The organism is Hymenobacter cheonanensis (assembly GCF_030581075.1).
GTDB lineage: Bacteria > Bacteroidota > Bacteroidia > Cytophagales > Hymenobacteraceae > Hymenobacter.
Genome location: NZ_JAUQSW010000002.1, coordinates 1 through 56004, shown reverse-complemented (window position 1 = coordinate 56004; position 56004 = coordinate 1). Strand labels below are relative to the sequence as shown.

Below are 56004 nucleotides of genomic sequence, written 5' to 3'. Positions count from 1 at the left end.
GGCCAGCTTAGCCTTATCGCCGAGGACATAGCTGGTTTTAATGAGCGGCGGGTTCATATTGGGCACGCCGCCGCCATCGGCCTGGTGGCAGGTAATGCACACGTTTTTGTACACTACCGCGCCGCGCGTGAGGCTGGCCGCCGTGGCCGGGTCGGCTTTGGCAGTGGTTTTTGGCTTGGGGCGGGTAGCCTGGCGGTGCTGGGCACTCAGCGACAGGGTGGCGCCCGTGAGGCCTAGCAGGCCAATGAGCAGCGATTGCCAAATTGCCGGGCGGCGGCGGTTGGGCGTGGCGGAGGAGGAAGCCGGCATTATTTCTTAGCGTTATACACGATGCGGTAGATGGTGCCCTTCGAGTCGTCGCTCACGTAGAGCGAGCCATCCGGGCCCTGAGCGAGGCCGCAGGGGCGGTGGTCGGCGCGGCCGCTGGCCGTTTTGGCTGCCGAGCCCGAGAAATTGTCGGCAAAAACCTCCCACTGGCCGCTGGGTTTGCCATCCTTAAAGGGCTGAAAAACTACGTAATAGCCGGCCTGCGGCTCGGGCGCGCGGTTCCAGGAGCCGTGGAAGGCGATGAAGGCGCCGTTGCGGTACTTGGCCGGAAACATGTTGCCGGTGTAAAAGAGCAGGCCATCGGGGGCCATGTGGCCGGGGTAGGCGGCGGCCGGGTCGATGTAGTTGCCGGTGGCTTCTTTCTTGCCATCGCCACCGTACTCGGGGCCTAGCATTTTCTTGTGCTGGAGCTGGTCGTAGTAGAGGTAGGGCCAGCCGGCATTGTCGCCCTGCTTCACAGCGTACATGCACTCGGCGGGCAGCTGGGCCGACTGCTTCTCGTTGTAGAACTGGGGCCAGTTATCAGAAAGCTGGTCGCGGCCGTGCTGCATCACAAAAAGCTCATTGTCTTGCGAGTTCCAGTCGAGGCCCACCACGTTGCGCAGGCCGGTGGCGTAGCGCTTGCCGTCGGGGTAGCGCTGGTTGAGCTGGCTAGCCTTAAACTGCCAGATGCCGCCCGCCGAGTCCAGAATCGGGCAGTTTGGGATGCCTTTTGAGCCGCGCGTGCGGTCCTGCTCCTGGCAGGCGTTGGCGTAGGCCCCGATGTTCACGTAGAGGTTGCCCGCGTTGTCGAGCACAATAGATTTCGACTCGTGCTGGCTGCCCACTTTCAGGCCGCGCACCAGCAGCTCGCCCTTGCTAGGGTCGGTTACTTCGCCCTTGGCATCGAGCTTATAGCGGTACACGGCGTGGTCGGAGGAGGCGTAGAGGTAGCCATCCTTCACGTACATACCCGTGCCGCCGTAGTCGCCAAAGCCACCCGCCACGGCTGCCTTGCCGCTCGGCTGCGGGCGCAGCTCCAGAATGCCCTTGCCATCCTTTACCTTGTTGAGCTTCACGTAGATGATGCCCTGGGGCGTAACGGCCAGGTGGCGGGCCCGGCCGCCGGTTTCGGCCACTACCAGCGCGCCGAAGCCGGCGGGCAGCTTCAGGCCGGCATTGTTGGGGTCGGGGGCCACCTGCGGGGTAGTGGGCCGGCTGGCCAGCAGCGCCAGGCTACCCACCAGGGCGGGCACGGCGAGCAGGAGGCGAGGGGAAAAGAAACGCATGAGGCTGGAAACTAACGAAGTAAAAAGAACAATAAAATCAACTCTCCCCCAACTGCCAACGGCGGGAGAAGGTTGCGGCCGGGCTAGCCCACCGCAGATACCCACAGACGCTTTTGCCGGGCCGAGGTTGTCTGGCGGGCTGCGTGTTGGGGTAAAAAGCGAGTAAGCTGGCTAGCCCGCTTGCTCACAGCGATGCTTGAGCACCAAGAGAATACGCCGCTGTATTTCGCTCATCACGAAGCCCGTCCAGAGGCCGGCATACCAGTTGAGGTGGGTGCTGAGGCGCTGCTGGCTGTGCAGCACCAGCAGCGTGCGCCCGGGGCCGGCGGGCCGCAGCTCGTAGGTGCCGCGCAGCACGTCGAAAAACCGCCCGCCCACAATCACGTGCTCATCAAACGTGGTGGGCGGAATGGTGGCCGTATTAGGCACAATGCTGAACGACAGTTGTTTCAGGGGCTGCCAGTCGTCCACGGTTTCGATAAACTCGACGCCGCGCTCGAAGGTGGCGTGGCGCACGCCACCCACACCCTCGCGGGTAAGCGTGGCCTCGATAGGGCGCGGAAACCCGATGTCGTCAATCAGGCTGGGGCCCAGGTCGCTAGCCCCGATGGGCGCCACCCGAATGATGTGCTGCCACACCACGGCGGCCGGCGCGTTTATTTCGACGGTGTTTTCGACGCGGCGAAAATCGTTGGGATTGTCGAAGCGGTTTTCGACGCCAATTGCCAGAAAGGGCAGCAGCGCGAAGCCTGCCACAACCAGCGTCTTATCGTGCCGGGGCGGCAGCCGCTCAGCCACGCTCGTGTAAAGCAGCGCGCCCATTGCCGCCAGCACCAGAAACACCGGGCCAATGATAAGGAGGCAGATAAGGCCTTCTAAGTGGAAGATAAGCGCGGTGACGATAAACAGCAGCACGGTGAGCCAAGGAGCGCCGCACAGGCGCCAGAAACTCCGCTCGCCCGAAATAAAGTGCGCGGTGATAGCCCCCAGCGCCAGCGGCATAAGCAGCAAAAAGCTGAGGGTGAGCAGCCCGCCCACGCGGTCGCCGAGGTGGTCGTCGAAGAGGTAGCGCGCAACTAGGGCAAAAAGTAGTCCGCTGCCCGCGGCAAATAAAAAGGGATACCGCTGCCGTGAAATCATACCGTAGTTTTGGCGCACACTTGCCGCCCGCAAGGTAGTATTTGCCATGTCTACCACCCCGCTCCCCACCATTCTGTTCCTGCACGGCTTTGCCGAAAGCCGCGAAGTCTGGACCGAGTTTACGAGGCCCTTCCCGGCCGGCTACCGCCTGCTCATGCCCAACCTGCTGGGCCACGGCACCAACCGCGCGCTCGTGCCCGACTTCTCGATGGAGGCCCAGGCGCGCTACGTGGTGGGCTACCTCGACCAGAAAGGCGCCAGCGGCCCGGTGCTGGTGGTGGGCCACAGCATGGGCGGCTACGTGGCCCTGGCCCTGGCCGAGCGCTACCCCGACCGCGTGGCCGGCCTGGCCCTCATCAACTCCACGGCCCTGGCCGATACCGACGAGAAGCGCCAGAACCGCGAAAAAAACATCGGCTTTGTGGAGCGCCACGGCCTCGAAAAGTTTATGGATAGCTTCGTGCGTCCGCTCTTTGCCCCTGGCAACCGCGACCGCCTGTCCGAGGCCCTGGCCCTGCTCGAAGACATCGGCAAGGCCACGCCCGAGGCTACCATTGCGGGCGCCCTGCGCGGCATGGCCGCCCGCCCCGAGCGCACTGCCGTGCTGCGCACGGCCCGCTTTCCGGTGCTGATGGTGGCCGGCAAGCACGATGTAGCCGTGCCCCTGGCCGACTCGGTGGCCCAGGCCGCGCTGGCCCCGCTGGCCTCGGCCTTGTTTTTGGAAGGCAGCGGCCACCAGGCGTACCTGGAGCAGCCCGAGGCCACGCGCCGGGCGGTGCTGGCGCTGGCCGGCGCGGTGTTCGAGGGCTAAGGCTGGCCGCCCACCGGCTGCTCATCTGTTCTTCAGCCAAGGCGCGGGCCGCTAGGCCGCCGCTAGCTTACCTCGGCCGTAACTTTGAGGTAGCCTTGCGCATTCGGCGAGGTTTTGCTATCCGTTATAATGAAGAAGTATGTACTGCTGGCCAGCCTGCTGGGCCTAGCTAGCGTGGGCCGGGCCCAGCAGGCGCCCATGGCCCCTAATGCTATGCTAGGCGGCGTGCCCCGCCCCGGCCACGACCACGGCGCCGTGTACCTCAACTGGAGCTACAATCGCGACTGGTACACCAAGTCCGATATTCGCTTTAAGAACGATAAGTCAGACGATTACGACTTTACCTTTCACGATGCGGTGGCCCACGACCACCCCAGCATGAGCGACTTCTGGAAGCTCAGCAACCTCACCGTGCCGCAGTACGACTTGTCGGTGGGCTACATGTTTCACGACAAGCACGACCTGGGCATCGAGGTGAGCTGGAACCACCTCAAGTACGTGGTCGATGACTTCCAGACCATGCGCGTGTCGGGCAACATCCGCGGCTTCAAGTTCGACCGCGACACTGTGGTGACGCCCGATTTTGTGCACTTGCAGCACACCAACGGCAACAACTACCTGATGGTGAACCTCGTGAAGCGCTGGCAATTGCTGGCCGGCCGCCACGTCGTGCTCAGCGGCATTGGCAAGGTGGGCGGCGGCCCCATGATATCCTACACTATCTCGTCCATCTTCACCAGCCACGCCGAAGGGCCGTTTCACTACGAAGGCTGGGTGGCCGGGGCTAGCGGTGGCGTGCGCCTGGAACTCTACAAGTATTTTTTCCTGAACACTGATTTTCAGGGCGCTTTCGCCAATTATACCAATAGCTACATCGGCGCCGACCGCCTGGGGCGCGTCACGCACCACTTCGGCTCGGCCCAGTGGATTTACGGCTTCGGCTTCATGGTGCCGCTGTAATTGACTGGGCTGACTTAAAAAGGTCGTCATGCTGAGCGCAGTGAAGCATCTCGCTCAAATCGTCGGGTTACTAACCTATCGGCGCGAGCGAGATGCTTCACTGCGTTCAGCATGACGACCTTTTATTCAACCTATGCTCGATAATTCACACCAAGCCGGCCAGCTTCTCTATGCCGGGGCCTAGCACGAGCTTGTCGTCGGCGCCCAGCCAGTCGGTGAGGATGCTGGCGTAGAGGCTGCGGAAATCGAGCTGATACCGCAGGTCGCCCTGGTCGAGGTCCTGGAGGCTGGCGGGCTGATTTAGCAGGCCGGCCTTGCGCAGCGCGCCGCTCAGCAAAAACACGTTGTTGGCGGTGCCGTGGTCGGTGCCGTTGCTGGCATTCTGGCCCACGCGCCGGCCAAACTCGCTGAATACCATCACCAGGGTGTTGTTCCACTCGCCGTTTTTTTGCAGGTCGGCGGCCAGCGCGGCTAGCCCGTCCGAAAGCTCGCCCAGCAGGCGTCCCTGCTGCTCGTGCTGCCGCACGTGGGTATCGAAGCCGCTGAGGGCCAGGTAATACACCCGCGACTCGACGCCCGAGCTAATAAGCTCGGCGGTGGTTTTCAGGCTCTTGCCAAACTCCGTGTTCGGGTACGTGGCCGTGCTGCCGTGCACCTTCGACTTGTCGTAGAGATAATCGGCCGAGGACGCCGTTTCGGCCAGCGTCTTGTACAGGTAGTCCAGTTCCGAGCCGGCCGGCGCCGCGTTTTTCTCCTGGCTCAGCGCGCTCAGGTAGCGGCTTTGCGTAAGCTGATGAAACTTGCCGGGGTTCTTGAGGGCCAGACCGTTGCGCTGGGCGCCCTTTAGGGCCAAACTCAGCGTGTCATCTATTTCGAGCGCCTGGTAGGCGGGCGCGCCAGGGCCGCAGGTGCTGTCGAGGTAGCGGCCCAGCCAGCCGGTGCTCAATAGCTGCTCCGAGCCCGAGCCCGTCTGCCAGATGTCCATCGAGCGGAAGTGCGAGCGGTCGGGGTTGGGGTAGCCCACGGCGTTGCAAATCGCCACCTGGCCTTGGTCAAATAGGCCTTTCAAGCCCTTCATGGCCGGGTGCAGGGCTAGCTCATCGCCGAGCGGCAACAGGCCCTCACTTTCCTTGAGGGCCAGCGTGGGCCGGGCCTTGTAATACAGGTCGTTGCGGTAGGGCACGAGCGTATTCAGCCCGTCGTTGCCGCCGCCCAGCTGCACCACAATAAGGCGCCGCGCCGCGCTGCCGGGCGCATCGCGCAGCCGCGCCGCCAGCCGGGTTTCGGGCCGGTCGAGGGCGTGCAAAAACTTGGGTACCAGCAGCAGCGTGCTGGCCAGGGCCGATGATTGCAGGAAGTGGCGGCGTTGCATAAGAATAAAGCTTGTAAAGACGAAAACACCTGTCATGCTGAGCTTGCTGAAGCATCTCGCGTGCTGCACTAATCAAGCGCGCCTCGCAACGATGTGACCAAGATGCTTCGGCAAGCTCAGCATGACAAGCGCTTTAAATGTATGACCATCAATCAATAGCAAGTTTACGCCAGCTGATACTCCGGCAAACTCAGCAAGCTCACCAGCGTGGCGCGCAGGCGCGCTTCGGGCGTATCGGCCTTGGCGGCGACTTGCTGCACCAGCGTCAGGTTTTCGGGCCGCAGCGGCGCCTGCAACAGGAAATTGGCCAGCAGGGCCGGCTGCTTGTCGGCCGGCGCCGGGCCTAGCAATTGCTGAATGGGCGCCAGCGGCAGGTGCGTCGTCTCGGTGTTTTTAACCAGCCGTTCCTTGCCCGTAGTTTGGGGCGTAATGTCGTTTTCATCGTCCTTGAGCCGCACCGCAAACTCGGCGTTTTTGAACAGAATGCTCGGCAGCTGCAGGCGCAGCAGCAGGGAAGACGAGTCTATCCAGGCGCGGCCGCCGGGCCAGCCGGCCACGTTGGGCGGCATAAACAGCGTCTGGCCCAGCGCTTTTTGGTAGCCTAGCAGCTGCTTGTCGTTGGCAACCTCCAGGTTAAGGGTGCGGCGCAGCCCCGCCACCAGCGCCACCGGCGACTTGATGAGGCTGCCCGTGTTCTGGGGCGCGTAGAACCAGTCGGCCGAAAACATGCGCTCCAGCAGGTCGCTCACATCGTAGCCGCTCTTGCGAAAGGCAGCGGCCAGCGGCGCAATGTGCGCCGGGTCGGGCACGTCGTTCACAAAGAAGCGGTACATCTTGGTCACGATGAACGTAGCCGCCGCCGGCTGCTCCAGGATGATGCGCAGCGCGTCTTCGCCGCCCCAGCTGCCGGTTTGGCCCAGCAGCGTTTTGGGGCCCGCGTCGTGCTGGCGCTCCCGAAACACGAAGCGGCTCTGCGCATCGTAGCCCCACCCGGTGAAGGCGCGGGCGGCCTCTTTTACATCATTTTCGGTATAGTTTCCCCGGCCCAGCGTGAACAGCTCCATCACTTCGCGGGCGAAATTCTCGTTGGGGTGTTCCTTGCGATTCTGTTGGTTGTTAAGAAATTGCAGCATGGCCGGCTCCCGGCTCACGGCCAGCAGCAGGTCGGGAAATTTCCCCAGCGCCTTTTCCCGGATGGTATTGAGCAAGGCCAGCGAGTCGTCGGGCCGGCGCGTGCGGCAGGCAAAGTGCCCATGCCAGAACAGCGCCACTTTCTCGCGCAGCTGGCCGGGCGAGGTTGCCATCTTGTCCATCCAGGCCGTGCTCATACTGATAAAGGAAGCCCGGATACTCTCGTTCTGCAGCTTGCGCTGCGCCGGCGTAAGGTCGGCGCGGCGCAATTGGGGCAGGCCCTGGCGGCGCAGCGCCAGCGCCGAGCGGGGCCGCAGCACCTCGACCGGGGCTAGCGGCGGCGCGGCGGCGGCCGGGCTGGCCGTGCCCGGCGGTGCCGAGCTGGCTGGGGCCGGCGGGGCGGCAGCCGGGCCGGCCGCGCCCATGCTGGCCGGGGCCGGCGCGCCGGGTGGCACTGCCATCACCGCCCCTAGCGGGTCTTGAAAGCCGGCCAGCGTGGCGCTCGGAATGGGCTCGTAGGCGCGGGCTTCGTGCAACAGCTGCCGCAGGGCTTTGGCGGGGCTGAGGCCGGCGGCCACCTCTTGCGGGCGCGGGCCGAAGCCGGCCCGCCAGTACAAATGCTGGAGCTGCTGCGTGTTCATGGTAGTTGGATAGGCAAGGGGCGCGTAGGTTTAATCAGCAAAGAGGGAATCAACCCTTTGAGTCAAGTACGAATTACTTCGTAAATACTACGAAGCAATTCGTACTCAAGGGTAATTGCAACTTAAGTAAACAATAGCCTGCCCAGCGAGCGTTTGCTGGCCGAAGCAGTTGCAGAGCCAGCCCGTTCAATACACGTTCTAAATCTCTCAGCGACTTCTCTTTTGATGCGAAAACTAGCCTACTTTCTGCTGCTGTACTGCGGCCTGGCGCGGGCCGCGCTGGCGCAGCAGCCCACCGGCGTGGCGGCCCTCGACCAACTGGTGGCGGCGCTCAATAGCAAGTCGCTGGCGCCCGTGCAGCCCTACCTCACCCCCGAAACCCGCGTGAGCGGCCTGCCGGCCACCTACACCGGGCCGGCGCTGGCCCGGCTACTGCCGCAGTACGGGCCGGTAGAGGGCCTGCGCATCGTGCGCCAGGAGCCGGCCGGCCCCAACACCCGCTACGTGTGCGCGCTAGCCCGCCAGGGCACCGAAAAGGAAGTGACCCTGGTGCTAACGCCCGCCGGGCAGTTTGCCGAGCTGAACCTGGTACCGGCCAGCACGAAGAAAATCGACCTCGCCTTTGGCCCCGGGGAGATTATTACCCCGCCCAGCGTGGTGGCGCCCGCCCGGCTGCGCAATGGGCTGCTGCTGGTAGAGGCCGAGGTAGACGGCCGGCGCGGCACCTTTTTGCTCGACACCGGCGCCCCGGCGCTGGTGCTCAACAAGCGCGAGTTTGCGGCCCCGGCTACTGAAACCACCCTAGCCGCCACAGGTAGCACCGGCGTTAATGGCCGGATGGCCGGTATGTCGTACCACCTGGCGCAGCAGTTTGACTGGCAAGGCATTAGCTTTCAGCAGAAGCAGGTGCCTACCCTCGACCTGACGAGCCTGGAGCAGAAGCTCGGCGGGCTTCCGCTGCTCGGCCTCATTGGCTACAACGTGCTGAGCCAGTACGCCGTGACCCTCGACTACCACGCCGGCCAGGTGCTGCTGCGCCAGCCCGCTCCGGCCGCCGCCCCGCCGGCCGCGCTCATGCGCGTGCCCTTTGTGCTGAGTGGGCACCTGCCCGTGGTGGCCCTCACGGTGGGCGGCCAAACGTTTCAGGTGGGGGTGGATTGCGGAGCGCAGGCCAACCTGCTCGACCAGCAGTACCAGGCCGGGCTGGCCCGCGAGCTGCGCCGCGCCGCCACCGCCCGGCTCAGCGGGGCCGATGCCGCCGCCCGCGCCGTGGCCACCGCCCGCCTGCCCGAGGTGCGCCTGGCCGGCCCGCTGGTTTTTCGCAAGCAGGCCACCGTATTTGCCGACATGGCGCACCTCAACCAAAATCCCAGCCGCCCCCCGCTGCAAGGCCTGGTGGGCTACCCGCTGCTGAGCCAGTACCGCACTACCATCGACTACGTGAAGAAGCAGCTGTATTTCAGCGCCTGGTGAGGGGCCAGCCCCGCCGGCCGGGCTTAGAGCCGGGCGCCCACTACTACCGTTTTGCGGTACTCGCGGCGCTCGCCGCCGCTAGGCCTGAACAGCTCGACGTGCACGATATAGTAGCCCACGGCGGCCTTACGGCCGTGCTCATCGAGGCCATCCCACTGCACAAAGCCGGTGGTGGGCAGGCTTTCGTTGCGCAGCAGGCGGCGCGTGAGCTGGCCCAGGGCGTCGTACACCGTCACGGAGCCCACGTAGCCGGGCTGGTCGAGCTGGTAGTTGAGGGTCGTAAAGTCTTGCTGGCCATCATCATCAGGGGTGAAAAGCTCGGGCACCAGGCTCAGCTCCTGGCCATTGCCCACGGCATCCTGGGCCTGCGAGTTGGGCCGGCCGGGCGTGGCGTAGCCCACCGTGCTGGCCGCCGAGTGGAAGTTGCCGGCCGCGCTGGGTCCGCCGGCCCGAATGCGCTCCAGGCTCACGCCGGCCTGGGTACTTAGCAGGCTCAGCTGCTGGCTTTTATCGTAGGTATAGCGGTCAAGCTCCGCGCCCGTCGAGCTGGTGAGCACGACCGTGCCCGCACTGTTATCCAGCGCCGGAAAGCCCGCCACGGCCAGCAGCGCGGCCGGGTCGGCGCTGGTGGGGTATTGGGCCTGCAAAATACCGGGGTCCGAGGTCAGCGCCACGAGCTGGCCGGGCGCCAGCACGTAGGGCGCGCCCGGGCTAATAATAGCTGTAGAATTACCGCCAGCCTTCTGCACCACAAGCTGGTAGCCCTGCAAATTCACGTAGCGCAGCGAGCGGTTGAGCAGCTCTACGAAGTACACGCCGCCGGGCGCGTGGTTGAACAGGATTTCGTTAACGACCACGTCGCCGGGCTGGGCTGGCTCGGGCAGCGCCACGCTAGCCGTGGCGAGCGCCCCGCTGGCATTGCCCGCGCAGTCGGTGGCGCGGGTCACGGCCACAGTTAGCGGCTGGCTGGGCAACAGGGCCGGGCTCACGGCCAGGTCCACTGCCCGGAAATCGGGGCCCACCGGCACGGCGCGCTGCACGGCAGGGGCCGCGCCGGCACTGCTTTGCAACGTGTAGAGGCCTAGTGAAGAGGCGGCAACACTATCGAGCTTCTCGCTGAAAGCCAAGCGAATAGTAGTGGGTGTGAGGGCCACGGCGCCGAGCAGGCCGGGGGGCGTGCGGTCGGGGTTGGGAGCCGCTACGCTGTTGCGGCGGCCGGGGGTGCCGCCGCTGGGGTCCTGGCTGGCCTGCCAGTTGGGGGCGCCGCCGCAGTAGTTGGCGGGGTCCAGCATTTCGAGGGTCCAGCCGCCGGCGGCCTTGCGCAGGTCGCGGTACCAGGTGTCGGCGTAGGTGACTTCGAAGAGGGTGGTGCCGCCCGGGCCGCGCAGCACCAGTTGGTCGCCGGCATTGACCAGGGCCGGGAAGTTGCTGATGCCGTACACCTTACCGAAGGCCGCAAACTGCGCCGCCCGCGTGCTGCCGCACACCACGGCGTACTGGCCGGGCAGCAGCCGGGCCGTATCGGGCAGCACGGCGGCGGGGCTGCCGGGCCGCAGCAGGCGCACGCCGCGCAGGCTTAGGGTTTTGGCGGCGGTGTTGTTGTAAAGCTCGATAAACTCCGAAGCTGGCAGGCCAACCACGGGCGTTTCGTCGGCCATAATTTCGGTAATGAGCAGCTCGCCCACGCGCGGGGCCACGGGCACCCCGCCGAAGGCCGCCGTGAGCGGCCCGGCCGCCACGTTGCCGTAGCGGTCGGCTAGCTGGCGCACCTCCAGCGTGTTAGCTGCCGCAAAATCCTGCCCAAAAACTAGCCGTACCACGGCCGGGTTCAGGGCCGATACCGTGGCCGTGGCGGGCCCGGCGCCCGTGGCCAGCCGGTAGCGCGCCGGCTGGCTGGCGGTGGCCGGGTCCACGGCTTCGTTGAAGACTACGTCGAGGGTGCGCGCATCCAGCGCCACGGCGCGCGTGAGGAGCGGCGCCGTGGCATCGACTACGCTGAAATCATCGAAGTAAAAGTTCCTGGCATTGGCCGAGGAGTAGAGCAGCGCCACGCCCACGGCGGCGCTGCGCTGGTGGGTATTATCAAGGGGCTGGCTAGCCTCGGCCACGAAGCTGCGGCCGCCGGCCAGGTCGCGGGCCAGTGTCCACTGGCCAGTGAGCGAGCGGGTTACGCGCACGCGCACCACGTTGCTGGTGGTTGAGGCCAGGGTGCCATTCAGCCCGTCGATGAGCAGCACGGCGGTTTTTGCCGAGTCTTTGCGGAAGAGACTCACCTCGTCGTCGGTGCCGCCCAGGCGCACGAAGTAGCCGCTGGTAGCCGGGCTCCTGAGGTCGGCCTGCGAGGCTAGCAGCCACACATCGGCCAGGTTGCCGGCAGAGGTGGCCAGCCTGAGGTTGGCCCAAAACTCCCAGGTGGTGCCCGTGCTGGCCTGGCAGGGCGTGCTAAGCTGCAGCTGTGTGCCCGTGGTGGCCGGGCCATTGCTTTGCAGCACCTGGCTGGCTACCACAAAGCTGGCGGCGTCGCCGGTCCAGGCTGGGTTGCGGGTAAAGTCGCCATCGGCAAACGACTCGGTGAGCTGGGCCGAGGCCCACAGCGGAAAGAGTATACACAGCAGGAGCAAGGCTTTCATGAAGCAGCTGATTATTTTTAGCTGCACCCAAGTAAGCACTTGCGGCCGGTTATATAATATTTCTCTTTTGGGCGGAGACGCGCCGGGCGAAAGCTAAGCAGCCTGCCAGCCAGCGTATTTGCCGGCCGGCAGGCTGCCCGGCAATTATCAAAAGCTTGCCAGCAGCCCCCGGTAAGGCACCGGGGCCGCCTGCGGCTTGGCGCGGTGAGCCGTGCGGCCGGTGGGCATGCGCTGGGCGGCCTCGGGGGCGGCAAAAACTATCGTGTTAAGCTCGGGGTAGTCTTGCGTGAGGCGCTGGGCGGCCAGCAAGGGAGTATCGCTAGGGGCGGGCGCCAGCAGCAGCACCGGCACGTGGTGCATGGCCAGGGTGTGCATAATGCGCGAGCGCAGCAAGGCGTAAGAAGGGGCGCCCCCGCCGGCTTGCAGCGGGCTGGCTATCCAGTTGGTGTAGGTAACCCCCGGAAACTTTTGCAGCTGCACGTCCGCCACATCGGGGGTCCAGACCCATACGGCGTTGATAACGTCTTCTTGCTTAAGCTCTTCGTGCATGTGCCGCCAGGCCTTGCGGTAGCTGGCCGCCGTGGGGGCGGCCAGCAGGGGGCGCAGCAGCACCGGGCCGGTCAGGGCATTGAGCTGCCGGGCAAAGGTGTGCCAGTAGTTTTTCTTCAGAGAAGCGCTGGCATCTACCGGCCAGGTTAGCAGCGGAATCTGCCGCTGCTGCACCAGGTTTGCCACGGCGGCCGGCAGCGGCTGCGAGGCGTTGAAATCGGGCAGGGGCAGCGCCGTAATGGTACAGGCCGGCTTGGGCGACTCAAAAAGATTGAGCCCGGCCAGCAGGCTTACCGGCTGGGTTTCGGCAAGGCTTATGGTTTGGCCCACCCGGATGCTTTGCACGCTGGTCAGCATCCACTCCGGCGGCACGCGGGCTAGCCAGGCAGCATGCAAGTAAGACACCGTGCCGGCCGTGAGCAGCACCAAGGAGGCCAGCACCGGGCTGTACTGCCGCGCGCGGGTGGTAGCCCACTCCATAAGCCTGGTGGGCAGCGAGGCCAGCCGCAGCAGCGAGGTGCGCAGTGGCAGGCTGCGCAGGCCGCGCGAGATATTCTCAAACACGTTGTGCAGGCCCATCGTGGCCGAGGCCAGCAGGATGGCAATGTTGAAGTACGACAGGTAGGTAACCTGCACGATATAAGGGCCTTTATCGGCGCGCAGGCCAAAGTGGCTGGCTGCCCACAGCAGGCCGGCCAGCAGCAAATTGGGCAGTATCAGCAGCCACTCGTTGTCGCGGCGGCCTTCCTTGGGCGTCGGAATGTAGGGTACCCGCACGCCAATAATGGCGTAGAGGAGCCCGAGCGTGTACACCCACGACGTACTCATGCGCAGCAGGCCGCCGCAGAGGTGCAGGCCGCTTTCGCCGGGCTCGCGCAGCCAGCGCTGGGCGTGCAGCCGGATGAGCAGCGACATAAACAGCAGGGGCAGCGCGTGCAGCAGCAAATCTTGCGTGTTGGCTAGCCACGGAAACTGCCCCGTTGCTAGCGAAAACACGGGCAGGGTGAGGTCGATGAGCGCGATGACGCCCGAGAAAAAATAGAGCGGCAATACCAGGTAGTGCAGCCGCTGCGGCCAGCTAAAGCGGCCGAAAAGCTTCGGATACACCCGAAACAGCAAGTCGAAAGCCCCGCGCGACCATTTCAGCTGCTGCGAGTAGAAGGCGGCCAGCGAGGCCGGCACCAGGCCCCGGCTCACTACTTCCGGCACATACGCCGACTTCCAGCCCTCGGCGTGCAGCCGCATGGCCGTGTGCATATCCTCGGTAAGCCCGGCGGCGTGCCCGCCGATGGAGTCGAGCGCCGTGCGCCGGAAGGTGCAGTTGGCCCCGATGGCCTGCACCGTGCCGTAGGCGTTCATGCCCATCATCATGGGGCCGTAGAAGTGGTAGGTTTGCTCGGCCGCGCCGCGGGCCACCAGGCTTTCGGCCTGGTTGCCATACGACTGCACTACCTGCACGTAGCCCACCTGCTCGTCTTCGAAGTAAGGCATTACCCGGTCCAGAAAGTCGGGCGTGGGGGCGTGGTCGGGGTCCAGCACCACGCACATTTCGCCGGTGGCCTGGCGCAGCGCGTTGTTGATGTTGCCGGCCTTGGCATTCACCTTCACCTGGCGCGTTACATGCACCACGCCCAGGCTGCGGCAGGCCGCCCGTAGCACGGGGTCGTTGCCTTCATCGCAGAGGTAGCTCGTGTGCGGGTAGGTGATGGCCTGCATCGCCCGCAGCGTGTTGATAATCATCTGGCGGGGCTCGCCCGGGCAAGCCGTCGTCAGTACATCCACGGTGCGCAGGCGGGGCGGGTAGGCCGGCGGCACCGGCACGCGCACCTGGGCATAGTGTACCCACTCGTGCACCATGCGCAGGGCCTTAAACCCCAGCGATAAGGCTAGCAAGCAAAACAGGGGCCAGTAGCCCCCTTGCGTAGCCGTGGCAAACCACCACAAGAAATTGACCAGGCACAGCGCGCCGCCCGCTATCAGCCAGCGCATTTTGCCCAGCCCCGCTACTTTGTTAAAGTGCAGCCGATAAGGCTGATGGGAAGAAGCCGAAACAGAATCAGAAGGAGGAGAGGTTTTTTCGGATAGGTACGCGGGTGATGCGGGAAGCATAAAAAGGCCGGTTGAAGATTGTTTTCAAAAGAGAGAGCAAGAGCATGGCTAGGGGGCGCCAGGAAAAAAGCGCAACGAAAGAGAGCACCCCAGGGCAGTAAGGAACGGCTTCCAGGGGGAGGAGTATTTGAAAAGTAATAAATTTTGTTGCCAAAATCATGTGAAAGATAATGGCCGCGCGGGAAAAGTTGCAGTGTTTTAAAAAATTTTAATTGGATTTTGCCAGTTATTGCATTAGATACCTGTTTTAAGCAGTAGCAGAAAAGCGCCAGATGATACCTACAAAGAGTATAAATTCAAGTATAAATAATACTCTTTTGCGCTTGCGGACCATCTTGGCCTTTAGCGGGGTAGCCTTACTAATGGTGGTGGTTGGCGCGTGCGACAGGCTGGCGCCCCCCAGCCGGAGCGAAACCCGGCCGGCGCCTCCCGCCCCGAAGGGCATAACGCCGGTAACGATTATAAAAAAACCGCGCGGTTTTGAATTGCTGCGGGCGGGTAAGCCTTATTTTTTGCTGGGAGCCGGTGGGCTCGATGGGTTTGCGCAAATGCGGCAGGCGGGCTGCAACACGATGCGGCTCTGGAGCACCGACTACGCCGCCCCCCTGCTCGATGAGGCTCAGAAACAGGGCCTAACCGTGATGCTGGGCCTCTGGCTGGAGCCCGAGGACCAGCACTTCACCTATTACGACCCCGAAATGGTGCGGGCGCAACGGCAGCGGGTGCGGCAGCAGGTGCTGCGCTACCGCCACCACCCGGCCCTGCTGATGTGGAGCATCGGCAACGAGGTAGAGCAGTCGGCCACCGGGCCGCGCCTGTTTGGGGCCGTTAATGAAATCGCCCGCATGATTCATGAGCTAGACCCCTACCACCCCGTTACGACCGCCCTGGCCAGCGATTTTGAGTGGCGGGCTCGGCAGTTGCAGCGGCTGGCCCCCGAAATCGATGTGCTGTCGGTAAACGTGTATGGTAAGCTCAGGATGCTGCCGCAGCTTATTCGCAAAAGCGGCTGGCAAGGGCCCTACATCGTGTCGGAGTATGGCGCCCCCGGCTACTGGGAGGCGCCTAAAACGCCCTGGGAAGCGCCGCTAGAGCAAAACAGCACCGAAAAAGCGGAATCGGTAGGGCAGGCCTATCGAAAAAGCATCCTCGCAGACAGTAGCTATTGCTTAGGCTCTTACGCGTTTTACTGGGGCTCAAAATTTGAATACACGCCCACCTGGCTCAGCCTGTTTGAGCCCACCGGCGAAAAAACGGCGCTCGTAGACGAGCTGACCTGGCTTTGGAGCCGCCGCCGCCCCGCCAACGCGGCCCCGCGCCTGAATGCAGTGCTGCTGGCCGGGCGCCAGGCGGCCAGCAGCGTGCAGCTGCCGGGCGGCCAAGAGGTGATGGCCTCGGTAGATGCGACCGACCCCGAGGGCGACTCGCTGACGACGCGCTGGGAGGTGAGGCCCGAGATGGAACTGACCTTTAAAACGGAGGTGGTGGCTACTCCCACCGAGGTGCTGCCGGGCTGCATTCGGCGCGCCTGGGGCAGGCAGGCCCTCGTGCGCACCCCTAGCCGGCCCGGGGCCTACCGCCTGTACGTGCGCGTGTTCGACGGGCACGGCAGTGTGGCTACGGCCAATATCCCCTTCTTGGTGCGCCGCAAAACGCCGGCGGCCGTCGTGGCCAAGTAGCGTAAGGGCCACGTAATAGCCGCCGGAATCCGGCTGCGGAGCAGGGGCCGGCAGGGCGTGCGCGGCAGTTGCCACAGCGCACGCCCTGCCGGCCCCTGCTACCGGCACTAAAACCGCTTTACACCATGTAAAACTCCCAGGAAATGCGGTCGGGGTCTTTGAAGGCCACGTACTTCATAGGGCCCACGGTGTCCTGCTTGATGCCAGTATTTTCGACGCCGGCCGCCTGGAGGGCGTCGGCCACGCGGTGTAGCTCCGCTTCGTCTTCGCAGGCAATGGCGATGTGGTCGAGGCCCACGTTGAAGGGCGTGAAGGTGCCGCCGCCGGGGTAGGTAGGCGCCGCCTGCTTGAAGCCGATGAACGTGGAACCCACCAGAAAACCCAGTATTTCGGGGGTTTCGAGCGCAATCGGCAGGCCTAGCAAATCGTGGTAAAACGCTTTGGCGCGGCCAAAGTCGGTGGTGCGCAGCGCTACGTGGGCTAGCCCCTTGGTTTTTGGGTTGATGGGCATAAGTGACAGCGTGGTTTGGGAAGAAGAAAGTGGGAGAAGTAGTTGGCAAAGGCCGCCGGCGGTGCCGGGCCCGGCATTGCACAACGGCCCTCAGGTCTCAACGGCTAACGGGCGATTTCGGCTGGCGGGCCCAGCGAATATTTTTCATTTTCTGGCGGTCGGGGCTGCTAGTGCGGATTTCAAGGCCCGGCGGCTCGTTGGCTACGCAATTTTATCCCGACATTTGCCCATGCCGGCTGGGACGGGGCCGGGTATTTAACGCGCTGACTAACTGTATTTAGAATGAAAATTGCCGTTGTGGGTGCCACCGGGCTGGTGGGCACCGAAATGCTGAAAGTGCTGGCCGAGCGCCAGTTTCCGGTTACCGAACTGCTGCCCGTGGCCTCGGCCAAATCGGTAGGCAGCCTCGTGCACTTCCGGGGTACCGACTACCCGGTGGTGAGCATGGAAGCCGCCATTGCGGCGCGCCCGGCCATCGCCATTTTCTCGGCGGGCGGCGGCGTGTCGCTCGAATTTGCGCCCAGGTTTGCCGAGGTGGGCACCGTGGTGGTCGACAACTCGTCGGCCTGGCGCATGGACCCCAGCAAGAAGCTGGTGGTACCCGAAGTGAACGCCGCGGTGCTTACGAAAGACGATAAAATTATCGCCAACCCCAACTGCTCGACCATTCAGTTGGTAGTGGCCCTCAACGACTTGCACAAGAAGTACCAGGCCAAGCGCCTCGTCATCAGCACGTACCAAAGCGTAACCGGCACCGGCAAAAAAGCCGTCGACCAGCTGATGGAGGAGCGTGCCGGGCAGGTCGCCAGCAACCCCGCCTACGCCCACGCCATCGACCTGAACGTGCTGCCGCACATCGACGTGTTTCAGCCCAACGGCTACACCAAGGAGGAGCTGAAAATGGTGAACGAGACGAAGAAGATAATGGGCGATGACAGCATCCGCGTCACGGCCACCTGCGTGCGCGTGCCCGTGATGGGCGGCCACTCCGAGTCGGTAAACATCGAGTTTGCCCACGATTTTGACCTTGAGGAAGTGCGCGATATCCTGCGCAATACCGAAGGCGTGGAACTGGTAGACGACCCTAGCCAGAACAGCTACCCCATGCCCAAAGACAGCCACGGCCGCGACGCCGTGCTGGTGGGCCGCCTGCGCCGCGACGAAACCCAGCCCAACACCCTCAATATGTGGGTAGTAGCCGACAACCTGCGCAAAGGTGCCGCCACCAACGCCGTGCAGATTGCCGAGTACCTGGCCGCCCAGGGCCTGGTGTAAAGCGTTATTCTCGCTACTAAACCCCTGCGTTTTCCCAAGCGCAGGGGTTTTTAGGTGATATTGCGCTTTATCCCAAAGGCCCGATGAACCAAAAAAGCCACTGGATTGGGCGCGTGCGTTGGGGCCGGCTGCTTGTGCTGCTAGGGCTCGTTATCAGCCTCGGCTACAGCTGGCCCACCTACCAGCCGCCCGCCCGCGCCGAGGTGCGGCTGCGGCTGAACTACCTGGAGCGTGTGATTGCCGAAGGCGCGGCCCCCGCCACCACGCTGGGTAAGCTAACGGCGCTGAACCCTGAATGGGGCTTGTTTACGCTGTCGTTCAGCACCTATGCGCTGGCCAACCTGGCCGCGCAACAGCCGGCGCTAGGCCCCGAAGCGGCCCGCACCATGCGCCAGGCCGTGGCGGTGGCGCTTACCGCGCCCATGCAGCAGCCCTACCACAGCCTGGGCGACAGCCAACTGGCCGGCTATTCCCTGCCCGGCTCGGTGCTTTACCTGGGCCATCTCAACCTGATGCTAGGCTACCTGCGGCAGCTGGAGCCTGGTACTCCTTACTGCACGCTGCACGACTCGCTGTCGGCCCGCCTGTACCGGCAGTTGCAAGCCGCGCCGGCCGGCAACCTCGCCTCGTATCCAGGCCGGTACTGGGTGCCCGACAATACGGTGGCCCTGGCTTCGCTGGCCCTGCATACCAGCCTCACAGGCAGCCCATACCATTGGGCCGGGGCGCGCTGGGTAGCGCGGGCCCGGCGCGAGTGGCTCGCCCCCGCCACGGGGCTGCTAGCCTCGATGATAGATACTGTGGGGCAGCCGGCCGAGGCGCCGCGGGGCTCCCACCTGGGCTGGAGTATCTGGTTTCTGGCCCGGTTCGATTCAACTTTTGCCCGGCAGCAGTACCAGCGCTACCAGGCGGCCCACAGCACTAACCTGGGCGTGCTGCGCCTGTACCGCGAGCAGCCGGGGCGCTACGACACGGGCGTGGGCGATGTAGACAGCGGCCCGCTCATGCTGGGCTACGGCATCCCGGCCACGGCCTTCGCCCTGGCCGACGCGGTGGCGCTGCACGACTGGCGCAATGCCCAGCGCCTGCGGCGTGTCGTCGGCCTGGGTAGCCGCGAAATTCTGGAACACAACGAGTTGCGCTACGGCGTGCGGCTGGTCGACCTCGACGTGAATCCGCTATCGGAAGCGTTGTTATTGTGGGCTGAGGTGCCCGGCGGGGCAGTTAGCGCCAGATTTCGTTGAAGAACCCCTGGCAGCGACAGCGATTTTGAGCAGCTCGCCCAAAGCTACATGGCCCGCATCCAGGGCGCCGTCAGGCGCACGTACACCGAGGCCGAGAGCGGCAGGCGGCCGTAGCCCGGCCCCACGTAGCCCAGGCCGTAGCGGTCGGCCTGCAAGGTTTGCGGAATGAAATAGCCCGTAAGCTGGCCGCCCAAGCTTAGCTCGGGGCCGCGGGGGCCGCCCACGCTGGCCAGGCGGTAGCTGCTGCCCAGCGTGAGGGCATGGATGTTGAACGTGAGGGCTAGCAACTGGTCGTTGGGGCCGGAGGCGTAAAAATTCAGCTCTTCGCTGTCCTTTTGCACCCACTCGTAGCGGCCGTAGAAGGTGGGGCGGCCCAGCGTGAGGTTGGTTTCGGCCAGCACGGCGTGCTCGGCGTGGGCCGCGTGGCCCTCATTCATGCCCCACACGAGCGAAGAAGCGATGTAGTGCCGCTCGCCCCAACTGTAGCTGTGCAGCACCGAGGCCGTGGTGCGGGTCACGTTCTCGTCGGGGTGCAGGTCTTCGGGGCTTTTGATGAAGGCGCGGCTCACCTGCAGGGCTAGCGTGCGGGTGGGGTTCCAGTTGAGGCGGGCAGCCCAGGAGTCGGCCCGGGGCCGGTCAAAATCGAAGCGGTACTGGTCGGGCTCGCGGCCCGTGAAGTTGCTGCCTTCCAGCTTAAACTGCTTGTAGCGCAGCCCCAGCGTAGCCACCCCGAAGGTGATGTGCGTGGCATCGGTCCAGTGGTGCGAAAGCGGCGCATCGGGGTTCGGCATGGCCGACAAGCGGTGCATAAACGCGGTGGGCCCAATGGCCGGCTCGCCGGGGTAGCCGAGGTAAGCCGTCAGGTCCACGTCCTCCGAAAAGGCGTGTGTGTAGGCCACGCTCAGCCCCGAAAACAGGTCGTGCGGGTGCTGCTTATCAATGAGCGGCTGGCCTTTATACGATTCGCCGGTTTGAAACAGCAGCGGGTAGCCACCGCGCGTTTCCGTCAGCGCATCCAGGCTCATCATCAGGCTCAGGTTCAGCAACCCGCGCTCGCCTACCCGGCGCTGGGCCATGGTCATAAACCAATTGGGGCCATCCACGGTATTGGCCTGCCCGCGCTTGCCGTCGTGGTTGAAATTCTGGCTCGTGTAGCGCCCAAAGGCGGCACCGTGGTACATCAGCATCCAGGGGCCTTTGTGCTGCATCCACATGTACATGGGCGTTTGGTCGGGCTGCCAGGCCGTGCCCGAGCCGTTGCGGCTCATGGGCAGGTGGCGCGAGTAGGCGTGGCTCATGCCGGGCATCGCCATCTCCATGCCGCCGTCCATGTCCATGCCGGCCATGTGGTGCGCGTGGCTGGTATCGGCAGCAGCAGGTTTGGCTAGAGGCGCTTTGGCGCGGTGGGCAGTGTCGGGCGGCGCAGCTTTGGTGGGCATGGCCATGCCGGGCATGGCGTGGTGCTCGTGCTGGGCCAGGGTGGGGCTAGCGGCCAGGGCGCTAGCCAACGCAACCAGGTAAGTAGCTTTTTTCATAAGAAGACGCAGTTAATCAACTGCTCATCTAACGGTAAAACGGCGCCCGCAGTGGCCCGCTCGCCCGGCAAGGTTAGGGCAGGGGAGGTGCAAAATTCGGGCAAGCGCCCGGCTAGCCCCGGATTTTACACGCGCCCGGCCCGCACCTTACACCGCCACCGGGCTAGCCCACTCCGTACAAGAAGCCTGCCCTGGCCACGGAGGCCACCGCCTACTTACTCTTTTCTTTTATGAAAAACGCTCCCGCCGATTACCGCTCCCTGCTCGATGTCCTGGCCCGCTGCGTGGCCGCCTGCGAATACTGCGCCGATGCCTGCCTGGGCGAAGACGACGTAAAAATGATGGTGCCCTGCATTCGCACCGACCGCGACTGCGCCGATATCTGTCGGCTCACGGCCGCTTTCATCGCCCGCAACTCGCCCCATGCCAAGCACATTATCAAGGAGTGCATCGAGATTTGCCAGAAGTGCTACGACACGTGCGCCCAGCACCAGCACGACCATTGCCAGCAGTGTGCCCAGGCCTGCCAGGCGTGCCTGGAGGCTTGCAAGGCCTACGCGGCCTAGCCGTCTTAAAAGCGCAGAAAAAAAGGCCCTGCTTACGTAAGCAGGGCCTTTTTTTATAATGCAAGCCAATGCTTAGGCCAGCGCATCCATCGAAAGGCGGTCGGGCTGCAACATGCGGCGAAACTCGCTCACCGAGCGGCCCGTCACCTGCCGAAACTGGTTGCTCAGGTGCTGGCCCGAGCTGTAGCGCAGCTGGTCGGCAATCTGCACCAGCGTCATCTCGCCGTAGCTGAGCAGCTCCTTCACGCGCTCTATCTTCATGCGAATGAGGTACTTCTCAATAGTCAGGTTCGCGGTGCGCGAAAATACCTTGCTCAGGTGCGAGTAGGTGGTAGCGAAGCGGTCGGCCAGAAAAGCCGAGGTCGTGAGCGGGGCCGGGGCCGTGCGCAGGTGTTCCAGGTAATCCTGCAATACCGATTTAATCTGCTCGGTGAGCTGCTCGGCGCGGTCGAGCAGCACGTCGAAGCCGGCTTCGCGCAGCAGCGGGGCCACCACGCGGGGGTCAACGGGCGTGCCGGGGGCTAGCTGGGCCTGGCCCAGGGTCACCTTGGTGGGCTCATAGCCGGCCTTCACCAGCAAGTTCTGAACCGCCTCGACGCAGCGCGGGCAAACCATGTTCTTGATATGCAGCAGATTGGTTTTCACGGATAGAAATTAAGGTAATGAAGTGGAACGACGCGGGGCCGGCGGCCGGCGGGTGGGCGCGCTGGCCCGCCGCAGGGGCGCCGGGCTAGCCGCTCCCGACCAGCTTTTGCCAAACCAGTGGGTGGTGGCCCAGCCAATAAACGGAATTACGGCCAGAAAAGTAACGGATAACAGGCAAAATCCGATGAAAAAGGCTGCACCAAGGCGCCCAAAAAAACGGTCGCCTGCGCCGAACAGGTACAGTATCAGGCTACTACTGAGTACAAAGCTAATGCCGGCCAGCATACCCACCCGCCGCCAGCGGTAGGCCGCCAGGCGCAAGCGCAGGCGCGAAAGAAAAGAAGCAGGAGCGGAGCGGGCCATCGGGGGCAAATTTACCGCCGCCGCGGCAACTGCGCCCGCCGGCCCGGGCGGCAGCAACCCGCACCGGCTTTTTGCGGTACTAGCGGGCGGGGTCGCTTTGCGAATTACCTTGCCTATCCTTTCTCACCGGCCGCTACGCGGCACTCATTCTTTCCCTGTTATGACGCGCACCTACCGCCTGCTCGGCCTCCTCGCCACGCTGGCCCTGCCCCTCGCCGCCTGCAACACCGGCACCAAGGCCGGCGATACCAACGTGGAGCTTGGCTCGACCAAAAAGATGGTCCCGAATACGGCGCCCGCCAATGCCGGCGCCGACTCGGCCGCCGCCGGCCTGGCCCGCGATACCACCCACCGCCCCACCGGCAAGCAGCTCTACAAAGCCGCCGACCGCGCCATTGACCGCAACCACGACGGTATTGCTGACTAAAACGCTGACAATGAAAAATAAAAAAGCCGCCCAACTCGGGCGGCTTTTTTTATTGGCGCGAAAAGCGGGCTAGTAAAATACCGCGCCGTTGGACCCGATGCCGGTATCAACCGAGTCGAGGCGGGTGCCATTGGCGTTGTAGCGAATGAGCTTGCTAGCCCCCGAAAACGAGGCGTCCGACACGTAAATTGTGTTGTCCTTGGGGTCGATATCGAAGCCGTAGAAGGCCGTGAGCGCCGAAAAGCGCCGGCTGATGAAGGGCGTAGCGGGCAGGCTGCTGGCCGTCACATCCAGGCGGTACTCGCTCTTGCCGAGCGTGTAGTATAGCTGGTCGCCGGCCGGGCTGCTGCGCAGCTTGCTGGGCGAGCCTGCGGCGAAGGGCAGCTTGGTTTGCACCGTGGGCGTGCCGGGCGCAAAGCGAATGAGCGCCCCCGGCGTAGATGAGATAACGGCATACGTGACCGGGTCGTACTTGGTAATGCCGCCGCACAGCACCCAGATGTTGCCGCTCTTATCGGCGGCCAGGCTGCTGGGCCCGTCGCTCACCGTAATGGTATTCGTAACCTTGCCCTGGGCCGGGTCAATCACGGTCAGCGTGTTTTCGTCCGAGTTAGGCACGTATACCAGGCCGTTGAAGCTCAGCGGCTTTTCGGGGTAGCGGCCGGTGGGCAGGGTGCCCGTTACGGTGTTGGTAGTCAGGTCGATGATGGAGACGCGGCCGGCCGTGCTGCTCAGCCACTCCGTCACGTAGCCCTTGCCGGCGGAGGTGCTCACCAGGTAGCGCGGCTGCACCAGGTTGCTGATGGTAGCTACCGACTTAAAGCTGGGCAGCGACACGACCTCCACCTTGTTGCTGTTGTTCACCACCACGTAGCCGGTGTTGTTGTACACGCTCATCGACTGCGCCACATCGCCGAGCGCCCGGCCATTAGCGGTTTGGAAAATGTCGGCCGTCACGGCCTTCGTGTTCTTATCAAAAAACGTAACGGAGGCCGTCGATTTGCCATAGGCGCCTTCGTTGGTGATGTACACGTTGGAGCCCGTGCCGGTGGGCGTAGGGGTCACGTCGGTATTCTTCGATTCGCAGCTAGCCAGCAATAACGCACTGAAAGCCAGTGCCAGCGCCGGCCGAAAGCAAGTAGAAAACAGGTTTTTCATTCCAGAAAAAGAAAAGGGTAATTGAAAATGCCGAGGTAAGGCCACTGCCAGCCCTAGCGCCAGCCCACGCGCAGGCTGGCTTGCAGCGCGCGCGGCGGGGCCGGCCGCGCCGAGTAAGTGTAGTAGCTGCTATTAAGTAAGTTGGTGCCCTGCACCAGCACCGTGAAGGCCAGCGGCCCCGCGCCGCGCAGGGTGTAGCCGGCCGTGGCCGCCAGCGGCCAGAAGGCCGGCAGGTAGCTCGTGCCCGAGTTGTCGGTATACACTAGGCCGGTGCGGCCCAGCGTAGTACCCAGCTGCCAGGCGCCGAGCGTCTGGTCGAGGCTGAGGGCTAGCTGATGCAGCGGCACAAAGGCCAACTGCCGGCCGGTGGGGTCGGGGTCATCGGCAGCGCCCTGGGTTTTCTGGGTCGAGGTAAGGGCGTAGCTGGCGCGGCCGTGCAGCCCGTAGCGGCCCCGGCCGTAGCGCAGGCCCAGCGCTGCTTCGAGGCCCTGGCTGCGCACCTGGCGCAGGTTGCGCGGAGTATAGATGCCGCGGTCGTTGGGCAGCCACTGCACCCACTCGTTCACGGTTTGCGAGTAGGCCGTTAGCTCGCCGGTGAAGGCCGTGGCGCGGCCCAGCGGACGCTGGTAGCGCAGGCCGGCCTCGCCGCCCACGCCGTTTTCGGGGCGCAGACCGGGGTTGCCGCCGGGCTGCCAGTAGCGCTCATTCAGGGTAGGGGCACGGTAGGTGCGGGCCAGGTTGGCCTTGGCGGTAAGCGTGTGGCTAAGTGGCTGAAAGGCAGGATGAACAGAATCGGGGGCTAGCGGCGGGCGCGAAAAAACATCCCACTCGGCCCCCACGGTGGGCGTAAGGGGGGCTAGCCCCGCCGGCAGCAGCGCCTGGCGCAGGTTGCCCGTCAGGCGCAGGCCCGGCCGCGGGTCGAGGCGCAACAGGGCAAACGCGGCCCCCCGGTTCTCGCTAATGGCCCCGCCGTAGCCATCTGCCCCAGCGGCAAAATGCTGGGCCTCAGCCCCAAGCCGCAAGGTGGCGCGGCGGCCCAGCGGGCGTGTGTACTCGCCCTGCGCCTGGGTGGTTTTCACGTCCGAGTTGCTGCGCGCCACCTGGTCGGAGGTGTAGTTCAGCACGTCGTCGAACCACGCCGTGCGCACCGCCCACTGGCCGCCGCCGGCCAGCACCCGGCGGTAGCCCAGCAGCAGGCGGCGGCTCTGGTCGCGCTCGCGGGCGTGGTCGTTGGCCGCGCCCGCCGCAATCTGAATCTGCCGGTCGGCATCGGTAAGCCAGGCGCCGGCCGTGAGTTCGCCGGCCGCGCCCAGGCGCAGGGCCACGTCCTGGCTCAGGCTCCACTGGTGCAGCAGGGCAGCGTTTTCGGCGTAGCGCCGCACGAGGCCCGTAAACTCGGGGTTGAGGTAGGGGTAGTTATTGGCGGCCTGGCGGTAGCTGGCGGCGGCGCGCACGGCCACCCGGCCGCCGGCCGCCTGCACGGTGGCGCTGCTGCCGCGCAGGCCCCAGGCGCCGAGGTCGCCCTGCACGGTGGCCCGCAGCGGGCCAGGCCTGAAATCGGCCCCCGTGTCGAGCAGCACGGTGCCGCCGATGGCGCCGTTGCCGTAGAGCGCGGCGGCCGGCCCGGGCTGCACCACCACCTCGCGCAAGCCGTTGAGGGGCAAAAGGTTGAAATCGGCCTCGCCCAGCGTGGGCAGGTTGATGTTGAAGCCGTTCCAGAGCACGGCCGTGTGGCGCGCCGCCGTGCCCCGCAGGCTGATGGACGCCAGCTGCCCCGGCCCGTAGTTTTTGACGTAGGCGGGGGTGCGGGCTTGCAGCACGTCGGCCACGGTGCCGGTGCGGTACTGGCTCAGGGCCAGCGAATCGACGGCCCACTGCGTGGTGCCCACCGCAAAGCGGCTCGGGCGCACGGCCCGCACCTGCGCTTCGGGCAGCCGGTGGGCGCGGGTGGTAAGCGTGTCGGGGGGGCGCACCTGGGCGGGCGCGGCGGGGCTAGCGGCCAGCAGCGCCGCCAGGGCACCGGCCAGCCGCCCGCCCGTTGGGCGAGAAAATACTTTGGCAAAAAGGTTGAAAACCAACACGAACTAAATTTTCAAGCGAAAATTCAGTCCAAAACCCTGTCGAAATTTTTGGCCGAAGCCGAAAACCGCGCCGGGGCTGAGGCCGAAACCACCGCGCCAGCCCCGCCGCTAGGGCAAGGCAGGCAGAGTGCTTCCGTTCTCCGCCCGTCCTCCGCGAGCGCTGAACCTGTGAGTGCCCTGGCAGGTCTCCTGGCTTGCGCTGCCGGGTGGGCGGCCTTCCCGCTGCCTGGTTATCAAGATGATAAGCCAGGCTGGCAGTGGCGTGGGGTGCCCACCCCGATGTAGCGCGTACAGTTGCGGGGACAGCTTCGGCTTCTAACCGAATTCCCTTTTCAACCTCGCTCCGTGGGTAGGAGTCCGGTCACCGTGGCGGGGGCAAAAGTACGGCAGGAAAAACCGTTTGTCCTTGCGAGCGTAGCGAAGTGGAGCGCGGCAATCTTTCCTTGTTGCTAGGGAGCACTGCTCTCAGTCCCTAAGGAAGGATTGCCGCGCTCCACTTCGCTACGCTCGCAATGACAGATGACTTTGATGTTCATAAGCACGTGCTGCCGCTCGCCTTTTACCAGCGCCCCGACGTGCTAGCCATCGCCCGCGAGCTGCTCGGTAAGCACGTTTTTACCCTGCTTGATGGCGAGCTGACCGGCGGCCGCATCGTCGAAACCGAGGCTTACCGGCACGAGGGCGACCCTAGCCTGACCCTGCATTTGCAGCGCAAGGCCAGGCAGGCGCAGGCGCTTTACCAGCCCGGCGGCCACGCCTACCTCTACACCGTGTACCGCGTGCACACGCTCTTCAATATTATTACCCACGACGCCGCGCACCCCGATACCGTGCTCATCCGGGCCATTGAGCCGCTCGCGGGCGTGGAGGTTATGCTGCGCCGCCGGGGCCTGGCCACGGCGGCCCGCAACCTCACCGCCGGCCCCGGCGTGCTCAGCCAGGCGCTCGGCCTCTCGCCCGCCCTCAATGGCGAGCCGCTCACTGGCCCGCGCATCTGGATAGAAGATGCCGGTGAGGTCGTGCCCGACGCCAACGTGCTGGCTAGCTCCCGCGTGGGCCTGGAGTACGCGGGCGAAGAGGCAGTAGCGCTGCCCTGGCGCTTTCGCCTGAAAGACAGCAAGTGGACCAGCCCGGCGAAATAACAGGGCGCAATCAGCTCCTCCCCGGTATCTGCTCGCTGCTCATGCCCAGGTGGTGGCGCTCGTCCTTCACGGCGTTGTGAATATCCCACACAATTTCGCGCTCGAAGGGGTGGCGGCGCACCGGGCAGTCGGGCATGTGGCACAGCGAGCAGGCCGCAAACGAGCACGGGTCGGCGTGCACAAACATCTCGACCTCCACGGCCGCGAAGCGGGCCCGGATAAGCTCCTCTACCTCGTGGATTTCGGTGTGAATGCGCTCCAGCGAATAGTAGTAGGGCATCTGCATGTGGCAGTCGATGTGCAGGTTGGCGCCGTAGCGCTGCACGCGCAGGTTGTGCACGTCTATCCAGCAGGGGCGGCGCAGGCGCTGCAACTCGGCAATAACCTCGGCCACGGTGGTGAGGTCGCTCTCATCCATGAGGCCGCCCACGGCGCTGCGCACCAGCTGGTAGCCGTTGTAGAGAATAAACGCCCCCAGCGCCAGCGCCGCGCCGCCGTCCAGGCGCATGAAGCCCGTGAAATGCACCAGCACCAGCACCGCCGAGGCCACGATGCTCGTGAGGGCATCGAGGTAGAGGTGCTTGCCATCGCCCACCAGCGCCACCGACTGCACCCGCCGCCCGGCCCGCACCAGCCATAGCCCCAGCCCAAAATTGACCAGCGCCGTGCCCGCCAGCAGCAGCACCCCAAAGTCGGGCCGCGCCACCGGGTGCGGGTGCAGCAGCGAGCGCGTAGCATCAAACAGGATGAACGCCCCCGCGCTGATAATGAGCGCGCCCTCGAAGCCAATGCTCAGGTATTCGACCTTGCCGTGGCCGTAGGGGTGGTTTTCGTCCTTGGGCTGGTCGGCCAGGTAAAGGCTATACAGCGCAAAGCCGCTGGTGAATACGTTGATGATGCTTTCGAGCGCATCCGTCAGCACCACCTGCGAGCGGGTGAGGCGGTAGGCGTAAAACTTGGTGAGTACCAAGACGATGCTCACCACGAGGGAAAGCAGGCCCAGGCGGCGCTTGAGGCCGGGAGAAGCAGACATAGAAACGAGGCTAGGGCCTGCAAAGGTCGGCACGCCCTGGCGGAGTTCCGGCGCTAGGGTAAGCTTTCGCCGGCCAGCCGCCCGATGGATTTATTATCTGGCGGGTGAAATCTCACTGTACGCAAGGCAACTTTTTTGCCGAAAAAACAGTATTTAGGGTAGTTTAAAAATATTTTTAGGCTAGCCTAAAAATCCTGCTACCTTTGTTTCAGTTCTTGATTCGCAACGCATTGCTACCTACTGCTACCTCTACTGCTGCTCCTGTCATCGCTCCCGAGGCGCCCGAGCCGGGCTGGCGGCACGCCCGCCGGGGCACCTCGCTCAGCGAAGTGCACGCCAGTATTCCGATGCCGGGGCCGGGCGCCACGTTCTGGCAGCGCTTCCGGGCCTACTGGGGGCCGGGGCTGCTGGTGGCCGTGGGCTACATGGACCCCGGCAACTGGGCCACCGACCTGGCCGGCGGCGCGCGCTTCGGCTACACGCTGCTGAGCGTGGTGCTGATTTCCAACTTGTTTGCCATGCTCTTGCAGCACCTGGCCGCCAAGCTGGGCATCGTAACCGGCCGCGACCTGGCCCAGGCCTGCCGCGACCACTACTCCAAGCCCGTGGCCGTGGCGCTGTGGGTGCTCTGCGAAATCGCCATTGCGGCCTGCGATTTGGCCGAAGTCATCGGCTCGGCCATTGCCCTGAACCTGCTGTTCGGGCTGCCGCTGCCCTGGGGCGTGGCCATCACCACGCTCGATGTGCTGCTGGTGCTGCTGATGCAAAACAAAGGCTTTCGGGTGATTGAGAGCCTGGTGGCCGGGCTTATCTTCTTGATATTTGCCTGCTTCGTGTACGAGATTGTGGCCTCGCACCCCAACTGGCTAGGCCTGGCCCGGGGCCTGGTGCCGCAGCTCGAAGTAGTGACCAACCCGGCCATGCTCTACGTGGCCATCGGCATTCTGGGCGCCACCGTGATGCCGCACAACCTGTACCTGCACAGCAGCATTGTGCAGGTGCGCCAGATAGAGCCTACCGAGGCCGGCAAGCGCCAGGCCGTCAAGTTTGCTACTATCGACAGCACGGTGGCGCTGTTCCTGGCTTTTTTCATCAACGCGGCCATCCTGGTTACGGCCGCTGCCGCCTTCCACGGCAAGGGCCACGAAGACGTGGCCGACATTGCCGATGCCCACAAGCTCCTGACGCCGGTGCTGGGCGCGGGCGCGGCCAGTGCGCTGTTTGCCATCGCCCTGCTGGCCTCGGGCCAAAGCTCGACGCTTACCGGCACCCTGGCCGGCCAGATTGTGATGGAAGGCTTCCTCAACCTGCGGCTCAAGCCCTGGGTGCGGCGGCTCATTACGCGGCTGGTGGCCGTGGTGCCGGCGCTGGTGGTGGCCATTCTCTACGGCGAAAAGGGTACGGGCCAGCTACTGGTTTTCAGCCAGGTAGTGCTGTCGCTGCAGCTCTCGTTTGCGGTGGTGCCGCTGGTGCTTTTTACGAATGACAAGCTCAAGATGGGCGTGTTTGTGAACCGGCCCTGGGTGCGCGTAGCCTCCTGGGCGGTGGTGGGGCTGATTATTCTGCTCAACGTGTTTCTGCTCTGGGAGACGATGGTGGGGTGAGGTCTGCGCAGACCTCACCCCCTGGCCCCCTCTCCTTAGGGAGAGGGGGAACTAGCATCTAACTCTAGACTAGATTCTAGAACTAGTTCCCCCTCTCCCCAAGGAGAGGGGGCTAGGGGGTGAGGTGCACGCCAAGGTTACTAGAGCAATTCAACTACCAGGTTTTTTCCTTTTTCAAGCCGCCCGCCAGCTGGCTCCTGGCCGCGCCTTTGCCTTTTGAATATGAAAAAACTGCTCCTCATCCTCCTGCTCATGCCCACCCTGGCTAGCGCCCAGGCCCTGCGCGGCACCGTGCAGGATGCCACCGGCCACCCGGTGCCCTTCGCCAGCGTGGCCGTGCCCGCCTTGCAGCAGGGCACCACCGCCGATGAGGCGGGCACCTTTGCCCTGGCCGGGCTGCCGGCGGGCCCGCACCGCCTGGCCGTGAGCGCCGTGGGCTACGCCCCGGCTAGCCCCACCGTGACGCTGCCGCGGGCCGCGCCGCTCATTATCCGGCTACAAGCCGATGAGCAAAAGCTGGGTGAAGTAGTCGTAACGGGCGTGGGCCGCGCCACCGAGCTGCGCCGCTCGCCGGTGCCCATCGCGGCCCTGAGCCAGCGCGAGCTGCGTATCAATGCCAGCACCAATGCCATTGATGCGGCGGTGCGCGGCGTGCCGGGCCTCACGGCCGTGACCACCGGCCCCAATATCAGCAAGCCCTTCATTCGGGGGCTCGGCTACAACCGGGTGCTCACGCTCTTCAACGGGCTGCGGCAGGAGGGCCAGCAATGGGGCGACGAGCACGGCATCGAGGTTGATGCTTATGGCGTAGACCGGGTGGAGGTGGTGAAGGGCCCCGCCAGCCTGCTCTACGGCTCCGATGCGGTGGCCGGCGTGGTGAACCTACTGCCCGCCCTGCCTACCGGCCCCAGCGGCGAGCTGCACGGCGAGGCCCTGGCCGAGTACCAGTCGGTAAACGGCCTGCTGGGCCAGTCGCTAGCCCTCAACTACCAGAAGGCTGGCCTGCAAACCAGCTTCCGGGCCAGCCACCGCCTGGCCCATGACTACCGCAATGCCGTGGATGGCCTCGTGTACAACACCGGCTTTCGCGAGCTGACGCTGACCGGCATGGTGGGCGTGCAAAAAAGCTGGGGTGGCGCCCACCTCTGGCTGACGAGCTACGACAACTACCAGGAAATTCCCGACGGCAGCCGCGACTCGCTTAGCCGGGCCTTTACCCGCCAGGTATTCGAGAGTGATAACGACGACCTCAAAAACCGCCCCGTGGTGAGCGAGAGCGACTTGCGCAGCTACGCCACCGGCGCGCTGCGCCAGCACATCCGGCACTACCGGGCCTTCGCCAGCGGCGAAATCAAGCTGGGCGCGGGCGAGCTGCGCCTGCTAGGGGGCGTGCAGCAAAACCACCGGCAGGAGTTCAACCACCCCACCGCGCCCGGCCAGCCGGGCCTCGACCTGCGCCTGACCACCGCCAGCTACGAGGTGCGCTACCTGCTGCCCACCTGGCACGGCATCGAGCTTACGGCCGGCGCCAATGGCATGAGCCAGACCAACAGCCACTTGCAGGCCACCGATTTTCCCATTCCGGCCTACCAGCTCTTTGATATTGGCGGCTTTGGCGTGGCCAAAAAGACTTTTGGACCGCTGGAGCTGACCGGCGGCCTGCGCTACGACGTGCGCCGCCTGCGCTGGGACGATTTTTACCTGGCCCCCGACCCCGCCACCGGCTTCGAGGGCGCGGCCGAGGCGAGCACGCCGGGCGCGGTGCGGCCGTTTGTGGCGTTCGGGCACGTGTACCAGGGCTTGTCGGCGAGCCTGGGCGGCAGCCTGGCCCTAGGGCCGCACTGGGTGCTGCGGGTCAACGTAGCGCGCGGCTACCGCGCCCCCAATATCACCGAAATCGGCGCCAACGGCCTCGACCCCGGCGCGCACATCGTGTACCTGGGCAACCGCGATTTTCAGCCCGAGTTTTCGGTGCAGGAAGACCTGGGGGTGCTTTGGCAAGGCAAGGAGGCCGAGGCGAGCGTCGAAGTTTTCCACAACTACGTGGAAAACTTCATCTACCAGGCCCGCCTCTTCGACGGCCAGGGCCAGCCTGTGGAGCTTGTGCCCGGCAACGCCACTTACCAGTACCAGCAGGCCGCCGCCCGCCTCTACGGCGGCGAAGTCAGCTTCAACCTGCACCCCGGCGCCCTGCCCTGGCTGAGCTGGCGCAGCGCCGCCGCTCTCGTTATTGGCCTCAACGCCCACCCCGGCCTGCTGGCCAGGGTGGGCGTGGCCGGCCGCTACCTGCCCCTCATGCCGGCGCCCCAGGCCCGCACCGAGCTGCGCCTCACGGCCCCCGCTAGGCCCGGCCGCCTCACTGCCAGCTACCTGCGCCTGACCCTGGATGGCACCGCCCGCCAAACCCGCTACTACGCCGTAGATGGCGCCGAAACCACCACCGCCGGCTACCTGCTGCTAGGGGCCGGCGTGGGCACCACCCTGCGCACCAAGGCCGGCCGCGAGGCCGTGCAGCTCATCGTGCAAGCCGATAATTTGCTGAACACCGCCTACCAGAGCCACCTCAGCCGCCTCAAGTATTTCGAGTATTACGCGGCCTCGCCCAGCGGGCGCACGGGTATTTTCAGCCCCGGCCGCAACGTGGGCGTGAAGGTGGTGGTGCCGTTTTAGGTGAGCGAATAAGCTGTATAATTGCCAGGGTATTTGAGGTGTAATTACTAGCGCTAACGAGGCCCGTACCATGCTGATTTTTACCGTTCCTGCGTTGCTCCTGAGCCTGCCTACGCTGGTGCAGGCGGGGGCTACCTTTTGGCGCTTGCGCTCGCATGAGAGCGACTACTTGTGGGCGGTATTTTCTTGGGCACTTTTGGCACAGCTAGTGGCCGGTCTGCTCGCTACGCTGGTTTCAGGGCAAGGCTTTGCCCAAAAAGGCATGCAGTGTGCCACGGGTGCGGTGGTTTTTTTTAGTGGCGGGCTGGTGCTGGCGGCCACCGCCACGCCCTTGCTAGCCCTCCTGGCAGTGCTTATGCGCTGGCTATTGGCCCGGCGCCCGAACCTCTGGGCCGCGCCGTAGGTTTGTACCCCCGTGCCTACCTCGCCTCGCCTCCTGCTCATTACCCCGCCGCTCACGCAGCTCAACACGCCCTACCCGGCCACGGCCTACATCAAGGGCTTTCTGGGGGGGCGCGGCTACGAGGTGCGCCAGGCCGACCTTAGTATTGAGTTGGTGCTCAGGCTGTTTTCGAAGGCAGGCCTAACGCGGGTATTCGATGAAATTGAGCGTAGCGGCTTTGAGCTGAGCGATAATGCCCAGCGGATGCTGCGCCTGCGCCGCCGCTACGAGGCTACCATCGGGCCGGCCATTCGGTTTTTGCAAAACAAAGACCTCACGCTAGCCCCCCGCATCTGCCACGGGCGGTTTTTGCCCGAGGCCAGCCGCTTCGACAACGTGGCCGACCTCGACACAGCCTTTGGCACCATGGGCCTCACCGACCAGGCTCGCCACCTGGCCACGCTCTACCTCGAAGACCTGGCCGACCTGGTGAAGGAAACCGTGGGCCCGCAGTTTGGCCTCTCGCGCTACGCCGAAAGCCTGGCCATGTCGGCCACCCACTTCGACCCGCTGCACGCCGCCCTGCTAGCCCCGCCCAACCTCGTAGACACCATGCTGCTGGAGCTGCTGGATGAGCTGCTGGCCGAGGTGCAGCCTGATATCGTGGGCTTCACGGTGCCCTTCCCCGGCAACCTCTACGCCGCCCTGCGGCTAGCCCAGCGCCTCAAGCAGGTGCGCCCCCAGGCCGTGACGGTGATGGGCGGCGGCTACCCCAACACCGAGCTGCGCGGCCTCAGGGAGCCCCGCTTTTTCGACTACATCGATTACCTCACGCTGGATGACGGCGAGGGGCCCTGGCTGCGGCTGTTTGCGTATTTGCAGGATAAGCAGCAGCTAAATGGCGATGTTAAGCAACACGTTCGTCATGCTGAACGCAGTGAAGCATCTTGGTCGCTTCGTCAGGGTAGTAGCCCTAACAGTGCGGTAGAGATGCTTCGGCAGGCTCAGCATGACGAATGTGTTGATAAGGCCCCTAGCGAAAACAGCACCGATGGCCGTCATCTGCTGCAGCGCACCTTCCTGCGCAACGAGGCCGGCGAGGTCGAATATATCAACCACCCGCACCCCGATGTGCCGCACCCCGAGGTAGGCACGCCCGACTATTCTGACCTGCCTTTAACTGATTATCTGTCAGTGATTGAGGTGCTGAACCCCATGCACCGCCTCTGGAGCGATGGCCGCTGGAACAAGCTCACCGTGGCCCACGGCTGCTACTGGAAGCGCTGCTCATTCTGCGACGTCACGCTCGACTACATCGGCCGCTACGAAACCGCGCCCGCCACGCTGCTGGTCGATAGAATAGAGCAGATAGTGGCCCAGACCGGCCAGACCGGCTTCCACTTCGTGGACGAGGCCGCGCCCCCGCTGGCCCTGCGCGACCTGGCCGTGGAGCTGCTCAAGCGCCGCGTCAGCATCAGCTGGTGGGGCAATATCCGGTTCGAGAAAACCTTCACGCCCGACCTCTGCCGGCTGCTGGCCGCCAGCGGGTGCATCGCCATTTCGGGCGGCCTCGAAGTGGCTTCCGACCGCCTGCTAGCCCTTATGGAGAAGGGGGTGACCCTGGCCCAGGTGGCGCGCGTGACCCAGGGCTTCACCGAGGCCGGCATTCTGGTGCACGCCTACCTCATGTACGGCTTCCCGACTCAAACTGTCCAGGAAACCGTTGATTCGCTGGAGGTTGTGCGCCAGCTCTTCGAAGCCGGCATTGTGCAAAGCGGCTACTGGCACCGCTTCTCGATGACGGCCCACTCGCCGGTGGGGAAAAACCCCGCCAAATACCAGGTGGCGGCCATCGGCCCCGAGCCTGGCCCCTTTGCCTGGAACGACCTTTGGCACGATGACCCGCTGGGGGCCGACCACGAGCTTTTCGGCCCCGGCTTGGCCAAAAGCCTCTATAATTTCATGCACGGCGTGGCCCTGCGCGAGCCGCTCAGCTTCTGGTTTGATTTTAAAACGCCGCGCCCCACGGTGCCGCGCCAGCTCATTCAGCAAGCCTTGCAAGAGCCCGCCAAGCCCGACGCCGCGCAGCCCAACCGCCGCCTGTTCTGGCTCGGCAACGTGCCCGAACTGAGCTTCAAAACCACCGGCGGCACCGGCCCGAAAGACAAAAAAACAACCCGCGCCATCCTCACCTGCTACGAGCAGGCCGAGGACTTCGAGGTGAAAACCACCGAGCTTATCGGCCCCTGGCTGCATGCCCTGCTAGCCCGCCTCAGCACCGACTACGACACCAAAGTGCTGCTAAAAGAAGCCGCCGCCACCTTCCCGCCCGCCGCCGGCTCGTGGGATAATTTTCTGGCTAGCCCCGCCTGGCAGCTGCTGCGCGAAAAAGGCCTGCTGCTGGTGTAGCCCCCCCGCTAGCCCGGCGCTGCCATTGCTGGCAGGCGAAGCGCTGGCTTCGGGCGCGGGCGCACCGCGGGCAGGTGCAGCCTGCCGGCCCTAGCGCGGGCTACGCGCCACATTCGCGAGCGAAACCGGAGCTGCGCGCTACTCGCGGGCGCGCAGCCAGTCGAGCACCTGGCTCTGCAGGGGGGCTGCCGCTGCTTGGCGCACGTGCGGCCGGCCTAGCAGCGTGCGGGCCTGCGCCACCTCGGCTTTGGGCTGATTGGGCTCGTACACCGCGAGTAAGCGGCCGCGCTGGGCTAGGGTGTGCCAGTCGCGCCGGGTGGCCAGGGGCGGGGCCGGCATGTTCTGCACTACTACGAAGGCCGGGCGTGAGGCCGTGTTTTCGGCCAGCAGCAGCGGCAGTAGGCCGGCGGGCCGCTCGCTCACCCAGGCACCCACGCGGGCGGTGTCTACGCCCGGCGTGCGGCGCAGCAGGGCCAGGGCATTGGCTATGGTAGGGGCGGCCAGGGTGTCGGCAGCGGGTAAGAGCAGCACGGTGTGGCCCTGGCGGGCCAGGGCATCGGCCCAGGTAGAAGCGGCCAGCGCCGTACCGGGCGTGGAGAAAAGCGCCAGCGCCAGGCCGGGCAGGCTCTCATCGGCGGGGCTGAAGAGCAGCGCCGGGCCGGCGGTGCCTGCCACCTCATCGCGCCGCACGCGGTACACGGCCGGCTCGGGCTCGCCGCGCCGCACCAGCAGCAGCGGGTAGCGCACCGAGTCGAGCAGCAGCGTGCCGCGCCAAAAATTTCCCTGCTGGCCTAAGGTTAGGGCTTCGCCGGGCCGGCCGGGCCGCGCTAAGCGCAACGTGTCCTGCCCAAACGTGAGCGAGTCGCCCACAAAGCTGAGCGCGGGCTGCTGGGGCAGCACCAACTCGGCGTCGTAGTGGCCGGGGCGCGGGTGGCGCACCTCCAGCAGGGCGCGTAGCTCGGGCCGGCCGGGCACTTGCAGCGCGCCGGCGTAGTGGCCCGTGGGCGGCCCGGCGGGGCTGGCCTGGCCTGCGGCCTCGGGCCGGCCCTGGCAGCCAGCCAGGCCCGCCAACAGCCCCAGGCAGGCCAGGGCAGAAGTCCAATGAAGCAAGGGGCGAACGGGCATGGCCCAAAAGTACTAGCTGGCCCGCCCCGCCAGGCCCTTGCGGTAGATGAGGTCGCGCTGCACGTCTTCGCCCAGCTTAAAGGCCACCTCACCTACCTCCCGAAAGCCAAAGCGCTGGTAGAAAGCCTTGGCGCGCTCGTTGTGCTCCCACACGCCCAGCACCACGGCCGTGGCCTGGGCAGCCTGGGCAATATCGAGCGCCCGCCGCATAAGGGCCCCGCCCAGGCCCGTGCCGGTCCAGTCTTCCAGCACGTAAAGCTGCTTGATTTCGAGCTGCCGGGCGGTGGCCCCGGTGGCCAGGCCCAGCGCCGAGCCTTCCTGTAGCAGGGCGTAGCCCACGGTTTGGCCCTGCATATCGGCCAGCAGGCAGGTGCAGCGCGGGTCCTGCAATTGCGCCAGCTGAATGTCGGGCCCGTAGGCTTCGGCCAGGTAGGCGGCCATATCCTCGGGAGTATTGCTGGCGGCGAAGGTTTCGCTGAAGGTTTGGCGCCCTAGCGCGGCCAGGCGGGTGGCGGTGGCCAGGTTGGCCTTGGCAATGGAGATGCGGAGCGGAGAAGACATACTGCCTGCAAAGGTGCAGCCGCCCGGCGAGTTGCGCGGCCCGGGGCCACTAGCCGCCCAGCCCCACGCGCCAGCCCACGTAGCTGGTGCCCGCGCCCGCCGCCAGGCCCAGCAGCACACCCGCCGCCGGGCCCGCGCCTACTACCCCCGCTTGCCGCCAGTACTCATACAGCACATACACGCGCAGCAACTCCCCGATTACCAATAAAATACCGGTAGCAATCAGCAGGCCCGCCACCAGGCGGCGCGACGAAGGCGAAAGAAACGTGCGGGAAGAAGGTCGGCGAGCCATAAGCACCTTCTAAACCCCTGGCGGCGCGCGCATGTTCCGCAGCTTGTTATTTGGCAGGCTCCCCTTACCTTTGCCCTACCACACTACCCCGCGAGAGTAGCTCAGTTGGTAGAGCATCAGCTTCCCAAGCTGAGGGTCGCGAGTTCGAACCTCGTTTCTCGCTCACTTATAATCAGCCACTTAGATGAGAGTCTAAGTGGCTGATTTTTTGGTTTAAATGGTGGGGCAAACAAGTAAATCCGCTGGCCGTGGGCGCGCAGCCAGTCCTAACACCCGGCGGCGGCCGGGGAGGGCCGGGCGTGAGAGCCAGCGAGTATTGCCGGGCCGGGTGCCCTACTGCTTCACGAACTCGACGCGGCGGTTTTGGGCTTTGGCGGCGGGCGTGTTGCTGGGGTCGAGCGGTTGGGTTTCGCCCAGGCCTTTAGCCGTGAGGCGGTCGGCGGCGATGCCGCTTTTGACGAGAGCGGCGCGCACGGCCTCGGCCCGCGCCTGCGACAGCCGGAGGTTGGCGGCGGCATCGCCGTCGCTATCGGTGTGGCCTTCCACGCTAAAGCGGAGGGTCGGCTGGCTTTGCATGAGGCTAGCCAACTGGTCGATAGCGGGCTGCGAGGCGGACTTGATAACGGCTTGGCCAGGGTCAAACAAGATGTCGTGGCTCACGATGCGGCCGTCCGTCATCAGGCGGGCGTAGAGGTCCTTACCCCCCTCGGCCAGCCGCACGTTGCGGATGAGCAGCGGCCGGGTTTCGGCGTAGGTGGGGCGGGCACCCAGCGTGAGGGAGGTGGGGTGGCCGTTCACATCGGGCACGTTCAGAGTGCGGTTCTGGTCGAGGTAGCCCTTGAGGCTGCGCTGGTTGAAGGCCAGCGCCACGTGGTGCCAGTGGCCATCGGGGCTGGTGGGCTCGGGTAGTTCCTGCCCTAGCTGGCGCTCGGGCATCGTGATGCCGCGCTCGGTTATCTCCAGCGCGGCCAGGTCGCCGTTCACGGGCTGATGGTGCCGGCGCTCATCCCAAAAATACACGTCGAGGTGCTGGTGGGGCACTAAGAATACATCCATCTCCAGCGTGAACACGGCCGGCAAGTAATCGGCCTGCTTGATGAGCGGACTGATGCGGGTATCCTTCTGAAGTGCAATGGCGAGCTGCCCGGAGGTACTCACCAGCTCGGCGCTGCCCTGCTGCAACTGCCAGTGCGCCGGAAACTCGCCCACTGGCTCCCCCGCCAGCCGGTCCTCAAACAGCACTTTGGTACCGGGCACGAAGTCGTAGCGCGTGCCGGTGCGCTCGCCGCCCGCCGGGTCGGCGCCGGGGCTAGCGTTGTTGTCGGCGGTGGGTGTAGCAGCGCCGGTGGCACCCTTAGCGGCCGAGGTAGCGGTGTTTTCAGTCTTATCTAGGGCCTTGTTGATGGCCTGGTCGGTGCGCTGGTTCAGGCGGTTGTTCACCGCATTCTTAGCCCGTTCGCCGAGGCCCGACAAGTTGAACTGGGCGTGGGCAGTAGTGGCGCCGAGCAGCAGCGCCAGCAGCAAAGCATACTGGTTTTTCATCTGATAAAAGGCAATAAAGGGTGAGGACCGCGCCAGACGGTCAATTGGAAAGAGACAGCAAAAGCCAGGAGCAACAGCGGCCCTAGTTGAGGTCGGGCAGGCGCGGCAGGTCGAAGCTGCCGTTGCGCACGGTCACTTCTTCGCCCTTATCAGTTAGCAGGGTGCCGGCAAACGTGCCGCGCAGGCGGCCCTTGGTCGCGGGTAAAAAGTGCGCGCTGAGCGTGCCTCGCTTGAGCGGCGGCAGCATTAATTGCCCAAAAAACGACTGCTGCCCCGGCTCGCCGCCATTGTACACCAAGGCCGGCTCGGGGCTAGTGATGCGCAGGCTGGCCGACTCCGGGGTGCCATCCAGCAACAGCTTCATGTTCCAGAGCTTCGGTCCTTGTTTCTCGGTACGCAGCTCCACCACTGGCCCCGGCAGGCCCAGCACCGCCCCGCTGCGGTAGAAGCGGGCGTGGGGCGCGGGCACGTCAGCATACGTGTCGCGCAGGTGCACTTGCTCGTTCTGGTGCCCGGCCCCTGAAAAGGTAAAATCCACCTTGGTGGCCGGGTCGCCTTTGTAAACAGGCACTGGCCGGCTGGCCGCTAGCCCCAGCAGCGCGGTTAGCAGTAGCCCGGCGTGGGCCACTGGCCGCAGCAGCGAATAAAGAGAGCCAACGGAGGTAGGCAGCAGCTTCATAGCGAACGAGTTGAGTACGCTGCAAACCTAGCCTTTTGCCCCTGGGGCTGTCAATAGAACAAACGTGGGGGGTAGGGCCTAGCGGTCGAAGAATTTGTTGAGGGCTTCGGTACGATTTTGCACGTGCAGCTTCTGGTAGATGCGGTGAATGTGCTGGCGCACGGTGTGCACGCTAATGCCCAGCTTACCAGCAATCTCCTTGTACAGCAAGCCTTTGGCGAGGGCGGCCAGCACGTCGTGCTCGCGGGGCGAAAGCTCGCCGGGCATTTCGGCCGGCACAGGCGCGGGCTGGAAAGTGGCCACTAGCTTGCGGGCAATGCTAGCGCTCATGGGCGAGCCGCCGTCGCGCAGCTCCACCAGGGCATCGACCAGCTTGTGGGGCGGCGTGCGCTTGAGCAGGTAGCCGCTGGCCCCCGCCGCCAGGGCCGCAAACACCTGGTCACTGTCCTCAAACACGGTAAAAACCACGAATTCGAGTGCCGGAAAGCGCCGCTTGGCCTGCCGAATGCACTCAATACCGCTCAAGCCGGGCAGGCTGATGTCCATGATAACCAGCTCGGGTAGGCGGTCGGGGCGCAGGTTGGCCAGCGCCTCCTCGGCCGAAGCGTAGGCAGCCAGGCAAGTGAACTCGGTGGTTTGATTGAGCAAGAACCGCAGGCCCTCCCGGACTTCGGGCAAGTCCTCCACCACACTGATGCGGGTTTTTTCCATGCCGTGAAGTTGAGGGGTTTAGGTGAGCGCGGCAATAGCACAAACGTTATACCGCCAGCGGCACCGAGAGGCACACGCAGGTGCCCTCCCCGGCCGTTTCGAAGCGCAGCTGGCCACTAAGCTGGGCTATGCGCTGGCGCATATTGGCCAGGCCATTGCCGAAGGGCCTAGCTGCCGGACCCGCCTCGCCCACGGGCAGGCCCCGGCCATCGTCGCGCACGCACACTTGCAAAGCCCCGTCGCGCACGTGCATGCTGATGGTTACGCATTGGCAGTCCGCGTGCTTGATGGCGTTGTGCACGGCCTCGCGCACTACCAGGTACACGTTGCGGCGCAGCTCTTTGGGCACGCGCGCGGCAGGCAGGTCGTCGTCGATTTCAAACGCATAGTCGAGGCCAGCATTGTCGAGCAGCTCGGCCATTTGCAGGCGCAGGTACTGCACCAATGATTCCAGGGTATCGTGCGCGTCGTTCAGGGTCCAGATAACCTCGTTCATTTTGGCCGACAGCTGGCTAGCCGCCTCCCCGATGCGCGCCGCCGCCGGACCGGCCTGGGCGGGCGGCCCCTGCAAGGCATGGCTCAGGTACAGGATGCCGGTGAGGCCCGCGCCGAGGTCGTCGTGCATCTCCTGGCTGATGCGCTGCCGCTCCTGGGCCTGACCGTCGAGCAGGGCTTGCAGGCGCTGGGTTTCGGCCTCGGCGTGCAGGGTTTGCAGGCGCTGGGCATCAAGCTTTTGGCGCTGCCGGAAGTAGCGGTAGGTAGTGAAAAGCAGCAGCCCGAGCAGCCCTACCCCCACCCCGGCCGCCAATAGCCAGTGGCGCTGCTGGGCCAGGGCGCGCTGCTGCTGGGCCACCACGGCGCGCTGCTGCTGCACGCGGTAGCGGGCTTCTACCTCCTGGGCGCTGCGCACCACGGCGGTGTTCAACAGGCTGTCGCCCAACGCATCGGCCCGGTAGCGCAGCTGGCGGCTGGCGGCCAGCTGGCCTTGCGCCACGGCAATATCGGCCAGCAGGTCGTAGCAGTCGAGCACCACCTTGTTGGCCCCGTGCTGCTGCGCCGAAGCCAAGGCTTGGCGCCCGTACTGCTGGGCTGGCCCCAATTGCCGCAGTTCGAAGTAGGCCCGGCCCAGGCCCTTCCAGGCATCGGCTAGCCCTTCCACGTCGTGGAGCGAATCGGCGAGCTGCACGGCCGTTTGGTAGAGGGGTAGGGCTAGCGCCGGCTGGCCCCGTTGCACGTCGATATCGGCCAGGTTGATGGCGGCGCTTTTCTGCGCCTCCACGTAGTGCAGGCGCCGGCCCAGTGCGTAGCTGCGCCGCAGGGCTTGGGTGGCTTCGGGGAGCCGGCCCAGGCCTTTGTAAGCGTTGCCGATGCTGTTGCTAATCATGGCCACTAGCATGTCGTTGTGCAGGGGCCGGGCCAGGGCCAGCGCCTGCTGGCCGTAGCGCAGGGCATCGGCATCCTGGTGCAGGTACTGGTAGCACACACTCAGGCTGTTGGTGAGCAGGGCCAGCGAGGCGGTGTCGTGAATGGCCTCGAAAGCCGGTAGGGCTTTAAGCTGAGTCGCGATGGCCAGCGGGTACTTCTCTTGCCGCAGGTACACGTTGGCCAGGTTGCCGTACGACACGGCCCGGTAGCGCCGAAAATGGTGCCGCACGCTCAGCGCAATGCCTTGCTGGTTAAGGCGCTCCGACTCGGCAAACCGGCCCTCCGTATTCAGAATGCCGGTGTAGTTGGCAATGTATTTTACCACGCCCCGCGGGTAGTGCAGCTGCTCGCTGAGGCGACCCGCCCGCTGGTAGAGCGCCTTGGCCGAATCGGGCTGGCTGGCCTCGTACTGCTGCCCTAGCTCGATGAGCAGCAGCACGCGGTTGGTGTCGGCGGGCTGGGTGCGCAGCCGGGCGCGCAGGCTGGCGCGCTGGTCGGTAGCCGGCAGCTGGGCCGTGCCGCGCAGCGGTAATAACCCCAACAGTAGGGCGGCGCAAAGCAGACGTTTAGCGAATACGGCGTGCATGGGCGAAAGCTACTAAATTCGACCGAATTGCGTGCGTAGCTACTATAAAATCAAGCTATTACCCGGTAAGGGGCGCCCGGCTTCCTTCAGCCGGGCTGCCCGCCAAAGCCAGTGCCGCCCGCACTGCTTCAGGCCCTGCGGGGCGAGGCTTCGCCCTCCCGCGCCCGCCTACGCCGTGTGCGGTAATGCGAAGTGGCCCGGCAGGTAGCCGCCGTTGCCTGCGCGCCCTGCCTGGGTAGCCAAGGGGCGTATAGGGCAGCGCCTTACGGGCGTTTACCCTCGCCGGGCGGGGTGGCCGGCCCGCCGCCCGGCCCCAAAAGCCGCCGCCGGGGGCTAGCTTTCGCTTTTTACGCGGCTCCTACAAGCCATGCCGATGCCCGAGCGTACCGTTTTGCTGATTGACGATGAGGCGCCGCTGCGCCTGGCCGTGGCCCGCACCCTGGAGCTGGAGGGCTACCGCGTGCTGCAGGCCCCCACCGCCTACGCGGGGCTAGCCCTGCTGGCCGAGCACGCCGCCGACATCAGCGTGGTGCTCTCCGATGTGAAGCTGCCCGATGGGCGGGGCCTCGACCTGCTGCCGCGCTACCGCGCCCTGGCCCCCCTGGCCGAAGTGGTGCTGATGACGGCCTACGGCACCATTGCCGACGGCGTGCGGGCCATGAAGGAGGGCGCCTTCGACTACCTGGCCAAGGGCGATGCCGACGAGCGCTTGGTGGTGGTGGTAGACCGCGCCGCCGAAAAAGCCAGCCTGCGCCGCCGCGTGGCCGACCTCGAAAAGCAAGTGGGCCGGCGGTACAGCTTTGCCGAAATGGTGGGCCACTCGCCGGCCCTGGAGCAGGCCAAGCACACGGCCCGGCAAGTGGCCCTTACCGAGGCCACGGTGCTGCTCGAAGGCCCCACCGGGGTGGGCAAAGAGCTGTTTGCCCAGGCCATTCACTACGCCAGCCCGCGCCAGGCCAGGCCGTTTGTGGCCGTCAACTGCAGCGCGTTTCCAAAAGACCTGCTAGAGTCGGAGCTGTTTGGCTACCGCAAAGGGGCGTTTACGGGGGCCAACGGCGACAAGAAAGGCCTGTTTGAAGAAGCCCACGGCGGCACTTTATTTCTGGATGAGATAGGGGAGCTGGCCCCCGAGGCGCAGGCCAAGCTGCTGCGGGCCCTCGAAAGCCGCGAGTTTACCAAGCTCGGCGACAGCCGCCCCACCCGGGTAAACGTGCGCGTGGTGGCAGCCACCAACCGCAACCTCAAGCAGGAAGCCGACGCGGGCCACTTCCGGCTCGATTTGTACTACCGGCTCTCGGTGGTAGTGCTGGCCATTCCGCCCCTGCGGGCGCGGCCGGGCGATGTGCCCGTGCTGGCGCAGTACTTCGCCCAGTACTTTGGCCGGCAGCTGCGCCAGCCGCCGCTGCGCATTGGCCCCGAGGCCCTGCACGCCCTCGAAGCCTACGCCTGGCCCGGCAACGTGCGCGAGCTGCGCAACGTGCTGGAGCGGGCCTCCATCCTCACGCCCCCCACCAGGGCGCTGGCGCTGGCCGACCTGCCGCCCGAAGTGCAGCTGGCCGCCTTCGAAGCCCAGCCAGGCCCGCCGCCCGCCGCCGGGCCGGCTCCCGACCCCGCCGCCACCGACCCGCGCCTGCTGCGCAATGCCGAGAAGCTGCACATCCAGCGCATGTTGCAGGAGTGCGGCGGCAACAAGGCGGCCACGGCCCGCGTGCTGGGCATTGCCCACACCACGCTGTACCGCAAAATTGAGGAGTACGGCCTCTAGCGCGGCCTGGCAAAACGCACCGGCCGCTAGCGTTTTGCTAGGCCCCGGTGCGTTTTGCTACTGGCCGGTGCCAGGGCGGCGGGTAGTTAGCTAGCAAGTAGTCAGATTGTTAGCATGGTGAGGGCAGCCGGCCGCCCTCTGGCCCCAGGCTTGCCACCGGCAGTGGCCCGCCCGCTAGCCGGCGCGGCTGCTTTTTATGAGAAAAAAACTTTTGCTGACGCTGAGCGTCGTGCTAACCAGCCTGGCTGCCCTGGCGCAGACCACCGAAACCACCACTGCTCAACGCCCCGCGCCCGCCGACACGGCTACCGCCAACGTGCCTTTTGCGGGCATGGACCTGAGTTGGGTAAACGGCCAGAACCGCCAGCAGTATTTCCCGCTGCAATTTCAGGACAAGGCGGGCGAGACCGTGCTCACGGCCACCGCGCTGCTCGACGGCTACTACAACTACAACTTTGCCCGGCCCCTCGACCATACCCAGACGATTTCGGCCGTGACGGGCCGCGCCCAGGAGTTTTCGCTGGCGCTGGCCAGCATCGGCATCGAGTCAAACTACAAGAACATCATCGGCCGGCTGTGGCTGCAAACCGGCTCGATGCTGAACGTGGTGCAGGAAACCGACGCCTCGGTGCTGCGCGGGCGCAACACGGGCACCACCATCGGGGCCAACGGCACAAACGTGGGCACGGGCATCACGGGCAATAACCTCAAGTACATCCGCGAGGCGGCGGCCGGCTACCACTTCAACGTGGCCTACGGCCTGAACCTGGAGCTGGGTATTTTTATGAGCTACATTGGCCTGGAAAGCTACGTGACCCAGGAAAACTGGAGCTACCAGCGCTCGCTGGTCTGCGATTTCACGCCCTTCTACTTTCAGGGGGCGCGGGCGCAGTTTTACCCTAGCCGGAAGTTTAAAACCGAGCTGTGGGTGATGAACGGCTGGCAGACCTACAACACCTACAACAAGCGCCCCGCGCTGGGCAACTCCAACTACTTCCGGCCGAGCGAGAACGTGCAGCTGGTGGCCAATTTTTACGTCGGCAACGATACGCGGCCGGGCCTCGATTCGCTAGCCATCGGCCGGGCGGCCTACCCCAATATCACCCGCTTTCACCACGACAACTCGGTGGTGGCGCGCTACTACCACAAGGATAAGAAGGGCCCGCTGCGCGGCATCACGCAGGCGGCGTTCAGCCTGAACACGCACTACGGCTTCCAGAGCGGCACCGACGCCGGCGGCCACGCCGTGCAGGCCAAAAATAACTATATGGTGGGCAGCTCATTGGCCCACCGGCTGTGGTTTGCCAAAAACAAGCTAGCGGTTACCACCCGCGTCGGCTTTGTCAAAAACCCTTCGCGCTACCTCAGCTTCACTCCCTCGGTGGTCGGCTTCACCGATACCGACGCCAGCCGGCTCACGGCCAAGGAAGCCACCGTCACCTTCGACGTGATGCCCAGCGACTACGTCACGTTTCGCCTGGAGTACCTGCACCGCTCGGCCAACGTGCCCTACTTTGCCGGGCCCGGCGGCACCACCTCGCCCAGCGGCTACGCCGACCAGCCGCTGCCCGCCGGCTACGTGCCCGACCTGCGCGACTATGAAAACCGGCTCATCTTCGCGGTTAATTTCCGGCTGTAATTTTTGGCAGGCTTCGCCGATAAAACCGGCCGGCCTGGCCCCAGCCCGGCTTCGACCCCCCTAACTGCCCCGAGCCTATGCGTTTCTTTACCTGCTTGCTGCCGGCCGCCGTGCTGGCGGCCAGCGTGCTGCCGGGCCGGGCTTGCGCCCAGGCTGCGCCGCCCGCACCCACCGCTACCACCACTACGGCACCGGCCGCCGCGCCCGCTACCACGGGGGCCGCCCCCACGGCCGCGGCCGCCGCCGATACGGCGCGCGAAAACCTCAAGCCCGAATTTTTTGGCTACGTGGGCGTGTACTACGGCTACGATTTCAACAACCCCGCCAGCCTCACCCGGCCGGGCTTCATCTACTCCGAAAACCTGCACAACCAGATTGCCGTGAACCTGGCCCTGCTAGGGGCGCGCTATACCGGCCAGCGCGTGCGGGGCACCTTCGCCATCCAAACCGGCACCTACCCCGATGCCAACTACGCCGCCGAGCCGGGCATTTTCAAGAACATCTACGAGGCCTGGGGCGGCGTGAAGGTGGCCGGCAACCTCTGGCTCGACGCGGGCATCTTTATCTCGCACATCGGCCTGGAAAGCCCCAACTCGCGCGATAACCTCACGCTCACGCGCTCCATTATGGCCGACAACTCGCCCTACTATGAGGCGGGCGCCAAGCTCACCTACGACAAGGGCAAAAAGTGGCTGTTTTCGGCGCTGGTCATCAATGGCTGGCAGGTTATCCGCGACCGCAACCAGAACGAGGCCGTGGGCACGCAGGTGCAGTTTCGGCCCAGCCCCAAGTGGCTGCTCAACTCAAGCACGTTTGTGGGCGAGGGCCGCAACGTGCCCGATTCGGTGGGCATCCGGCTGCGCTACTTCCACAACTTCTACGTGACCTACGACCCTAGTAAAAAGTGGAAAATCGCCGCTGCCTTCGACGCCGGCTGGCAGGAAAAGCTCGATGGCCGGGGCGGCTACGACAAGTGGCAGGGTGGCTCGCTCATTGTGCGCCGCCGCCTCTGGGAGCGGGCGGGCCTGGTGGGCCGGGCCGAGTTTTACCACGACCCCAGCGGCGTGCTGGCGCCCACCCGGGCGGGCGGCCTGCGCACCACGGGCTACTCGCTGGGCTTCGACTATCTGCCCGTGCCGCGCATTATCCTGCGGGCCGAGGTGAAGGAGTTTATCGACCAGAACGAGGTGTACCAGCAGGGTAAGTCATTCAAGCGCACCAACGGCGCGGCCACCCTGCTGATGGGCCTGACCCTGTAGCGCGGCGGCTTACCCAGAGGCTACCCCTGGCCCGGCCCGGCTAGAGCGCGGCCTGCCCCAGCATGGCCCGTGCTGCCACCTGCCCGCTCACTAGGCCGGCCTCTACCGTGCCGGCTGCCGGGCCTTCATACACGCCCTCGCCCGCAAAAAACAGCGTGCCGGCCACGGGCGTAGCCAGGGCGGCGCGGGCGGCGGGCGCCCCCACGGTAGGGTAGGAGTAGGCCCCGTAGGCATAGGGCTCGGCGGCCCAGTTGCGCACGTAGCTGGCGCGTAGCTGCGCTTGCAGGGCCGCCAGCGGCACCGCCAGCAGCCGGGCCAGCGAGGCGAGGGCTAGCGCCAGCACCTCCTCGGTGGGCGTGGCGTGCAGGCGCTGGGCGGCCGGCCCCGCCAGCCAGCCCGTGAGCAGCGGGCGCGCCGCGGGCAGCTGGCTCCACCAGGTAGGCACCGGCGCATCCGAAAGCAGAAACTCCAGCTCGGGCAGGCGCGCTTGCCAAATGGCCTGCGCAAAGTCGAGCTGGATTTTGATGACGGCGCCAAAGCCAAGCTGCGCGGCCGCCGCGCGGTGCGCCGGTAGCTCGGGCACAAAGCCCAGGTGCCCCGGCTGCCCGGCCGGGCGCTGCCACACGCCCAGCGGCACGGTGCACAGTACCTGCCGCGCGTGGTAGCTAGCCCCATTTTCGGCAATAACCTCGGCCGCGCCCGGCTGCCAGCGAATTGCCTGCACGGGCGTGGCCAGGTGCAGGGTGGCGCCTGCCGCCTGGGCGCGCCCGGCCAGCCAGTGCAGCAGTGGCCCGTAGCCGCCCGCCGGGCGCGGCGAGTCTTCGGCCCCGCCGGCTGCCCACTCCGCGCGCAGGGCCAGGGCACTCACGCGCCGGGCATCGGCCGCATCGTAGCCCTCGGCAAACTGCGTGGCAAAGGCGCGGAGCGGCGCGTGGGCCTCGCCTGTAAACTCGCGGGCCAGGAAGTCGGCCAGGGGCAGGTCTTCTTGCAGCTTATCGAGCTTGGCGAGCAGGGGCGGCAGCAGGTCGAAGAAGTCGGCATCGGGCTGCACCTGGCCCTCGCGCACCACGTAGGTGCGGCCCGCCGTGGCCTGCCACGCAATGCCCGCCTCGGTTAGCAGGGCCCTGGTGAGCGGCACGGGCTCGTGCATAAACTCGGCCCCGGCCTCCAGCACCTCGCCAAAGCCGGGCGGCTGCACGGTGTGCACGCGGCCGCCCAGGCGGTTTTGGGCCTCCACAAGCAGCACCGGCCGGCCGGCCTCGGCCAGGATGCGGGCGGCTAGCAGGCCCGCCGCGCCGGCCCCGATAATAAGTACATCCGTCTGGTAGTGTTCGGTGGGTGCAGGCATAAAGCAGAAAACAACGGCTCAATAACAGGCCGGGCGCCGAAATGGCTGGCGCCACCGGCGCTGCGCCGGCCGCTGGCCCTGCACCCGGCCCCGGGGCAGCTGGCAAAGGGCAGTAAAATAAGTAGTTGCCCCAGCCTAAAATTTGCGCAGCCGGTGCTTGCTCAGCTCGTAGCTGATGATGGTGGGCACGTAAAACGTAACGTCGGCGGCCAGCTTGGCGGCCAGCACCCCCAGCGGCACGCTGTGCAGCCAGCGCGGCAGCCAGTACAGCAGCGCGGGGCGAATGAGCAGGCTGTCGAGCACCTCGGCCACGCCAAACTCTACCACCAGGGCGCGGATGTTGCGCCCCAGCGTGCCGGCCGTGTAGCGGCGCCCCTGCGTGCGCAGGGCCTGGCGCGTGTGCCACACATCCTGCCCCAGCAGGTAGCCAAAATAGGCCAGGTTGCCGGCCCAGGTGGCGGCCAGCGCCCGCCCTACCTCGGGGCTGCCCGCGTGCGTGGCCGCCGCCGCCGCGCCCAGCGTAGCTGCCAGCGACAGCCCTTCGGCTGGCCCGTAGCGCCGCAGCCATTCGCGCACCCGCGCCGTACTAACAGCAGCCATTGAGAGTGTAAAAAATTGATTGATAGTAATTTGCAGGTAATGCGTGCTGGCGGCCGGCCCAAAACTAAGCCCCGACTCTGGGGCAGAGTCGGGGCTGTTAGCCTGCGGCGGGCCGGGGCGGGCTAGGCCGTTTTGGTGCGGCCGGGGCGCTGCTTGGGCGTGCCGTCTTTCTTGCGGCCGTAGGGGGCGTCGGCATCGGGGGCAGCGCTAGGGTCGGCGGCGCGGGTTTTGCGGGCCTTGGGCACGTAGCTGTCTTGCAAGAGCTTTTCCATCTCCTCAAAAACCGTCCGGGCTTTCTTGAACTGCTTCTGCAATTCGTTGAGGAGGGCTTCGTTTTGTTCGGCTTTGTTCAGCAGGTTTTGCAGCTGCGTAAGGTCAAGGTTCATAAGTGCTTTGCTGGGTAAGGCAGTGAATGATTCTGCAAACCTACTACCGGGCAGGAATTATAACACGCCCGAGGGCCTGGCCGGCTCGCTGCCCCACCAGGTAGGCGCCCGCCACTACCCCCGGCGGGCCGCCGGCAGCTGGGCTGGGGTATGGGCTGGCGTGCGCTACTTTCGGCCGGGCGCCGGGGTTGTTTTCCTTGCTGGCGCTCGTTTGCATGAGTCTACGTATCCGAAGCTGTTTGCGGTGGCTGAGCCTGCTGGGCGGCCTGCTACTGGGCGCCGCCTGCAACCGCGCCCCGCACGAGCACGCGGCCCCGCCCTTTGAGGTAGCCGAAGCCTCGGTAGCCCAGGTGCACCAGGCGCTACGCCAGGGCCGCTGCACCTGCGAGCAGCTGGTGCTAGCCCACGAGGCGCGCATCAGGGCCTACGACCAGCCCACCGGCCTCAACGCCATCGTGGTTACCAACCCGGCGGCCCGCGCCACTGCCCGCCAGCTCGACGCCGAGTACCGGCGCACCGGCCGGCTGCGGCCGTTGCACTGCATTATGCTCATTGTCAAGGATAACTACAATACGGCCGGCCTGCAAACCACGGCGGGCTCGCGGGCGCTCAAGGGCTTTGCGCCCGCCACCGACGCCCGGATGGTGCGCGACCTGAAAGCCGCCGGGGCCATTGTGCTGGCCAAGTCCAACATGGCCGAGTGGGCCTTCAGCCCGATGGTGACTATCAGCTCCATCGCGGGCGAAACGCGCAACCCTTATAACCTGGGCCACGTGCCGGCGGGCTCCAGCGGGGGCACGGCCGCGGCGGTGGCCGCTAGCCTGGGCACGGCGGGCCTGGGCACCGACACCGGCAATTCCATCCGGGGGCCGTCGTCGCACACGGCACTGGTGGGTTTTCGGCCCACGCTGGGCCTGCTGAGCCGGGCCGGCATCGTGCCCCTCTACCTGCGCAACGATACCGGCGGCCCCATGGCCCGCTCGGTAGCCGATGCCACGGCCCTGCTCGATGCCCTGGCCACCGGCCCCGACCCCGCCGACCCGCTCACGCGCTACGGCGCGGGCAAGGTGCCAGCGGGCGGCTACCGGCAATTCCTGCTCAAAAATGGCCTGCAAGGCGCCCGCATCGGCATATTGCGTACCCTGAGCGAGCGCCGTCCCGACCCGCAGGTGAAGGCCCTGTTCGAGCAGGCCGTGGCCGACCTGCGCCGGGCCGGCGCCGTGGTAGTCGAAGTCGAAATCCCCAACTTCGACCAGGTAAGCAACGGCCAGTGGTGCTCGGTTTTCCGGCACGATGTCAACCAGTACCTGGCTGGGCTAGGCCCCACGGCGCCCGTACACACCATCGGCGAGGTGCTGGCCTCGGGCAAATACGCGCCGTATATAAAGGAGAACCTGCAAGACGAGCTGGCCCACGGCCAGGCGCCCAGCCCTAGCCAGTCCGGCTGCGGCGAGGCCTACACCGACCCGCGCCGCATCGCGTTCCGCCGGGCCGTATCGGCCGCCATGGACCGCCACCGGGTGGGCGCCCTCGTGTACCCCACCTAGAACAACCCGCCCGCCAGAATCGGCGATTTCGCGGGCTATAAAGGCGATAACAGCCAGCTCATTGCGCCGCACACCGGCCAGCCGGCGTTCACGGTGCCCATGGGCTTCACCTCTGGCCACCTGCCCGCGGGGCTCCAGCTGCTAGGCCGCTCGTTCGACGAAGCTACGCTCATCAAATACGCCTACGCCTACGAGCAGGCCACGCACCACCGCCGGCCGCCGGCGCGGTTTCCGGCGCTGCCCGCGGTGGCGGCCCCGCCGCAGCGCTAGCGGGTTTTTTCGGTCTGGGCCAGCAGCTCTTGCAGGTAGCTGCCCCAGATGGCGGGGTTGGAGTGCGTGCCGTGGCCGGTGGTGAGGTCGGTGATGGGCAGCAGCACGTAGCGGCCCTTGGCCACCCGCTTTATTTCGGTATCCATGATGCCCAGCTCGGGCGGGTTCACCTGGTCGTCGGCCGAGTTGATGGCCAGCAGCGGCGCCCTAATGGCCGCCAGGTGCGGCGCCGGGTTATAGTCGCGCGAGGCATCAAACTGATAAATGAAGTCATTGGCATCCAAGGTACTATACATATTCGCCTCCGTCTTGGCCAGGGCAGCTTCGGCCAGCTCGCGGGTGGGCGCCAGCCTCTGCATCTGCTTAGGGCTGCTGGTCATAAAAATCAGCGACGAGGCCGCGCCGGCTAGCCCCACCTTGGGCTCGGTGGTATAGTTGCCGCCCTGCCAGGCGGGGTCCATCTCTATCATATCGATGGCCATTTTGCGCAGCATGCGGTTGCGGCCGGCTATTTCTACGGGCAGGCTGGCCAGGGGTAGCAGCGCATCCATGTAGTCGGGGTACTTGTAGCCCCACACCCAGGTTTCCATGCCGCCCATTGAGGTGCCCATAATGAGGCGGGCGTGGGCCACGTGCAGCTTTTCGGTGAGCAGGCGGTAGTCGGCCGCCACCATGTCGTCGTAGGTGTACTTCGGAAATTTCATCCGCAGCCCGTTGCTAGGCTTGCTCGACTTGCCGTGGCCAATGGCATCGGGCAGAATAATGTAGTACTTGGCCGCGTCCAGCGGCTGCCCGGGCCCAAACAAATGCCCCGCAAACAGCTCGCTGAGAAAGCTCGTGCCCGCCCCCGTGGTGCCGTGCATGATGAGCACGGCGTTCGTCACCCGGCCATCTTTATCGGTGCGGGGCTGCCCCACAGTGGTATAGTGCAGGTTTAGCTGCGGCAAGGCTTCGCCGCTGCCGAAGCGAAAGTTCGGCAGCACGTAGTCGCCCGCCACCGGGGTAGGGTAGGAGGCCTGGGCCGGGCTAGCCAGCGGCAGCGCCAGCCCACCCACGAGCAGCGCCAGTCGAAAAACAATCATGGAGCAAACAGCCAAAAGTAGAAAAATAACCCGCTCCCGCCCGGGCGCCGATGAGCTGCCAAATGACGGCGATAACCGGCAAATAATTGCGCAGCCCGCAGCAGCCCTGGCCATTTTAAATAGCTCGCCGCCGGGCTTTTATCCCCCTTGCTGTCTGGCAGCTCCTTTCGGCGGCGGGCACGCTTGCCTCGCTACCTGGCTTGTGCGTAGCTTGCCTCCTCATGGCCCGCACGAGTATTTACCCTGTTAATTGCTTTGAGCGCCTCCTGTGGTGGGGCGTGCTGGCTGCTCTAAGCTGGGGCGTATTTATTGGGTTATTCTTGGTAATCAAATGGCTGTGGCAGCTGTGCTGAGGCGAAGCCTACTTAAGCAGGCTAGCCGGCCCAGGCAGCGCCCCGGCCGCCGCCGGGCCCAGGTAGCAAACCCCAAACCCGGCGGCCTGCGTAACAGCTCGCCGGGCCACGCCCATCTTGCTAACCTATTTATTGATGCCACACGAGCTGCCCCCCCCTAGCCTGCGCACCGTCGAGGTCACCCGCTACATCACGCCGCTGCGCGAGGGGGGCTCGCTGCCCGCGCTGGTCGAGGCCGACGATGGGTTTCTATACGTGCTCAAATTTCGGGGCGCGGGCCAGGGCATCAAGGTGCTGATTGCCGAGCTGTTAGTGGGCGAGCTGGCGCGTGCCCTCGGCCTGCGCGTGCCCGAGCTGGTATTTGCCGAACTCAGCGAGGCTTTCGGCCGCACCGAGCCCGACGAGGAAATTCAGGACCTGCTGCGCGCCAGCACCGGCCAAAACATGGCCCTGCACTTCCTGGCCGGGGCTAGCACCTTCGATGCGCTCGTGACCACCGTGGCGCCGCCCCTGGCCTCGCTTATCGTGTGGCTCGACTGCCTGACGCTCAACGTAGACCGCACCGCTCGCAACACTAATATGTTGCTCTGGCATAACGAGTTGTGGCTCATCGACCACGGCGCCGCGCTCTACGTGCACCACACCGGCCCCGGCTGGGTCAAGTCGGCCACCCGGCCATTTCCTTCGGTGAAAGACCACGTGCTCTTGCCCCAGGCCACGGCCCTGGCCGCCGCCGATGCCGAGGGCCGCGCCCGCCTCACGCCCGAGGTGCTGGCCGGCATCATCGCCGTCATCCCCGACGAGTGGCTGCAGGAGCCCGACCTCACGCCCGCCGAGCAGCGCGCCCAGTACCAGCAGTTTTTGGAGGCGCGCCTGGCCGTTTCCGCCACCTTTACCCAGGAAGCCGACCATGCCCGCCAAGCACTTGTTTGAGTACGCCGTGCTGCGCGTGGTGCCCCGCGTCGAGCGCGAAGAGTTTATAAACGTAGGCGTTATCCTCTACTGCTCGGCACAGGGCTTTTTACAGGCCACCTGCCAGTTCGACGAAGACCGGCTGCTAGCCTTCGCCGGCCCCACCCTCGACCTGGCCGATGTGCGCGCGCGCCTGCGCTCGTTCAAGCGCATTTGCGGCGGCCGGGCCGAGGGTGGGCCCATCGGGCAGCTAGCCATCGCCTCGCGCTTCCGCTGGCTCACGGCCCAGCGTAGTACCATTATTCAAACCTCGCCCGTGCACCCCGGCCTCTGCGAAGATGCCGCTGCCACGCTAGCCCACCTGCACGCCCAGCTAGTGGGCTAGCACCAAGCCGCAAGTACAGCAGCGAGCAAAATGCCGAAAGAGGTCAATATCCTATAAAGCTGATTTTTGCTAAAAACACCGTGCCGATAGCGTATACGCAGCGCTCAACGTTGGCCGCTTAGCACACGCTTACCCTATTATAAGGAAGCTAAGGAAGCGTGTCCGGCTTACAGGCCGCGCCTGCTACTCTGGCTCCTGTAGCAGCCACTTGGCGCTGGCCGCTACTTGCACGCTCACGTGCTCACCTACTGCAAAGCGCGGTTGGCTAGCCCGGGCCCGCACCAGCATCGCCGCCACCTTCACTTCCAGCTCGTAGTAGCTACCCAAAAACCGCACAGCGCGCACCGTACCCAGCGGCTTGCCTGCCTCAACCGCCCCTAGCTGTAGCTGCTCGGGGCGCACCAGCAATGCCCCCGGGCCAGCTATGTTCGGGGCCAGCGCTAGGCGGTTGGCGCCGGTTAGTAGGTGATAATCGCCCAGCAATGCCGCCGTGTACTCATCCACCGGCTCCTGATAAACACGTTCGGGCGAGCCCTGCTGCACCAGCCGCCCCCGGCGCAACACCAGCAACTCATCGGCCCACCCTAGCACATCCGTAGCCTCATGCGATACTAACAGGCACGTAACTCCCAGCCGCACAACTACTTCCTCCACAATAGCCTGCATCTGCCGTTTATGCACCCGGTCCAGGTTAGAGAATGGCTCGTCAAGCAACAGCAGTTGCGGCTGCCCTAGCAGCAGGCGCGCCAGCGCCACCCGCTGCTGCTCGCCCCCTGATAGCTGGTCGGTGCGCCGCTGCAGCAAGTGGTCAATGCGGCACAGCTTATATAAGGAGTGCGTTTCTCGCGCCGGCCGCTTACTAGCATAGCCCAGCACCTGCTCTACCCGCAAAAATTTCGGCAAATCCGACTTCTGCGATAAGTAAGCCACCCCCGGGTGCCCCGGCACCAAGGCTACTTCAGGCCCCCGCACCCGGTTGCCCACCACCCGTATCTCCCCCGTGCTAGGCTGCACAAGGCCCGTAATCAACTGCAGCAGCGTGCTCTTGCCCGCCCCGCTTTCCCCTACCAATGCCAACTTTTGCCCCTGTCTCTGCATAAAGCTCAGTGGCTGTATCACCTGTATCCCCTGCTCCGCAAAGCTGAGGTCTCTCACTTCTAGAAGCTCCATACCGAGTAAATAAGCAGTGTAGCACGCTAGCGTTTCCTATGTAACGAGCACCCATCTGCCCGCAAGCTACATGCGCTACCACTGGCTATAAGAGTTTTAAGTACCAGCACACCCCCCCCAATACAAGCAATGCCAAGCCTTGTTCTATGCTTGGCCTATTATAGGCACGCATTTCATAAGCTAGGAACAAAAAGGGAACTGCTTCACAGTCAGCATCAGTTTGCCCATTGTCAAAAAATAGCAACGAAGTAGATGGCTTTTTTCAGGCCAAAGTTTGCGCTGTCAAGAAATAACGGTACCTTTGCACTCCCAAACCGGATTAGGGGCTAACGGCCGCTAAGCACAGTCAAAATAGCTGAAATGGTTCGGAAAAATAAAAACGGCAAAATTTGGAAAGTCAAAAATTTTCCTTACCTTTGCACTCCCAATCGCAATAGGCGTTTCGGTTTTAAAGGGCTTGAAGATGTGAATCAAATAGTTAGCAAATACTTGCTACTAGGTGTTGCTCTCATTTTAGCTTTCTTTAATAAAGCAGTCTAGGAGTTTAAATTAAGTTTTTCTTGTAAAAACGAAAAAGCTTCTCTACCTTTGCACCCCGCTTCAATCGGAGGCGGTTTTGACCAGAAGATGAAGCAAATCAAAAAAATAAAAATTTTTGATTCCGAATTTGGAAAGTCAAAAAATCTTCTTACCTTTGCACTCCCAATTACAGACAGGGCTTGCAAACGGCAAGAAAACGAGCTGCTCACCTAGCTCACACCGTTACTTCAATTGGAAGTAACACTCGTTCTTTGAATGACGGAAATAGACAAAATAGTAAGTGTCTTATCAGTTTCGACTGATGAGAAACAAGCGAAATCGAATTAGACGACCAAACGTCGAAATACGAGCAAGGAGAGCACTCGACATCAGCCCATGTTCGCATGGGTGCAGGAATATTTTACAATGGAGAGTTTGATCCTGGCTCAGGATGAACGCTAGCGGCAGGCCTAATACATGCAAGTCGAACGGTGGCAGCAATGCCATAGTGGCGCACGGGTGCGTAACACGTAACTAACCTACCCATCATTGGGGGATAGCCCGCCGAAAGGCGGATTAATACCGCATAAGACTATAGAGTGGCATCACTTAGTAGTTAAAGATTTATTGATGATGGATGGGGTTGCGGGTCATTAGCTAGTTGGTAAGGTAACGGCTTACCAAGGCGACGATGACTAGGGGAGCTGAGAGGC

47 protein-coding genes, 1 tRNA gene, 1 rRNA gene, 1 pseudogene and 1 riboswitch (1 of these 51 only partly in view) are annotated in these 56004 nt (G+C 64.8%); of the genes and pseudogenes, 22 read left to right on the top strand and 28 right to left on the bottom strand.

The features are described from left to right. The 3 genes from Q5H89_RS03925 to Q5H89_RS03915 all read right to left on the bottom strand — a co-directional run. A protein-coding gene (locus tag Q5H89_RS03925) for a c-type cytochrome (protein WP_305017995.1) crosses the window boundary here: on the bottom strand, positions 1 to 309 show its 5' portion. 198 nt of this gene lie to the left of the window's left edge; the window shows 309 of its 507 coding nt (coding positions 1-309); its start codon is at positions 307 to 309; its stop codon lies off the left edge, out of view. After that, a complete protein-coding gene (locus Q5H89_RS03920; RefSeq protein WP_305017994.1) occupies positions 309 to 1595 on the bottom strand; it encodes a PQQ-dependent sugar dehydrogenase in 1287 nt (428 codons plus the stop codon). Before Q5H89_RS03920 ends, Q5H89_RS03925 begins: the two co-directional genes overlap by 1 nt. Positions 1596 to 1766: 171 nt before the next feature. Continuing rightward, positions 1767 to 2735: a hypothetical protein gene (locus Q5H89_RS03915; RefSeq protein WP_305017993.1), complete on the bottom strand. Its 969-nt coding sequence runs from the start codon at positions 2733 to 2735 to the stop codon at positions 1767 to 1769. A gap of 46 nt (positions 2736 to 2781) precedes the next feature. Between Q5H89_RS03915 and Q5H89_RS03910 the strand changes: the two genes are divergently transcribed. Both Q5H89_RS03910 and Q5H89_RS03905 read left to right on the top strand, forming a co-directional pair. Beyond that, positions 2782 to 3546, top strand: coding sequence for an alpha/beta fold hydrolase (locus Q5H89_RS03910; RefSeq protein WP_305017992.1), 765 nt, complete (start codon positions 2782 to 2784; stop codon positions 3544 to 3546). Positions 3547 to 3675: 129 nt separating this feature from the next. Then, entirely contained in the window at positions 3676 to 4506 is an 831-nt protein-coding gene (locus tag Q5H89_RS03905) for a hypothetical protein (RefSeq protein ID WP_305017991.1), read from the top strand. 145 nt (positions 4507 to 4651) lie between these two features. Here the strand turns inward: Q5H89_RS03905 and Q5H89_RS03900 are convergent, their stop codons facing one another. Further along, positions 4652 to 5878, bottom strand: coding sequence for a DUF1501 domain-containing protein (locus tag Q5H89_RS03900; RefSeq protein ID WP_305017990.1), 1227 nt, complete (start codon positions 5876 to 5878; stop codon positions 4652 to 4654). 164 nt (positions 5879 to 6042) lie between these two features. Continuing rightward, complete coding sequence (locus tag Q5H89_RS03895; RefSeq protein ID WP_305017989.1) at positions 6043 to 7650, bottom strand: DUF1800 domain-containing protein; 1608 nt, start codon at positions 7648 to 7650, stop codon at positions 6043 to 6045. Between the two features lie 225 nt (positions 7651 to 7875). Here Q5H89_RS03895 and Q5H89_RS03890 point away from each other — a divergent pair, with 225 nt between their 5' ends. After that, the gene (locus Q5H89_RS03890; protein ID WP_305017988.1) at positions 7876 to 9123 is read left to right on the top strand and encodes an aspartyl protease family protein; all 1248 of its coding nucleotides are present in this window, start codon (positions 7876 to 7878) and stop codon (positions 9121 to 9123) included. Between the two features lie 23 nt (positions 9124 to 9146). On the opposite strand, the gene Q5H89_RS23230 is transcribed toward Q5H89_RS03890, so the two are convergent. Together Q5H89_RS23230 and Q5H89_RS03880 are read right to left on the bottom strand one after the other, a co-directional pair. Then, complete coding sequence (locus Q5H89_RS23230; RefSeq protein WP_369810641.1) at positions 9147 to 10808, bottom strand: lamin tail domain-containing protein; 1662 nt, start codon at positions 10806 to 10808, stop codon at positions 9147 to 9149. A gap of 1092 nt (positions 10809 to 11900) precedes the next feature. Continuing rightward, positions 11901 to 14411, bottom strand: a complete 2511-nt coding sequence (locus Q5H89_RS03880; protein WP_305017986.1) for a glycosyltransferase family 2 protein — start codon at positions 14409 to 14411, stop codon at positions 11901 to 11903. A 512-nt stretch (positions 14412 to 14923) separates the two neighbouring features. Here Q5H89_RS03880 and Q5H89_RS03875 point away from each other — a divergent pair. Then, positions 14924 to 16090, top strand: coding sequence for a glycoside hydrolase family 2 TIM barrel-domain containing protein (locus Q5H89_RS03875; RefSeq protein WP_305017985.1), 1167 nt, complete (start codon positions 14924 to 14926; stop codon positions 16088 to 16090). Positions 16091 to 16208: 118 nt separating this feature from the next. Here Q5H89_RS03875 and Q5H89_RS03870 read toward each other — a convergent pair whose 3' ends face one another. Further along, positions 16209 to 16601 (bottom strand): VOC family protein, encoded by a 393-nt coding sequence (locus Q5H89_RS03870; protein WP_305017984.1) that lies wholly within the window; start codon positions 16599 to 16601, stop codon positions 16209 to 16211. A gap of 282 nt (positions 16602 to 16883) precedes the next feature. Here Q5H89_RS03870 and Q5H89_RS03865 point away from each other — a divergent pair, with 282 nt between their 5' ends. After that, positions 16884 to 17876 (top strand): aspartate-semialdehyde dehydrogenase, encoded by a 993-nt coding sequence (locus tag Q5H89_RS03865; protein ID WP_305017983.1) that lies wholly within the window; start codon positions 16884 to 16886, stop codon positions 17874 to 17876. Positions 17877 to 17959: 83 nt separating this feature from the next. Further along, entirely contained in the window at positions 17960 to 19120 is a 1161-nt protein-coding gene (locus Q5H89_RS03860; RefSeq protein WP_305017982.1) for a hypothetical protein, read from the top strand. Between the two features lie 44 nt (positions 19121 to 19164). Here Q5H89_RS03860 and Q5H89_RS03855 read toward each other — a convergent pair whose 3' ends face one another. Then, positions 19165 to 20655: a hypothetical protein gene (locus tag Q5H89_RS03855; RefSeq protein WP_305017981.1), complete on the bottom strand. Its 1491-nt coding sequence runs from the start codon at positions 20653 to 20655 to the stop codon at positions 19165 to 19167. Between the two features lie 230 nt (positions 20656 to 20885). Between Q5H89_RS03855 and Q5H89_RS03850 the strand changes: the two genes are divergently transcribed. Further along, positions 20886 to 21221, top strand: coding sequence for a four-helix bundle copper-binding protein (locus Q5H89_RS03850; RefSeq protein ID WP_305017980.1), 336 nt, complete (start codon positions 20886 to 20888; stop codon positions 21219 to 21221). A 72-nt stretch (positions 21222 to 21293) separates the two neighbouring features. Here the strand turns inward: Q5H89_RS03850 and Q5H89_RS03845 are convergent, their stop codons facing one another. After that, positions 21294 to 21866, bottom strand: coding sequence for a helix-turn-helix domain-containing protein (locus tag Q5H89_RS03845; protein WP_305017979.1), 573 nt, complete (start codon positions 21864 to 21866; stop codon positions 21294 to 21296). 9 nt (positions 21867 to 21875) lie between these two features. Further along, positions 21876 to 22229 carry a hypothetical protein gene (locus tag Q5H89_RS03840; RefSeq protein WP_305017978.1) on the bottom strand — a complete coding sequence of 118 codons (354 nt, stop codon included), beginning with the start codon at positions 22227 to 22229 and terminating at the stop codon, positions 21876 to 21878. 160 nt (positions 22230 to 22389) lie between these two features. Here Q5H89_RS03840 and Q5H89_RS03835 point away from each other — a divergent pair, with 160 nt between their 5' ends. After that, positions 22390 to 22656: a hypothetical protein gene (locus Q5H89_RS03835; protein WP_305017977.1), complete on the top strand. Its 267-nt coding sequence runs from the start codon at positions 22390 to 22392 to the stop codon at positions 22654 to 22656. Between the two features lie 69 nt (positions 22657 to 22725). Here Q5H89_RS03835 and Q5H89_RS03830 read toward each other — a convergent pair whose 3' ends face one another. Beyond that, positions 22726 to 23814 (bottom strand): YncE family protein, encoded by a 1089-nt coding sequence (locus Q5H89_RS03830; protein ID WP_305017976.1) that lies wholly within the window; start codon positions 23812 to 23814, stop codon positions 22726 to 22728. 53 nt (positions 23815 to 23867) lie between these two features. Further along, complete coding sequence (locus tag Q5H89_RS03825) at positions 23868 to 25895, bottom strand: TonB-dependent receptor plug domain-containing protein (protein ID WP_305017975.1); 2028 nt, start codon at positions 25893 to 25895, stop codon at positions 23868 to 23870. A 162-nt stretch (positions 25896 to 26057) separates the two neighbouring features. Next, positions 26058 to 26279: riboswitch (cobalamin riboswitch) on the bottom strand. 128 nt (positions 26280 to 26407) lie between these two features. Here Q5H89_RS03825 and Q5H89_RS03820 point away from each other — a divergent pair. Then, the gene (locus Q5H89_RS03820) at positions 26408 to 27037 is read left to right on the top strand and encodes a DNA-3-methyladenine glycosylase (protein ID WP_305017974.1); all 630 of its coding nucleotides are present in this window, start codon (positions 26408 to 26410) and stop codon (positions 27035 to 27037) included. Between the two features lie 10 nt (positions 27038 to 27047). On the opposite strand, the gene Q5H89_RS03815 is transcribed toward Q5H89_RS03820, so the two are convergent. After that, a complete protein-coding gene (locus Q5H89_RS03815) occupies positions 27048 to 28070 on the bottom strand; it encodes a cation diffusion facilitator family transporter (RefSeq protein ID WP_305017973.1) in 1023 nt (340 codons plus the stop codon). Positions 28071 to 28336: 266 nt separating this feature from the next. On the opposite strand from Q5H89_RS03815, the gene Q5H89_RS03810 reads away from it, so the two are divergent. The 4 genes from Q5H89_RS03810 (at position 28337) to Q5H89_RS03795 (ending at position 35135) form a co-directional block, all read left to right on the top strand. Beyond that, positions 28337 to 29674, top strand: coding sequence for an Nramp family divalent metal transporter (locus tag Q5H89_RS03810; protein ID WP_305018454.1), 1338 nt, complete (start codon positions 28337 to 28339; stop codon positions 29672 to 29674). Between the two features lie 222 nt (positions 29675 to 29896). After that, a complete protein-coding gene (locus Q5H89_RS03805) occupies positions 29897 to 32344 on the top strand; it encodes a TonB-dependent receptor (protein WP_305017972.1) in 2448 nt (815 codons plus the stop codon). Between the two features lie 196 nt (positions 32345 to 32540). Then, positions 32541 to 32747, top strand: coding sequence for a hypothetical protein (locus Q5H89_RS03800; RefSeq protein WP_305017971.1), 207 nt, complete (start codon positions 32541 to 32543; stop codon positions 32745 to 32747). Between the two features lie 12 nt (positions 32748 to 32759). Beyond that, on the top strand, positions 32760 to 35135 hold the full coding sequence (locus Q5H89_RS03795) for a B12-binding domain-containing radical SAM protein (protein WP_305017970.1): 2376 nt from the start codon (positions 32760 to 32762) through the stop codon (positions 35133 to 35135). Between the two features lie 138 nt (positions 35136 to 35273). On the opposite strand, the gene Q5H89_RS03790 is transcribed toward Q5H89_RS03795, so the two are convergent. Genes Q5H89_RS03790 through Q5H89_RS03780 form a run of 3 tightly spaced genes read right to left on the bottom strand, consistent with a single transcriptional unit; the run spans position 35274 to position 37113 of the window. Further along, positions 35274 to 36260, bottom strand: coding sequence for a hypothetical protein (locus tag Q5H89_RS03790; protein WP_305017969.1), 987 nt, complete (start codon positions 36258 to 36260; stop codon positions 35274 to 35276). Positions 36261 to 36272: 12 nt separating this feature from the next. Beyond that, positions 36273 to 36821: a GNAT family N-acetyltransferase gene (locus Q5H89_RS03785; RefSeq protein WP_305017968.1), complete on the bottom strand. Its 549-nt coding sequence runs from the start codon at positions 36819 to 36821 to the stop codon at positions 36273 to 36275. Between the two features lie 49 nt (positions 36822 to 36870). Then, positions 36871 to 37113, bottom strand: coding sequence for a hypothetical protein (locus tag Q5H89_RS03780; RefSeq protein ID WP_305017967.1), 243 nt, complete (start codon positions 37111 to 37113; stop codon positions 36871 to 36873). A 90-nt stretch (positions 37114 to 37203) separates the two neighbouring features. On the opposite strand from Q5H89_RS03780, the gene Q5H89_RS03775 reads away from it, so the two are divergent. Beyond that, positions 37204 to 37276: transfer RNA gene (locus tag Q5H89_RS03775), tRNA-Gly, on the top strand. Between the two features lie 170 nt (positions 37277 to 37446). Here Q5H89_RS03775 and Q5H89_RS03770 read toward each other — a convergent pair. From Q5H89_RS03770 to Q5H89_RS03755, 4 genes are all read right to left on the bottom strand, one after another. Further along, positions 37447 to 38655, bottom strand: coding sequence for an OmpA family protein (locus Q5H89_RS03770; protein ID WP_305017966.1), 1209 nt, complete (start codon positions 38653 to 38655; stop codon positions 37447 to 37449). Between the two features lie 82 nt (positions 38656 to 38737). Beyond that, positions 38738 to 39334, bottom strand: a complete 597-nt coding sequence (locus tag Q5H89_RS03765; protein ID WP_305017965.1) for a hypothetical protein — start codon at positions 39332 to 39334, stop codon at positions 38738 to 38740. Positions 39335 to 39412: 78 nt separating this feature from the next. Then, complete coding sequence (locus Q5H89_RS03760) at positions 39413 to 40045, bottom strand: response regulator transcription factor (RefSeq protein WP_305017964.1); 633 nt, start codon at positions 40043 to 40045, stop codon at positions 39413 to 39415. A gap of 46 nt (positions 40046 to 40091) precedes the next feature. Continuing rightward, on the bottom strand, positions 40092 to 42056 hold the full coding sequence (locus Q5H89_RS03755; protein ID WP_305017963.1) for a tetratricopeptide repeat protein: 1965 nt from the start codon (positions 42054 to 42056) through the stop codon (positions 40092 to 40094). Between the two features lie 373 nt (positions 42057 to 42429). On the opposite strand from Q5H89_RS03755, the gene Q5H89_RS03750 reads away from it, so the two are divergent. From Q5H89_RS03750 to Q5H89_RS03740, 3 genes are all read left to right on the top strand, one after another. Continuing rightward, complete coding sequence (locus tag Q5H89_RS03750) at positions 42430 to 43821, top strand: sigma-54-dependent transcriptional regulator (RefSeq protein WP_305017962.1); 1392 nt, start codon at positions 42430 to 42432, stop codon at positions 43819 to 43821. 196 nt (positions 43822 to 44017) lie between these two features. After that, the gene (locus Q5H89_RS03745) at positions 44018 to 45460 is read left to right on the top strand and encodes an outer membrane beta-barrel protein (RefSeq protein ID WP_305017961.1); all 1443 of its coding nucleotides are present in this window, start codon (positions 44018 to 44020) and stop codon (positions 45458 to 45460) included. Between the two features lie 77 nt (positions 45461 to 45537). Then, on the top strand, positions 45538 to 46719 hold the full coding sequence (locus tag Q5H89_RS03740) for a porin (protein ID WP_305017960.1): 1182 nt from the start codon (positions 45538 to 45540) through the stop codon (positions 46717 to 46719). A 40-nt stretch (positions 46720 to 46759) separates the two neighbouring features. Here the strand turns inward: Q5H89_RS03740 and Q5H89_RS03735 are convergent, their stop codons facing one another. The 4 genes from Q5H89_RS03735 to Q5H89_RS03720 form a co-directional block, all read right to left on the bottom strand. Next, positions 46760 to 48067: a flavin monoamine oxidase family protein gene (locus Q5H89_RS03735; protein WP_305017959.1), complete on the bottom strand. Its 1308-nt coding sequence runs from the start codon at positions 48065 to 48067 to the stop codon at positions 46760 to 46762. A 135-nt stretch (positions 48068 to 48202) separates the two neighbouring features. Then, positions 48203 to 48667, bottom strand: a complete 465-nt coding sequence (locus tag Q5H89_RS03730; RefSeq protein ID WP_305017958.1) for a hypothetical protein — start codon at positions 48665 to 48667, stop codon at positions 48203 to 48205. Positions 48668 to 48789: 122 nt separating this feature from the next. Continuing rightward, a complete protein-coding gene (locus Q5H89_RS03725) occupies positions 48790 to 49053 on the bottom strand; it encodes a hypothetical protein (protein ID WP_305017957.1) in 264 nt (87 codons plus the stop codon). A 43-nt stretch (positions 49054 to 49096) separates the two neighbouring features. Continuing rightward, positions 49097 to 49270 carry a hypothetical protein gene (locus Q5H89_RS03720; protein ID WP_305017956.1) on the bottom strand — a complete coding sequence of 58 codons (174 nt, stop codon included), beginning with the start codon at positions 49268 to 49270 and terminating at the stop codon, positions 49097 to 49099. On the opposite strand from Q5H89_RS03720, the gene Q5H89_RS03715 reads away from it, so the two are divergent. Further along, positions 49269 to 50600: an amidase gene (locus Q5H89_RS03715; RefSeq protein ID WP_305017955.1), complete on the top strand. Its 1332-nt coding sequence runs from the start codon at positions 49269 to 49271 to the stop codon at positions 50598 to 50600. The genes Q5H89_RS03720 and Q5H89_RS03715 overlap by 2 nt on opposite strands. Positions 50601 to 50699: 99 nt before the next feature. After that, on the top strand, positions 50700 to 50870 hold the full coding sequence (locus Q5H89_RS03710; RefSeq protein WP_305017954.1) for a hypothetical protein: 171 nt from the start codon (positions 50700 to 50702) through the stop codon (positions 50868 to 50870). Here Q5H89_RS03710 and Q5H89_RS03705 read toward each other — a convergent pair. Then, positions 50867 to 51952, bottom strand: a complete 1086-nt coding sequence (locus tag Q5H89_RS03705) for an alpha/beta fold hydrolase (protein ID WP_305017953.1) — start codon at positions 51950 to 51952, stop codon at positions 50867 to 50869. The two genes, Q5H89_RS03710 and Q5H89_RS03705, sit on opposite strands and share 4 nt — an antisense overlap. Positions 51953 to 52440: 488 nt before the next feature. Here Q5H89_RS03705 and Q5H89_RS03700 point away from each other — a divergent pair, with 488 nt between their 5' ends. Together Q5H89_RS03700 and Q5H89_RS03695 are read left to right on the top strand one after the other, a co-directional pair. Continuing rightward, a complete protein-coding gene (locus Q5H89_RS03700) occupies positions 52441 to 53238 on the top strand; it encodes a HipA family kinase (RefSeq protein WP_305017952.1) in 798 nt (265 codons plus the stop codon). Then, positions 53216 to 53602, top strand: a complete 387-nt coding sequence (locus Q5H89_RS03695) for a DUF3037 domain-containing protein (RefSeq protein ID WP_305017951.1) — start codon at positions 53216 to 53218, stop codon at positions 53600 to 53602. The genes Q5H89_RS03700 and Q5H89_RS03695 overlap by 23 nt, the downstream gene beginning before the upstream one ends. A gap of 183 nt (positions 53603 to 53785) precedes the next feature. Here Q5H89_RS03695 and Q5H89_RS23365 read toward each other — a convergent pair whose 3' ends face one another. Then, a complete protein-coding gene (locus Q5H89_RS23365; protein WP_449271978.1) occupies positions 53786 to 54268 on the bottom strand; it encodes a TOBE domain-containing protein in 483 nt (160 codons plus the stop codon). Positions 54269 to 54310: 42 nt separating this feature from the next. After that, positions 54311 to 54772, bottom strand: a pseudogene (locus tag Q5H89_RS23360) (ATP-binding cassette domain-containing protein); the annotation flags it as partial. Between the two features lie 942 nt (positions 54773 to 55714). Between Q5H89_RS23360 and Q5H89_RS03685 the strand changes: the two are divergent. After that, a 16S ribosomal RNA gene (locus Q5H89_RS03685) occupies positions 55715 to 56004 on the top strand; the annotation flags it as partial.

Bases quoted from the DNA above. Each gene is read 5' to 3' on its own strand.
- Q5H89_RS03920 (WP_305017994.1), bottom strand. From the start codon at position 1,595: ATGCGTTTCTTTTCCCCTCGCCTCCTGCTCGCCGTGCCCGCCCTGGTG.
- Q5H89_RS03915 (WP_305017993.1), bottom strand. From the start codon at position 2,735: ATGATTTCACGGCAGCGGTATCCCTTTTTATTTGCCGCGGGCAGCGGA.
- Q5H89_RS03910 (WP_305017992.1), top strand. From the start codon at position 2,782: ATGTCTACCACCCCGCTCCCCACCATTCTGTTCCTGCACGGCTTTGCC.
- Q5H89_RS03905 (WP_305017991.1), top strand. From the start codon at position 3,676: ATGAAGAAGTATGTACTGCTGGCCAGCCTGCTGGGCCTAGCTAGCGTG.
- Q5H89_RS03900 (WP_305017990.1), bottom strand. From the start codon at position 5,878: ATGCAACGCCGCCACTTCCTGCAATCATCGGCCCTGGCCAGCACGCTG.
- Q5H89_RS03895 (WP_305017989.1), bottom strand. From the start codon at position 7,650: ATGAACACGCAGCAGCTCCAGCATTTGTACTGGCGGGCCGGCTTCGGC.
- Q5H89_RS03890 (WP_305017988.1), top strand. From the start codon at position 7,876: ATGCGAAAACTAGCCTACTTTCTGCTGCTGTACTGCGGCCTGGCGCGG.
- Q5H89_RS03880 (WP_305017986.1), bottom strand. From the start codon at position 14,411: ATGCTTCCCGCATCACCCGCGTACCTATCCGAAAAAACCTCTCCTCCT.
- Q5H89_RS03870 (WP_305017984.1), bottom strand. From the start codon at position 16,601: ATGCCCATCAACCCAAAAACCAAGGGGCTAGCCCACGTAGCGCTGCGC.
- Q5H89_RS03865 (WP_305017983.1), top strand. From the start codon at position 16,884: ATGAAAATTGCCGTTGTGGGTGCCACCGGGCTGGTGGGCACCGAAATG.
- Q5H89_RS03860 (WP_305017982.1), top strand. From the start codon at position 17,960: ATGAACCAAAAAAGCCACTGGATTGGGCGCGTGCGTTGGGGCCGGCTG.
- Q5H89_RS03855 (WP_305017981.1), bottom strand. From the start codon at position 20,655: ATGAAAAAAGCTACTTACCTGGTTGCGTTGGCTAGCGCCCTGGCCGCT.
- Q5H89_RS03850 (WP_305017980.1), top strand. From the start codon at position 20,886: ATGAAAAACGCTCCCGCCGATTACCGCTCCCTGCTCGATGTCCTGGCC.
- Q5H89_RS03840 (WP_305017978.1), bottom strand. From the start codon at position 22,229: ATGGCCCGCTCCGCTCCTGCTTCTTTTCTTTCGCGCCTGCGCTTGCGC.
- Q5H89_RS03835 (WP_305017977.1), top strand. From the start codon at position 22,390: ATGACGCGCACCTACCGCCTGCTCGGCCTCCTCGCCACGCTGGCCCTG.
- Q5H89_RS03830 (WP_305017976.1), bottom strand. From the start codon at position 23,814: ATGAAAAACCTGTTTTCTACTTGCTTTCGGCCGGCGCTGGCACTGGCT.
- Q5H89_RS03820 (WP_305017974.1), top strand. From the start codon at position 26,408: ATGACAGATGACTTTGATGTTCATAAGCACGTGCTGCCGCTCGCCTTT.
- Q5H89_RS03815 (WP_305017973.1), bottom strand. From the start codon at position 28,070: ATGTCTGCTTCTCCCGGCCTCAAGCGCCGCCTGGGCCTGCTTTCCCTC.
- Q5H89_RS03805 (WP_305017972.1), top strand. From the start codon at position 29,897: ATGAAAAAACTGCTCCTCATCCTCCTGCTCATGCCCACCCTGGCTAGC.
- Q5H89_RS03790 (WP_305017969.1), bottom strand. From the start codon at position 36,260: ATGCCCGTTCGCCCCTTGCTTCATTGGACTTCTGCCCTGGCCTGCCTG.
- Q5H89_RS03785 (WP_305017968.1), bottom strand. From the start codon at position 36,821: ATGTCTTCTCCGCTCCGCATCTCCATTGCCAAGGCCAACCTGGCCACC.
- Q5H89_RS03780 (WP_305017967.1), bottom strand. From the start codon at position 37,113: ATGGCTCGCCGACCTTCTTCCCGCACGTTTCTTTCGCCTTCGTCGCGC.
- Q5H89_RS03770 (WP_305017966.1), bottom strand. From the start codon at position 38,655: ATGAAAAACCAGTATGCTTTGCTGCTGGCGCTGCTGCTCGGCGCCACT.
- Q5H89_RS03765 (WP_305017965.1), bottom strand. From the start codon at position 39,334: ATGAAGCTGCTGCCTACCTCCGTTGGCTCTCTTTATTCGCTGCTGCGG.
- Q5H89_RS03760 (WP_305017964.1), bottom strand. From the start codon at position 40,045: ATGGAAAAAACCCGCATCAGTGTGGTGGAGGACTTGCCCGAAGTCCGG.
- Q5H89_RS03755 (WP_305017963.1), bottom strand. From the start codon at position 42,056: ATGCACGCCGTATTCGCTAAACGTCTGCTTTGCGCCGCCCTACTGTTG.
- Q5H89_RS03750 (WP_305017962.1), top strand. From the start codon at position 42,430: ATGCCCGAGCGTACCGTTTTGCTGATTGACGATGAGGCGCCGCTGCGC.
- Q5H89_RS03745 (WP_305017961.1), top strand. From the start codon at position 44,018: ATGAGAAAAAAACTTTTGCTGACGCTGAGCGTCGTGCTAACCAGCCTG.
- Q5H89_RS03740 (WP_305017960.1), top strand. From the start codon at position 45,538: ATGCGTTTCTTTACCTGCTTGCTGCCGGCCGCCGTGCTGGCGGCCAGC.
- Q5H89_RS03735 (WP_305017959.1), bottom strand. From the start codon at position 48,067: ATGCCTGCACCCACCGAACACTACCAGACGGATGTACTTATTATCGGG.
- Q5H89_RS03730 (WP_305017958.1), bottom strand. From the start codon at position 48,667: ATGGCTGCTGTTAGTACGGCGCGGGTGCGCGAATGGCTGCGGCGCTAC.
- Q5H89_RS03725 (WP_305017957.1), bottom strand. From the start codon at position 49,053: ATGAACCTTGACCTTACGCAGCTGCAAAACCTGCTGAACAAAGCCGAA.
- Q5H89_RS03715 (WP_305017955.1), top strand. From the start codon at position 49,269: ATGAGTCTACGTATCCGAAGCTGTTTGCGGTGGCTGAGCCTGCTGGGC.
- Q5H89_RS03720 (WP_305017956.1), bottom strand. From the start codon at position 49,270: ATGCAAACGAGCGCCAGCAAGGAAAACAACCCCGGCGCCCGGCCGAAA.
- Q5H89_RS03710 (WP_305017954.1), top strand. From the start codon at position 50,700: ATGGGCTTCACCTCTGGCCACCTGCCCGCGGGGCTCCAGCTGCTAGGC.
- Q5H89_RS03705 (WP_305017953.1), bottom strand. From the start codon at position 51,952: ATGATTGTTTTTCGACTGGCGCTGCTCGTGGGTGGGCTGGCGCTGCCG.
- Q5H89_RS03700 (WP_305017952.1), top strand. From the start codon at position 52,441: ATGCCACACGAGCTGCCCCCCCCTAGCCTGCGCACCGTCGAGGTCACC.
- Q5H89_RS03695 (WP_305017951.1), top strand. From the start codon at position 53,216: ATGCCCGCCAAGCACTTGTTTGAGTACGCCGTGCTGCGCGTGGTGCCC.
- Q5H89_RS23365 (WP_449271978.1), bottom strand. From the start codon at position 54,268: ATGCAGGCTATTGTGGAGGAAGTAGTTGTGCGGCTGGGAGTTACGTGC.